Origin of the sequence: Agrobacterium tumefaciens str. B6 (genome assembly GCF_001541315.1) — a bacterium.
Classification (GTDB): domain Bacteria; phylum Pseudomonadota; class Alphaproteobacteria; order Rhizobiales; family Rhizobiaceae; genus Agrobacterium; species Agrobacterium radiobacter.
Map to the genome: position 1 here is coordinate 57672 of NZ_LMVK01000003.1, position 55199 is coordinate 112870.

At 59.5% G+C, this 55199-nt stretch carries 60 protein-coding genes and 1 other RNA gene (2 of these 61 cut by a window edge); 40 read left to right on the forward strand and 21 right to left on the reverse strand.

Annotated elements, in window-relative coordinates; all coding sequences use genetic code 11:
• Positions 1 to 284 carry the 5' end (the start) of a M3 family oligoendopeptidase gene (locus tag ASB65_RS04400; RefSeq protein ID WP_060723137.1) on the reverse strand. 1567 nt of this gene lie to the left of the window's left edge, so the window shows 284 of its 1851 coding nt (coding positions 1-284); it begins with the start codon at positions 282 to 284; its stop codon lies off the left edge, out of view.
• A gap of 169 nt (positions 285 to 453) precedes the next feature.
• On the opposite strand from ASB65_RS04400, the gene ASB65_RS04405 reads away from it, so the two are divergent.
• Both ASB65_RS04405 and ASB65_RS04410 read left to right on the forward strand, forming a co-directional pair.
• Positions 454 to 2001, forward strand: a complete 1548-nt coding sequence (locus tag ASB65_RS04405) for a sigma-54-dependent transcriptional regulator (RefSeq protein ID WP_060723138.1) — start codon at positions 454 to 456, stop codon at positions 1999 to 2001.
• A gap of 175 nt (positions 2002 to 2176) precedes the next feature.
• A complete protein-coding gene (locus ASB65_RS04410) occupies positions 2177 to 4081 on the forward strand; it encodes a DUF882 domain-containing protein (RefSeq protein ID WP_060723139.1) in 1905 nt (634 codons plus the stop codon).
• A gap of 74 nt (positions 4082 to 4155) precedes the next feature.
• Here ASB65_RS04410 and pyk read toward each other — a convergent pair whose 3' ends face one another.
• Positions 4156 to 5595, reverse strand: coding sequence for a pyruvate kinase (gene pyk, locus ASB65_RS04415; protein ID WP_003506145.1), 1440 nt, complete (start codon positions 5593 to 5595; stop codon positions 4156 to 4158).
• Positions 5595 to 5981, reverse strand: coding sequence for a DUF1036 domain-containing protein (locus tag ASB65_RS04420; RefSeq protein WP_020012242.1), 387 nt, complete (start codon positions 5979 to 5981; stop codon positions 5595 to 5597). Before ASB65_RS04420 ends, pyk begins: the two co-directional genes overlap by 1 nt.
• Before the next feature lie 291 nt (positions 5982 to 6272).
• On the opposite strand from ASB65_RS04420, the gene ASB65_RS04425 reads away from it, so the two are divergent.
• The 3 genes from ASB65_RS04425 (at position 6273) to ASB65_RS04435 (ending at position 7787) form a co-directional block, all read left to right on the forward strand.
• A complete protein-coding gene (locus ASB65_RS04425; protein ID WP_031234257.1) occupies positions 6273 to 7061 on the forward strand; it encodes an N-formylglutamate amidohydrolase in 789 nt (262 codons plus the stop codon).
• 15 nt (positions 7062 to 7076) lie between these two features.
• Positions 7077 to 7382 carry a DUF1244 domain-containing protein gene (locus ASB65_RS04430; protein WP_003506151.1) on the forward strand — a complete coding sequence of 102 codons (306 nt, stop codon included), beginning with the start codon at positions 7077 to 7079 and terminating at the stop codon, positions 7380 to 7382.
• A gap of 147 nt (positions 7383 to 7529) precedes the next feature.
• Entirely contained in the window at positions 7530 to 7787 is a 258-nt protein-coding gene (locus ASB65_RS04435) for a DUF2312 domain-containing protein (protein WP_020812069.1), read from the forward strand.
• Positions 7788 to 7855: 68 nt separating this feature from the next.
• On the opposite strand, the gene ASB65_RS04440 is transcribed toward ASB65_RS04435, so the two are convergent.
• From ASB65_RS04440 to ASB65_RS04460, 5 genes are all read right to left on the reverse strand, one after another.
• Positions 7856 to 8476, reverse strand: coding sequence for a tetratricopeptide repeat protein (locus tag ASB65_RS04440; RefSeq protein ID WP_060723140.1), 621 nt, complete (start codon positions 8474 to 8476; stop codon positions 7856 to 7858).
• 94 nt (positions 8477 to 8570) lie between these two features.
• Positions 8571 to 8696: a type B 50S ribosomal protein L36 gene (ykgO, locus tag ASB65_RS04445; protein WP_003497670.1), complete on the reverse strand. Its 126-nt coding sequence runs from the start codon at positions 8694 to 8696 to the stop codon at positions 8571 to 8573.
• 146 nt (positions 8697 to 8842) lie between these two features.
• Positions 8843 to 9919, reverse strand: a complete 1077-nt coding sequence (locus tag ASB65_RS04450; protein ID WP_060723168.1) for a 5-(carboxyamino)imidazole ribonucleotide synthase — start codon at positions 9917 to 9919, stop codon at positions 8843 to 8845.
• Between the two features lie 11 nt (positions 9920 to 9930).
• Positions 9931 to 10398: a 5-(carboxyamino)imidazole ribonucleotide mutase gene (gene purE / locus ASB65_RS04455; protein WP_035212960.1), complete on the reverse strand. Its 468-nt coding sequence runs from the start codon at positions 10396 to 10398 to the stop codon at positions 9931 to 9933.
• A 47-nt stretch (positions 10399 to 10445) separates the two neighbouring features.
• Positions 10446 to 10649 carry a YdcH family protein gene (locus tag ASB65_RS04460; protein ID WP_003497661.1) on the reverse strand — a complete coding sequence of 68 codons (204 nt, stop codon included), beginning with the start codon at positions 10647 to 10649 and terminating at the stop codon, positions 10446 to 10448.
• A gap of 235 nt (positions 10650 to 10884) precedes the next feature.
• Here ASB65_RS04460 and ASB65_RS27020 point away from each other — a divergent pair, with 235 nt between their 5' ends.
• On the forward strand, positions 10885 to 11061 hold the full coding sequence (locus tag ASB65_RS27020; RefSeq protein ID WP_003506164.1) for a YdcH family protein: 177 nt from the start codon (positions 10885 to 10887) through the stop codon (positions 11059 to 11061).
• 99 nt (positions 11062 to 11160) lie between these two features.
• Here ASB65_RS27020 and ASB65_RS04465 read toward each other — a convergent pair whose 3' ends face one another.
• Positions 11161 to 11925 (reverse strand): sulfite exporter TauE/SafE family protein, encoded by a 765-nt coding sequence (locus ASB65_RS04465; protein WP_003506166.1) that lies wholly within the window; start codon positions 11923 to 11925, stop codon positions 11161 to 11163.
• A 104-nt stretch (positions 11926 to 12029) separates the two neighbouring features.
• Here ASB65_RS04465 and ASB65_RS04470 point away from each other — a divergent pair, with 104 nt between their 5' ends.
• The 7 genes from ASB65_RS04470 (at position 12030) to ASB65_RS04500 (ending at position 19031) form a co-directional block, all read left to right on the forward strand.
• Positions 12030 to 12683, forward strand: a complete 654-nt coding sequence (locus ASB65_RS04470; protein WP_003506168.1) for a thiamine phosphate synthase — start codon at positions 12030 to 12032, stop codon at positions 12681 to 12683.
• A gap of 8 nt (positions 12684 to 12691) precedes the next feature.
• Complete coding sequence (locus tag ASB65_RS04475; RefSeq protein ID WP_060723141.1) at positions 12692 to 13792, forward strand: tetratricopeptide repeat protein; 1101 nt, start codon at positions 12692 to 12694, stop codon at positions 13790 to 13792.
• 164 nt (positions 13793 to 13956) lie between these two features.
• On the forward strand, positions 13957 to 14757 hold the full coding sequence (locus ASB65_RS04480; RefSeq protein WP_003506172.1) for an inositol monophosphatase family protein: 801 nt from the start codon (positions 13957 to 13959) through the stop codon (positions 14755 to 14757).
• A gap of 201 nt (positions 14758 to 14958) precedes the next feature.
• Entirely contained in the window at positions 14959 to 15981 is a 1023-nt protein-coding gene (locus ASB65_RS04485) for a hypothetical protein (RefSeq protein ID WP_003506173.1), read from the forward strand.
• A gap of 2 nt (positions 15982 to 15983) precedes the next feature.
• On the forward strand, positions 15984 to 17015 hold the full coding sequence (locus ASB65_RS04490; RefSeq protein ID WP_003506175.1) for a peptidoglycan -binding protein: 1032 nt from the start codon (positions 15984 to 15986) through the stop codon (positions 17013 to 17015).
• A 16-nt stretch (positions 17016 to 17031) separates the two neighbouring features.
• Positions 17032 to 17286: a hypothetical protein gene (locus ASB65_RS04495; RefSeq protein WP_060723142.1), complete on the forward strand. Its 255-nt coding sequence runs from the start codon at positions 17032 to 17034 to the stop codon at positions 17284 to 17286.
• Between the two features lie 98 nt (positions 17287 to 17384).
• Positions 17385 to 19031, forward strand: a complete 1647-nt coding sequence (locus ASB65_RS04500) for an FAD-binding dehydrogenase (RefSeq protein WP_060723143.1) — start codon at positions 17385 to 17387, stop codon at positions 19029 to 19031.
• Positions 19032 to 19096: 65 nt separating this feature from the next.
• Here the strand turns inward: ASB65_RS04500 and ASB65_RS04505 are convergent, their stop codons facing one another.
• Positions 19097 to 20896, reverse strand: a complete 1800-nt coding sequence (locus tag ASB65_RS04505; RefSeq protein ID WP_060723144.1) for an ABC transporter transmembrane domain-containing protein — start codon at positions 20894 to 20896, stop codon at positions 19097 to 19099.
• A 261-nt stretch (positions 20897 to 21157) separates the two neighbouring features.
• On the opposite strand from ASB65_RS04505, the gene rpmE reads away from it, so the two are divergent.
• Complete coding sequence (gene rpmE, locus ASB65_RS04510) at positions 21158 to 21379, forward strand: 50S ribosomal protein L31 (protein ID WP_003506183.1); 222 nt, start codon at positions 21158 to 21160, stop codon at positions 21377 to 21379.
• A 153-nt stretch (positions 21380 to 21532) separates the two neighbouring features.
• Here rpmE and ASB65_RS04515 read toward each other — a convergent pair whose 3' ends face one another.
• The 3 genes from ASB65_RS04515 to ASB65_RS04525 form a co-directional block, all read right to left on the reverse strand.
• Positions 21533 to 22048, reverse strand: coding sequence for a DUF1465 family protein (locus ASB65_RS04515; RefSeq protein WP_003506184.1), 516 nt, complete (start codon positions 22046 to 22048; stop codon positions 21533 to 21535).
• A 404-nt stretch (positions 22049 to 22452) separates the two neighbouring features.
• Positions 22453 to 22644: a DUF1192 domain-containing protein gene (locus tag ASB65_RS04520; RefSeq protein ID WP_003506186.1), complete on the reverse strand. Its 192-nt coding sequence runs from the start codon at positions 22642 to 22644 to the stop codon at positions 22453 to 22455.
• The gene (locus ASB65_RS04525) at positions 22641 to 23930 is read right to left on the reverse strand and encodes an MFS transporter (protein ID WP_060723145.1); all 1290 of its coding nucleotides are present in this window, start codon (positions 23928 to 23930) and stop codon (positions 22641 to 22643) included. Before ASB65_RS04525 ends, ASB65_RS04520 begins: the two co-directional genes overlap by 4 nt.
• Positions 23931 to 24066: 136 nt before the next feature.
• Between ASB65_RS04525 and ASB65_RS28655 the strand changes: the two genes are divergently transcribed.
• Positions 24067 to 24222, forward strand: a complete 156-nt coding sequence (locus tag ASB65_RS28655) for a hypothetical protein (RefSeq protein WP_003506189.1) — start codon at positions 24067 to 24069, stop codon at positions 24220 to 24222.
• A gap of 58 nt (positions 24223 to 24280) precedes the next feature.
• Here the strand turns inward: ASB65_RS28655 and ASB65_RS04530 are convergent, their stop codons facing one another.
• The 3 genes from ASB65_RS04530 to ASB65_RS04540 all read right to left on the reverse strand — a co-directional run bounded on the left by ASB65_RS04530 (position 24281) and on the right by ASB65_RS04540 (position 28633).
• Positions 24281 to 25306, reverse strand: a complete 1026-nt coding sequence (locus ASB65_RS04530) for a class I fructose-bisphosphate aldolase (RefSeq protein ID WP_003506191.1) — start codon at positions 25304 to 25306, stop codon at positions 24281 to 24283.
• A gap of 191 nt (positions 25307 to 25497) precedes the next feature.
• Positions 25498 to 26700 (reverse strand): phosphoglycerate kinase, encoded by a 1203-nt coding sequence (locus tag ASB65_RS04535; protein ID WP_060723146.1) that lies wholly within the window; start codon positions 26698 to 26700, stop codon positions 25498 to 25500.
• Between the two features lie 67 nt (positions 26701 to 26767).
• Positions 26768 to 28633, reverse strand: coding sequence for a potassium/proton antiporter (locus tag ASB65_RS04540; RefSeq protein ID WP_060723169.1), 1866 nt, complete (start codon positions 28631 to 28633; stop codon positions 26768 to 26770).
• A gap of 481 nt (positions 28634 to 29114) precedes the next feature.
• Here ASB65_RS04540 and ASB65_RS04545 point away from each other — a divergent pair, with 481 nt between their 5' ends.
• Entirely contained in the window at positions 29115 to 29291 is a 177-nt protein-coding gene (locus tag ASB65_RS04545; protein ID WP_020810341.1) for a hypothetical protein, read from the forward strand.
• A 181-nt stretch (positions 29292 to 29472) separates the two neighbouring features.
• Here the strand turns inward: ASB65_RS04545 and gap are convergent, their stop codons facing one another.
• Positions 29473 to 30483 carry a type I glyceraldehyde-3-phosphate dehydrogenase gene (gene gap / locus ASB65_RS04550; RefSeq protein ID WP_003506200.1) on the reverse strand — a complete coding sequence of 337 codons (1011 nt, stop codon included), beginning with the start codon at positions 30481 to 30483 and terminating at the stop codon, positions 29473 to 29475.
• A gap of 63 nt (positions 30484 to 30546) precedes the next feature.
• Complete coding sequence (gene tkt, locus ASB65_RS04555; RefSeq protein ID WP_060723147.1) at positions 30547 to 32529, reverse strand: transketolase; 1983 nt, start codon at positions 32527 to 32529, stop codon at positions 30547 to 30549.
• 324 nt (positions 32530 to 32853) lie between these two features.
• Here tkt and ASB65_RS04560 point away from each other — a divergent pair, with 324 nt between their 5' ends.
• From ASB65_RS04560 to ASB65_RS04590, 7 genes are all read left to right on the forward strand, one after another.
• Complete coding sequence (locus ASB65_RS04560) at positions 32854 to 33126, forward strand: DUF4164 domain-containing protein (RefSeq protein WP_003511407.1); 273 nt, start codon at positions 32854 to 32856, stop codon at positions 33124 to 33126.
• Between the two features lie 11 nt (positions 33127 to 33137).
• Positions 33138 to 33515 (forward strand): cell division protein ZapA, encoded by a 378-nt coding sequence (locus ASB65_RS04565; protein WP_003511406.1) that lies wholly within the window; start codon positions 33138 to 33140, stop codon positions 33513 to 33515.
• A 78-nt stretch (positions 33516 to 33593) separates the two neighbouring features.
• Positions 33594 to 33752, forward strand: a non-coding RNA gene (ssrS, locus tag ASB65_RS04570) — 6S RNA.
• Between the two features lie 229 nt (positions 33753 to 33981).
• Positions 33982 to 35244, forward strand: a complete 1263-nt coding sequence (locus ASB65_RS04575; RefSeq protein WP_003506208.1) for a hemolysin family protein — start codon at positions 33982 to 33984, stop codon at positions 35242 to 35244.
• The gene (locus ASB65_RS04580) at positions 35244 to 35861 is read left to right on the forward strand and encodes a 5-formyltetrahydrofolate cyclo-ligase (RefSeq protein ID WP_060723148.1); all 618 of its coding nucleotides are present in this window, start codon (positions 35244 to 35246) and stop codon (positions 35859 to 35861) included. Before ASB65_RS04575 ends, ASB65_RS04580 begins: the two co-directional genes overlap by 1 nt.
• 72 nt (positions 35862 to 35933) lie before the next feature.
• Positions 35934 to 36758 (forward strand): TIGR00282 family metallophosphoesterase, encoded by an 825-nt coding sequence (locus ASB65_RS04585; RefSeq protein WP_003506212.1) that lies wholly within the window; start codon positions 35934 to 35936, stop codon positions 36756 to 36758.
• 114 nt (positions 36759 to 36872) lie between these two features.
• Positions 36873 to 37715 (forward strand): MBL fold metallo-hydrolase, encoded by an 843-nt coding sequence (locus ASB65_RS04590; protein WP_060723149.1) that lies wholly within the window; start codon positions 36873 to 36875, stop codon positions 37713 to 37715.
• Positions 37716 to 37753: 38 nt separating this feature from the next.
• Here the strand turns inward: ASB65_RS04590 and ASB65_RS04595 are convergent, their stop codons facing one another.
• Positions 37754 to 38257 (reverse strand): pyridoxamine 5'-phosphate oxidase family protein, encoded by a 504-nt coding sequence (locus tag ASB65_RS04595; RefSeq protein ID WP_003506216.1) that lies wholly within the window; start codon positions 38255 to 38257, stop codon positions 37754 to 37756.
• A gap of 196 nt (positions 38258 to 38453) precedes the next feature.
• On the opposite strand from ASB65_RS04595, the gene ASB65_RS04600 reads away from it, so the two are divergent.
• Positions 38454 to 39200 carry a YebC/PmpR family DNA-binding transcriptional regulator gene (locus tag ASB65_RS04600; protein ID WP_003497595.1) on the forward strand — a complete coding sequence of 249 codons (747 nt, stop codon included), beginning with the start codon at positions 38454 to 38456 and terminating at the stop codon, positions 39198 to 39200.
• Between the two features lie 52 nt (positions 39201 to 39252).
• On the opposite strand, the gene ASB65_RS04605 is transcribed toward ASB65_RS04600, so the two are convergent.
• Positions 39253 to 40254 carry an LLM class flavin-dependent oxidoreductase gene (locus ASB65_RS04605; protein ID WP_031233679.1) on the reverse strand — a complete coding sequence of 334 codons (1002 nt, stop codon included), beginning with the start codon at positions 40252 to 40254 and terminating at the stop codon, positions 39253 to 39255.
• A 144-nt stretch (positions 40255 to 40398) separates the two neighbouring features.
• On the reverse strand, positions 40399 to 42708 hold the full coding sequence (locus tag ASB65_RS04610; protein WP_060723150.1) for a methyl-accepting chemotaxis protein: 2310 nt from the start codon (positions 42706 to 42708) through the stop codon (positions 40399 to 40401).
• Positions 42709 to 42959: 251 nt separating this feature from the next.
• Between ASB65_RS04610 and ruvC the strand changes: the two genes are divergently transcribed.
• From ruvC to ftsH, 16 genes are all read left to right on the forward strand, one after another.
• On the forward strand, positions 42960 to 43472 hold the full coding sequence (ruvC, locus tag ASB65_RS04615) for a crossover junction endodeoxyribonuclease RuvC (RefSeq protein ID WP_020809619.1): 513 nt from the start codon (positions 42960 to 42962) through the stop codon (positions 43470 to 43472).
• A gap of 32 nt (positions 43473 to 43504) precedes the next feature.
• Positions 43505 to 44122, forward strand: a complete 618-nt coding sequence (gene ruvA, locus ASB65_RS04620; protein ID WP_003506224.1) for a Holliday junction branch migration protein RuvA — start codon at positions 43505 to 43507, stop codon at positions 44120 to 44122.
• 126 nt (positions 44123 to 44248) lie between these two features.
• Positions 44249 to 45289, forward strand: coding sequence for a Holliday junction branch migration DNA helicase RuvB (gene ruvB, locus ASB65_RS04625; RefSeq protein WP_060723151.1), 1041 nt, complete (start codon positions 44249 to 44251; stop codon positions 45287 to 45289).
• Between the two features lie 51 nt (positions 45290 to 45340).
• Complete coding sequence (locus ASB65_RS04630; protein ID WP_077998660.1) at positions 45341 to 45559, forward strand: DUF2945 domain-containing protein; 219 nt, start codon at positions 45341 to 45343, stop codon at positions 45557 to 45559.
• A 36-nt stretch (positions 45560 to 45595) separates the two neighbouring features.
• Entirely contained in the window at positions 45596 to 46177 is a 582-nt protein-coding gene (locus ASB65_RS04635; protein ID WP_060723152.1) for a DinB family protein, read from the forward strand.
• Entirely contained in the window at positions 46174 to 46716 is a 543-nt protein-coding gene (locus tag ASB65_RS04640; protein ID WP_060723153.1) for an NUDIX hydrolase, read from the forward strand. The genes ASB65_RS04635 and ASB65_RS04640 overlap by 4 nt, the downstream gene beginning before the upstream one ends.
• Entirely contained in the window at positions 46713 to 47249 is a 537-nt protein-coding gene (locus tag ASB65_RS04645; protein ID WP_060723154.1) for an NUDIX hydrolase, read from the forward strand. Before ASB65_RS04640 ends, ASB65_RS04645 begins: the two co-directional genes overlap by 4 nt.
• Positions 47246 to 47686 (forward strand): tol-pal system-associated acyl-CoA thioesterase, encoded by a 441-nt coding sequence (ybgC, locus tag ASB65_RS04650; RefSeq protein WP_003506236.1) that lies wholly within the window; start codon positions 47246 to 47248, stop codon positions 47684 to 47686. The genes ASB65_RS04645 and ybgC overlap by 4 nt, the downstream gene beginning before the upstream one ends.
• Positions 47687 to 47947: 261 nt before the next feature.
• Complete coding sequence (tolQ, locus tag ASB65_RS04655; protein ID WP_003497570.1) at positions 47948 to 48667, forward strand: protein TolQ; 720 nt, start codon at positions 47948 to 47950, stop codon at positions 48665 to 48667.
• A gap of 61 nt (positions 48668 to 48728) precedes the next feature.
• Positions 48729 to 49190, forward strand: coding sequence for a protein TolR (gene tolR, locus ASB65_RS04660; RefSeq protein WP_003506238.1), 462 nt, complete (start codon positions 48729 to 48731; stop codon positions 49188 to 49190).
• A 9-nt stretch (positions 49191 to 49199) separates the two neighbouring features.
• Entirely contained in the window at positions 49200 to 50369 is a 1170-nt protein-coding gene (locus ASB65_RS04665) for a hypothetical protein (protein WP_060723155.1), read from the forward strand.
• 20 nt (positions 50370 to 50389) lie between these two features.
• Entirely contained in the window at positions 50390 to 51697 is a 1308-nt protein-coding gene (gene tolB / locus ASB65_RS04670; protein WP_003506242.1) for a Tol-Pal system beta propeller repeat protein TolB, read from the forward strand.
• A gap of 211 nt (positions 51698 to 51908) precedes the next feature.
• Complete coding sequence (pal, locus tag ASB65_RS04675) at positions 51909 to 52442, forward strand: peptidoglycan-associated lipoprotein Pal (protein WP_026364038.1); 534 nt, start codon at positions 51909 to 51911, stop codon at positions 52440 to 52442.
• A 158-nt stretch (positions 52443 to 52600) separates the two neighbouring features.
• Positions 52601 to 53620 carry a tol-pal system protein YbgF gene (ybgF, locus tag ASB65_RS04680; RefSeq protein WP_003506245.1) on the forward strand — a complete coding sequence of 340 codons (1020 nt, stop codon included), beginning with the start codon at positions 52601 to 52603 and terminating at the stop codon, positions 53618 to 53620.
• Positions 53621 to 53647: 27 nt separating this feature from the next.
• Positions 53648 to 54985 (forward strand): tRNA lysidine(34) synthetase TilS, encoded by a 1338-nt coding sequence (gene tilS, locus ASB65_RS04685; RefSeq protein ID WP_060723170.1) that lies wholly within the window; start codon positions 53648 to 53650, stop codon positions 54983 to 54985.
• 154 nt (positions 54986 to 55139) lie between these two features.
• A protein-coding gene (gene ftsH / locus ASB65_RS04690; RefSeq protein WP_003506249.1) for an ATP-dependent zinc metalloprotease FtsH crosses the window boundary here: on the forward strand, positions 55140 to 55199 show its 5' end (the start). The gene runs 1887 nt beyond the window's last position; 60 of the gene's 1947 nt are visible here — the first part of the coding sequence; it begins with the start codon at positions 55140 to 55142; its stop codon lies off the right edge, out of view.

Here is a 55199-nt window from a genome sequence, read left to right on the forward strand (position 1 = left end):
GAGCCGATGCGGCCGATGAGATCGTCCAGCGCTTCATATTCCTTCAGCGCGGCCCCGATGCCCTTTTCGCCCGTGGCCTTCGCGGCGGCTTCGAGCTTTCCCTTCCACTTCTCCTCGAAAGCCGCCGCCATCGATGCCGCCTTCTCGAGATCACCCTTATATTCCGGTGAATCCCCCGACGGATAGAGATCCGAGAGCTTCCAGCCGGGCAGATCGCCAAGCGCCGGGCCGGAGGTTTCGGCAAGGGAGAATACGGGTTGCGGGGTAGCGCGGTTGAGGGTCATCCAACGTGTCCTTCTGATTATGCGTGCGAAGCATATGGGGACCTTGTTTCCCGCGGCAATGGATAAAATGCAAGCAATTCTCAAAACTGGATGTTCAAGTCTCCCATGCCAGAGTGCGGAATAAGGGACCGCATGAAGCAGGTCCATAAACCGGAAACCGGAGCTAAAAATGACCGCGCATGTTCTCGTGATAGACGATGATCCCGTCCAGCGCCGCCTGCTCAAAAATGCGGTGGAACGTTATGGGCATCTCGCCTTGCTTGCCGAAAACGGCAGAGCGGGGCTGGAACTGCTCAAGCAATATAGTGGCGAGATCAATGTCATCGTCCTTGATCTGATGATGCCGGAAATGGACGGGCTTACCTTTCTGAAGGCCGTCGGCGAACTCGGCACAGACGTTCCCGTCATTGTACAGACGGGGCAGGGCGGCATCGATACCGTCGTGCAGGCCATGCGCGCCGGCGCCTTCGATTTCGTTGTGAAGCCGGTCTCGCCGGAAAGGATCGGCGCCGCCATCTCCAATGCGCTCAAGCTTGACAGGAGAGAGGCAAAAGCCCGCACGGGAAGGCGCGGACGGAGCAATGCAGTGAATTTTACCGATATCGTTTCCGCAAGCCCCGCAATGCTGAGGGTCATTGAGCTCGCGCAGCGTGCCGCCCAGTCCAGCATCCCCGTGGTGCTGGAAGGTGAATCCGGCGTGGGCAAGGAAATGGTCGCCCGGGCCATCCAGTCTGCCGGCGACAGGGCGAACAAGCCCTTCATAACAGTCAATTGCGGCGCCATTCCCCATAATCTGGTGGAAAGCATTCTCTTCGGCCATGAGAAGGGAGCCTTCACGGGTGCTACGGAAAAACATGTAGGCAAGTTCATGGAGGCGGATGGCGGCACGCTGTTCCTCGATGAAATTGGCGACCTGCCGCTCGACGTGCAGGTAAAGCTGCTCCGCGCGGTCCAGCAGGGCGAAATCGAAACCGTCGGCTCCGCACGGGTGCAGAAGGTGAATGTCCGGCTGATCTCCGCCACCAACAAGAACCTCATCGAGGAGGTGAAGGAAGGCCGCTTCCGCGAGGACCTTTATTATCGCCTCAACGTCTTTCCGATCACTATTCCGGCGCTGCGTCGCCGCAAGGAAGACATTCCCCATCTGGCGCGGGTTTTCGCCGAGCGCTTTTCGGCGGAGCAGAAACTGCCCAATCCCGTCGGCCTCAACGCCAGCGCGCTGGCACTGCTGACGGCCTATGACTGGCCGGGCAATATCCGCCAGCTTGAAAATGCCGTTTTCCGCGCCGTGGTGTTGTCGCAGGGCGAGGAACTGTCAGATTCCGATTTTCCGCAGATCGCGCTGCAGCTGCCGGAATTTTCGACCGGCGATGATGCGGATGATCTCATCCGTGCGCCTTCAGGGGCGTCGCTGAAGCTAGCGGCCTATTCACCGCCCCCGCCGACGGCTGCCGAAAGCCATGCCGTCATCGAGGAGCCGTCGGATATTTCCACCACCATCTATCGGGGCGGAAACCTGATCTCCAGCATGGATGAGTCGGGCAATATCCGCAAACTGGCAGAAATCGAGGAAGAACTCATCCGTTTCGCTTTGCGCTTCTATCGCGGGCAGATGAGCCAGGTCGCCAGAAAGCTCGGCATCGGCCGCTCGACGCTTTATCGCAAGCTGAAGGATTATGGCATTGATCCCGACGATCCCCTTCGAGATGCAGCCTGAAGGCAGAGACCGCGTATTCGAAGGCAGATCGCAAATTCGTTAACTTCTGAGCAAGGATATCCGCTTACCGTCTATAAACCTCTTGTTAGTGGCTGATTCACTATGTAGAGGAAGGTTGTATGTGTGTGGCAATTTTGCCATCGTGTCACCGTATTTGACGTTCATTTGAGGCAATGTGACAGAAATTGTCTTCCAGGCGGGGATCGAATTGCCATATCTGCATCGGAATAACGCGCTTTCGACCAGGATCGCGCGCGGCTTGATCAAGGATATATGCACGAAGCTGTCGGCGCGCGCTGTCACCTTTGCCTGCCTGATGCTCGCCGCAATGCCCTTCGTAGGTGTTTCGGCGACGGAAGCCGCCGCCGAGACGCGCAGCCTCAAACTGTATTATATCCATACACGCGAGAAGGCGGTCATCACCTTCAAGCGCAATGGAAAATATGACCAGAAGGGCCTGCAGGAGCTGAATCGATTCCTGCGCGACTGGCGTCGCAACCAGCCGACACGCATGGATCCGCGCCTTTTCGATCTCGTCTGGGAAGTTTATCGCCGCAGTGGCGCGACCGATTACATCAACGTCGTTTCGGCCTTCCGCTCGCCGGAGACCAACGGTCTCTTGCGGACGCGCACCAAAGGCGTCGCCGAAAAAAGCCAGCATATGCTCGGCAAGGCCATGGACTTTTATATCCCCGGCGTGAAGCTTTCCCGCCTTCGTGAAATCGGCATGCAGATGCAGATCGGCGGCGTCGGTTTCTATCCGACCTCGGGATCTCCCTTCGTGCACATGGATGTCGGTGGCGTTCGCGCCTGGCCGCGCATGAGCCGCCAGGAACTCGTCCGCATCTTCCCGAACGGCAATACGCTGCACCTTCCGTCCGACGGCAAGCCGCTTCCCGGTTATGAGCAGGCGCTCGCCGATTACAAGAAGCGCGTCAACTCCTCCTCCGTTCAGGTTGCTTCCAGCGCCGGTGCCGGCCCTGCCTCTTCCGGCGGCGGCAAGCGCAAGACCCTGTTGCAGGCCCTCTTTGGCGGTGGCGACGAGGATGAAGATCCCGATAGCATCGCAGCGCCGGAGCCCGCAGAACGCCCGGCTGTCGCTCGCCCGGCGGCTCCGCAGCAGGCAGCTCCCGAGCCTGAACCCACCATTGCAGTCGCTTCGGCACAGGCACTTCCCGGCGTGAATGATGCGCCGCTGCCGACGGCTCGTCCCGCATTCGGCAACCAGCCGCCTGCCAATACCGGCCTTGCGACGGCCCTTTATTCTCCGGCCCGCAATGCTGCGCAGGATGCTCTGCAGGCAGCGACCACGCCGACGCCGACGTCAGCTCCGACCGAGCGCCAGCAATTTGCCGATCTCGCTGAGGTTTCCGTGCCCGTGCCCACACTTCTCGGCCCGCGTGGCATGAAGGGTGATGCGGAAGGGTCTATCCTGACGGCTTCCGCCGACGGTGCGACACCGGCTGCGACCGGCGAGCTTGCTTCAGTTCCGGTTCCCGCCAACCGTCCGGCCGTGGCAGAAGCCCTGCTTGCGGCTGCAAATGCCGATCCGGAAGGTGAAGACGATCTCGCCGAGGCGCAGCAGGATACGCTTTCGCCGACGGTGGTTGCCGCTCTTGAACAGAGCGGTCAGGCTGCCCGGTCGCAGGTCCAGTCGGCTGCCATGCCAACAGCTGCCCCATTCCCGGCTGCCGTCAACCACAAGGTTACCGTCGCACCCGCCGAAACGGCCAAGGCCGAACCGCAGGCTGGCTTCGGTGATGCTTTTGACCTGAAGCCCGCCATCAATGGCGGCCTCAGCGCCGGCATGCCGACCAAGGGTTCGCGTCCAAGCAGGCAGGATGCCGCCGTTTCCCAGCAGGCCATGGTGGGTGGTGGACGCCTCACGCAGGACCTTATTTCGGACTGGGCGCTCAACCAGAACAAGGGCGCGACCGGACGCTCGGTAAAGGCACCGCGTGTTGTCGCCAACCGCATGCTCAGCAACGACATGTCGGCTTCCGCCACTTCGGCGAGCTTCAAGCCGGGGGCCGTGGCCATCGAATCCAGCCGCTTCAGCACGCCGGTGAAGATGCACTGAGCCAGTTCTATCAGATGACCAATAAAAACCCCGCCGGCGACGGCGGGGTTTTTCATGCTGTATATTGCGCGGCGTCAGACGCCGCTCTGGCCGTCCGAGCCGATATAGGCAATGCGCACCATATTGGTCGCGCCGGGGGTGCCGAGCGGCACACCTGCGGAGATGATGATGCGATCGCCCGGCTTGCCGAAGCCTTCGGAAACCACGATGCGACAAGCGCGGTTCACCATGTCGTCGAGATCGCTGGCATCACCGGTGACGACGCAGTGCAGGCCCCAGACGACCGACAGGCGGCGTGCGGTCTGGATGATCGGCGACAGCGCAATGATCGGAACCTGCGGCCGTTCGCGCGCGGCGCGCAGGCCGGTCGTGCCCGAGGACGTATAGGTGACGATCGCCGCAAGCTTCAGCGTTTCGGCGATCTGGCGGGCGGCAAGCGAAATGGCGTCGGCACCTGTCGGTTCCGGCTGGGCGCGCTGCGCATAGATGATATTGGAATAATAGGGGTCCTGTTCCACCGTGCTGGCGATGGAGGCCATGGTGGAAACCGCTTCGACCGGGTAGTCGCCGGAGGCGGATTCAGCCGACAGCATGATGGCATCAGCGCCTTCGAAGACGGCGGTCGCGACGTCGGAGACTTCGGCGCGTGTCGGTACAGGCGCGGTGATCATCGATTCCAGCATCTGTGTGGCGACCACGACCGGCTTGCCGGCGCGGCGGCAGGCGCGGGTCAACTGCTTCTGGATGCCGGGAACGGCTTCCAGCGGCATTTCGACACCCAGATCGCCACGGGCAACCATCAATGCATCGGAAAGCTCGATGATTTCTTCGATACGCTCGACAGCCTGGGGCTTTTCGATCTTGGACATCAGGCCGACGCGGCCACGTGCGATCTTACGCACTTCGGCCAGGTCTTCCGGACGCTGGACGAAGGAAAGCGCCACCCAGTCGACTTCACCGGTTTCGAGGACTGCATCAAGGTCGACGCGGTCCTTGTCGGTCAGAACGCCGACGCCGAGCAGCGTATCCGGCAGGCTGATGCCCTTACGGTCGGAAATGCGGGTGCCGGAAATGACTGTCGTGACGATGCTCTTGCCGTCGCTCTTTTCAGCGCGCAGATGGAGCTTGCCGTCATCGATCAGCAGGCGGTGGCCGGGCTTGACCGCTTCAAGAATTTCAGGGTGCGGCAGGAAAACACGGGTGTTGTCGCCGGGGGTGTCGTTGTTATCAAGCGTGAAGGTCTGGCCCGGAACCAGATCGACCTTCGTCTCGGCGAATTTTCCGACGCGCAGCTTGGGACCCTGCAGGTCGGCCAGAATGCCGATGGGACGACCGGTACGGCTCTCGACGGAGCGGATGCGCTGAATGAGCGTCCGCATCACGTCGTGGCTCGCATGGCTCATGTTGATCCGGAAAAGATCAGCGCCAGCAAGATGCAGCTTCTCGATCATGGCCTCTTCGGAAGAGGCCGGGCCGAGAGTTGCAAGAATTTTGACTTTGCGGTTACGCTTCATCAGTTTTGATTTCCCTGTGTGCCTGGCGTATCGGAAAGCTGGACCATCCAACTGCCCTGTCTGCCCGTGTCATATTCCTTGAAACCCATTCTCTGGAAGCTGCGGGCAAAACAATCGTCCACGCCGTTGATCTTGAACTCGTTCTCCGCCACGCACATGTTGACGTCACCGGTCCAGCGGCCGCCATGAGCGGCATCTTCGGCATAGAGATAATAATAACGTGACTGCAGCTCGCCCTCGATCAGCGTCGCGCAGGTCGAAGAGGGGACCTGCCACCAGCCTTCGCTGACCCAGCCCTCCTGTGCCCGGTAGCCGATTGCGACCCCCACGAGGTTCTGCGTGCTGTTGCACACGCGAAAATCCGCATGCGCGGGTGCCGCGATCATGAACGGGGTCAAAAACAATGCCGCTGCGGAAAAAAGACGGGCGATATGCCTGAAGTGGCGAGGAAGAGCGAGAGATGACTGAGTCACGGCTTCCATCCGGATTCCATGGTTATAATGAACACACTTCTTGGCGTGGCCGCCCAAGAAAGTCAACGCGAGTTTAATCGATTATATTGTTCGTGGGATCATGAGTGCGATAAGGTAGATGGCTGTTCTTTCGCCGTAACTTGCGCCCGGCCTCAAGCCATGCCATCAAGCTTCTCTCCTCAATCCTGCCCCAGAAAATCATCGATGAACGACTTCATACCCTATGAAATCATAGAAGGCGAATATGACAAAGGCATGGTTCTTCTGGCGGACCATGCCATGAACCTCCTGCCGGCACACTACGGCAAACTTGGCCTTCCGCAAACCGCTTTTCATCGCCATATCGCATTTGATATCGGTATAGAGGGGCTGACGCGCTCGCTTGCCGCGCGCCTGGGCGTACCGGCGGTGCTCGGGCGGTTTTCGCGGCTCCTGATCGATCCGAATCGCGGCGAGGATGATCCCACTCTCATCATGAAGATCTCGGACGGGGCGATCATCCCCGGTAACCATCCGATTTCGGACGAGGAATGGCAAAGGCGAATCGAGATTTTTCACCGGCCCTATCACAATGCCGTGGACCGTGTGCTGACCGGCGTGGCCGAGGCCTCGGAAGAAGCGCCGCTCGTCCTGTCGCTGCATTCCTACACGCCGTTCTGGAAGGAAACGCCGCGGCCATGGCATGCGGCGGTTCTGTGGGACACGGATCATCGCGCGGTCGATCCGCTTCTGGCGCATCTGCGTGCCACCGGCGATATCCTTGTGGGTGACAACGAACCCTATGACGGGGCGCTGAAGGGCGACACCATGTATCGTCATTGCATGATGAAGGGCCTGCCGCATGCGCTTCTCGAGGTTCGGCAGGACCTGATCGCGGATGAGAAGGGGATCGCCGAATGGTCGGATCGGCTCGCTCCCATTTTCGCCGCAATGAATGACGATCCCGTTTTGCATGAATATCAGATGTTCTCCTCCCGCACCGGTCCCTATTGAGCCTGGAGTTTTGCCATGACGAAAGAGAACGACAACAGGCAGATCGAGTTTGAAGCGGCCGCCTTCCGCCGCCTCGTCAGGCACCTTCGTGAACGTCACGACGTGCAGAATATCGACCTGATGAATCTCGCGGGCTTTTGCCGCAACTGCCTTTCCAACTGGTATCGGGAAGCGGCCGAAGAGGCTGGCGTTCCGCTCAGCAAGGATGAATCCCGCGAAATCGTCTACGGCATGCCATATGAGGATTGGAAAGAGAAATATCAGGCGGAGGCGAGTGATACCCAGAAAGCCGCCTTTGAACAGAACCGGCCGAGGGAATAACCTCTGATCGACGGAAACGACTTGACGGGACGCCTTTCAGTGGGCAGTTCACAGGCCTGAATTTTGCTGCCCGCTGGCAGCGGCCGGCGAAGGCTTCGTCCGGAATGATGAACAAGGCTCCCATGCGGGCCGCCAATAAAGGATGATATGATGGACGATACCAGCACCACCGAAACCGTCGCCGCCGCAGAACTGCGTCAGTTCATCGAGCGCGTTGAGCGCCTCGAAGAGGAAAAGGCCGCCATTCAGGGCGATATCAAGGATGTCATGGGCGAGGCCAAGGGTCGTGGTTACGACACCAAGGCGATCCGCACCATCATCCGTCTGCGCAAGAAGGATGCCAATGAGCGCATCGAAGAAGAAACGATTCTCCAGACCTATATGGCCGCGCTCGGTATGGAATGATCGGTTGAGAACGTCTCAATGAAAAATCGCCGCTTCTGCGGCGATTTTTGTTTGGGCCTCTGCCCAATTCAGCCGCGCGTGCCGGCGAGCTTTTCCGAAAGGTCGGCAGCTTCCTTGCGGGCGTCCTTGTCCGCAGGATAAAGCGCCAGATAACGCTCCCAGGCCTTCAGCGCCAACTCGTCGCGGCCCGAGGCTTCGAGGATGTTGGCAAGGCTTGCGAGTGCCGGGAAATAGCGCGGCTCCCTTTCCAGCGTCAGATTGATATCCGCCATCGCCTTGCGGGTATCACCATCGGCGAAATGGACCATGGCGCGGCGATACGGCGCCTGCACATAGTCAGGATCGAGCAAAACAATCTGGTCGAGAAAATCGTAAGCGGCGGCGTTGCGCTTTTCGTCGGCGGCTTCGCCCGCCCATTGCATCAGGAGATTGATTGTCGCGCTGCCGGAATCATTCCATTCGGAGGCGATCTGGTTGGCAATGCTACGTGCCTTGACCGCATTCCGTTCTTTTTTCAGCGATGCAAAAAGAGTGTCAATGGTTTTGGCGGGTGAAGGCGCGGATTCCGCAACAGCAGGTGCCTGCCCGTCCGCCGCATGGGCAATCGCAGCCATTCCCGGAAACGGGAGGCTTGAAAACAGGAAGCCCTGAGCGAGAATGATAGCCGTGCAAAAACGATTTGGGCGCATGGGTTAAAGCTTAACCCGGCTGCGCCCAATATCAAATGCAAACTTCTGCACTGTCAACAAAGTGATCCGCGAAATCATCGCGAACCGCAGTCAATCAGCCCTGACGAGCCTTGAAGCGCGGGTTCTGCTTGTTGATGATGTAGACGCGGCCCTTGCGGCGAACCAGGCGGTTATCGCGATGACGGGCCTTAAGCGCTTTAAGCGAATTCTTGATCTTCATTTTACTGGTCCGCAGTTTTGCACGGATTTTGCCGTGCTATTCAAACAATCAAAAGCGCGCAACGGGGCGCGCTCTTTTCGGTTGGCAGGCAGATACCCGTTTGAGCCCTGCCTGTCAACACTTGGCCGTGCCTTTGCCTTAAAAGACTAGGCTTTTCCTGTGTGCAGAAGCTCGGTCACATGGCCCATCTTGCGGCCCGGCCGTGCTTCCGTCTTGCCGTAGAGATGCACGAGACAGTCTTTTTTCGACAGCCATGCCGGCACATCGTCGATGTCGTCGCCGATCAGGTTGGTCATGACGCAATCGGAGTGGCGCTCCGTGCTGCCGGGGGCGAGGCCCGACACGGCCCGGATATGCTGTTCAAACTGCGAGATCACGCAGGCCGCTTCCGTCCAGTGGCCGGTATTGTGAACGCGTGGCGCCATTTCATTGGCAACCAGCGAACCATCCGGCAGGACGAAGAATTCGATGCCGATGACGCCGACATATTCGAGCGCGGCCAGAAGCTTCTCTGCTGACTCCACGGCAACCGCCTTCGCGGCACCGGAGAGCGCTGCCGGAACAGTGGACGTGTGCAGAATGCCGTTCAGATGGACATTCTCGGCGGGATCATAACAGGTGACAGTACCGTCCTGGAAACGGGCGGCGATGATCGAAATCTCCCGCTCGAAGGCGACAAAGCTCTCGAGAATGAGCGGCGCGCCGCCGAGCGCTGCAAAGGCACCCGCGAGGTCTTCGCCGCCCCGGAAGAGACGCTGGCCCTTGCCGTCATAACCCATGCGACGGGTCTTCAGTACGCCCTTGCCGCCGAAAGCGGCCAGAGCAGTTTCCAGCTCTTCCTGGCTGTCCACTGCACGAAAATCGGCGGTCGGGATGCCGCCACCATTGAGGAAGCGTTTTTCAGTCAACCGGGCCTGCGAGGCGCTGAGCGCCTGCGCCGGTGGATAGACGGGAACGGAGAGGCTGAGCTTTTCGGCGGCCGCGACCGGCACGTTTTCAAATTCGTAGGTCACGACCTCGCAGCGGTTTGCGAGGTCCGCAAGCGCTTTTTCGTCATCATATTCCCCGACGATCTGGTCGTTGCAGACCTGCGCAGCCGGGCAATCGGCCTGCGGTTCCAGCACGATGGTTCGGTGGTTGAGACGGGCAGCGGCCATCGCCAGCATGCGCCCGAGCTGCCCGCCGCCGATGATGCCGATGGTCAGGTTGGTCGTCTTTGCCATCCCTTCGGTCGTCACTGGGCGCTGTCCATGGGATATTCGGCGACGGCTGCCGACTGGCGCGCACGCCAGGCATCAAGCCGGTCAGCGAGGTCCTCGTCGCTCAGCGCCAGAACCGCAGCGGCGAGAAGGGCCGCATTGATCGCGCCGGCCTTGCCGATGGCGAGCGTGCCGACGGGAATGCCGGCGGGCATCTGAACGATGGAATAGAGGCTGTCCTGACCGGACATGGTCTTTGACTGAACCGGAACGCCGAACACCGGAAGCGGCGTCATTGAGGCCGTCATGCCGGGCAGATGGGCAGCGCCGCCGGCGCCCGCGATAATGACCTTGAAGCCTTCGTCCTTCGCGCCATTGGCGAAGTCATAAAGCCGGTCCGGGGTGCGGTGGGCGGAAATGATGCGGGCTTCGTATTCGATGTCGAGCGCATCCAGCGTATCGGCGGCGTTCTTCATGGTCTCCCAGTCGGACTGGCTGCCCATGATGATGGCGACGGGGGGCGTTTCTGCTGTCACGTAATCTCTCCGGCTCAGGCGATGATATCGGGAATGACCTGGTCTTCGAGCTGGGTCATCTTGTCCTTGACGGCCAGCTTCTTCTTTTTCATGCGCTGTATTCTCAGCGCATCGCAGCTGGTCTGGATCATCGCGTTGATCGCCGCGTCATAATCCTCATGCTCCTGGCGCAGCCGCGCCAGCGTGAGCCTGATGTCCGCCTGGTCCTGATCGGGCATCTCGTCATCCCCATTTTATGCTAGCCGGATCGGCTCCGGCGCGTCTGTGATCGTTCACGAGCCTCTATCATCAAATCGCGGTAACGGGAAGTTATCCCTTGCGACCAAATTGCCCACTTATTGCCTTCATTTCGCCTTCGACAAGACCAACGATCCGTGTCACATTGTCGTCGCAAACCTGAAACTCCAGCGATGGAGAGCTGGAGGTAGGCTTAAAAATGGAAGGACGTGCCGCATGACCATTCAGGCTCATATTGCATCGCTCGAAAAGAAACACGGTGCTCTGGAGGAGGAGCTCGAAAGTATTCTTGCTTCCCCGTCCTCTGACGATAGAGAGATCGCCGACCTCAAACGCCGTAAACTGCGCCTGAAGGATGAACTGCAGAGGCTTAAAGCCTCCACAAGGCACTAATTGATGCCAAACCGCAGCCTTCAATGAAGGACTGACGGATTCCTTTTCGGCCCTGACGGCACCTGCGTGCTGCCAGGGCCTTTTAGTGGCTGCCTGAGCCTAGAAAGGCAACCCGTCCCAAAGCAGTTTCAGCGCGGCAATCAGCGCCATGGAATACATCAGCGGGTAAAACACGGATGGTTTCAGATATTTCACCACCCTTGCACCGGCAAGCGTCGCCAGCATCGCCACCGGCAGTAAGCTGGCCGAGGTTTTGAGGTTGGTGGCATCAAGCGCGCCGAGCGCGAAATAGGGAATGAGCTTGATCGCATTCATGATGGCGAAGAAGCGCACGCTCATGCCGGTATAGGTCTTTGGATCGAGCTTCAGCGGCAGAACATAGATCTGAAAGGGCGGTCCACCCGCATGGGCAACGAAGCTCGCATAACCGGAAAGGCTGGACCAGAGCGTGGCAGCAGCCGGTCTTTGCGGTTTGGCCGGAATTTCCTGTCCCTTACGGCTTTTGAAACTCTCCTGAAAATAACGCAGCACGAACAGGATCGTCACCGAGGCGACGACGAGGCGCATGGCATCCGCGGAGATGAGGCTTGAGGTCGCCCAGCCGAGCGTGATGCCGGCGATTGCGCCGGGCAGCATGATGAGGAGCGTTTCCCGGTGGTTGTGGTGCCGCCAGGCCCAAAGCGCCACGAGATCCATCACGATCAGGATCGGCAGAAAGATCGCGGCGGCCTGCACAGGCGATACGGCAAGCGCCATCAGCGGCACGCCCATTAGGGCCAGTGCGCCGCCCAGCCCGCCCTTGGAAAGGCCGACGAGCACGACTGCGGGGATGGCGACGAGATAAAAATGAAAATCGGTCAGCATGGATGGACAGTTGATCCTTTCGCCGGTCCGGTTTATCGGATTTGTCATATGAAAACGAGTGCAGATTGCGCGGCAAGCGTCTTCTGTCTGAAATGGACGAACCGATGACCCTAGTTGAAGATCGTTGCCGCCTTGTCCTGATCGTTCCGGAATCGGACGACGCGCAAAAGCAGGCGACAGAAGTGGAAGAAGCATTGCGGGGCGGCGATGTCGCTTCCGTCATCATTCCGCAATATGGTCTGGATGACGCCGCTTTCCAGAAACGCGCCGAATTGATCGTGCCTGTCGTGCAAAAGGCCGGTGCGGCGGCGCTCATTGCCGGAGACAGCCGCGTTGCCGGTCGCGTGAAGGCGGATGGCCTTCATGTGGCTGGCAATGCCGAGGCGCTTGCCGAGGCCGTGGAAAAGTTCACGCCGAAGCTGATCGTCGGCGGCGGCAATGCGGATGACCGTCACAAGGCTCTGGAGCAGGGCGAGTCCAATCCGGATTATGTGTTTTTCGGAAAGCTGGAAGGCGACATCAAGCCTGAGGCGCACCCCAAAAACCTGGCTCTCGGTGAGTGGTGGGCGTCGATGATCGAAATTCCGGCCATCGTCATGGGTGGCACGGATGTGTCTTCGGTTGTTGCCGTAGCTGAAACCGGCGTGGAGTTCGTGGCGATGCGCAGCGGCGTCTTTGACAATGCCGGTGGCGCTGCCCAGGCGGTTTCTGAAATCAACGCCCTGCTTGACGAAAAAGCGCCACGGTTTGGCGGTTGATACAGGCGATGATCATGCGCTCGGTTCACCTCTGCTTTTCCGTTTCGCTGCTGACGCTTGCTTTCGGCGCGCCGGCGGGTGTCGCTTTTGCTCAATCCGGGCCGCAGAGCGAAAGCAATGCGCTTTCCCGCCAGCTGGAAAATGAGGCTCAGCCGACCCGTCAGGGCAGGGTGCAATCCGAAGAGCAGAAGGACTTGCAGCCGTCCGCAGGCGTCAATGTCTATCAGCGCATGGGTGCGGAGCTGCCCGCCCTGCCGCCTGAAAAGGAATTCAAGGGCCGGGTGGACGAAGCCTATGGGCATTTCCAGCGCGGTGAATATGTGCAGGCGCTCGACAAGGCGCTGAACCGTGCGCAGAACGGTGACGCATCCGCCCAGACGCTGGTGGCGGAAATGATGTCGCGTGGTCTGGGCATTGCCCGTGACGAAAAAACCGCTGCTTTCTGGTATCAGCAGGCTGCAGAGGGTGGCGATCCCGTTGCCATGTTCAAATTCGCCCTGATCCTGATGGAAGGCAAATTCGTCACCCGCGACAAGGCGAAAGCTGACGATTTCATGCGCCGCGCCGCGGAAGGCGGTAATGCCTCTGCTCAGTTCAACTGGGGCCAGATTCTGGTTTCGGAAAATCCCGGCGCCAAGGGCCTGCTGATGGCTTTGCCTTTCTACGAAAAATCCGCTGACCAGGGCATTGCAGATGCGCAATATGCGGTGTCGCAGATTTACTGGTCGGTGAAGGACGTGCCGGCCGAAAAGAAGGCCAAGGCGCGGGACTGGCTGATGCGGGCCGCAAAGGCGGGTTACGACACCGCGCAGGTCGATCTTGGCATCTGGCTGGTGAATGGTTTCGGCGGCGAGCGCAATCTGGATGAGGGCTTCCGCTGGCTATACGGTGCGGCACAGCGTGGTAATGTCGTGGCGCAGAACAAGGTGGCGCATCTTTATATTCAGGCGCTTGGCACCCGGCCCGATGCGGTCGAAGCGGCCAAATGGTATGTGCTTTCCCGTCGCGCGGGGCTGAAGGATCCCTCCCTCGAGGACTTTTATCTCGGGATCACCGACGAGCAGCAGAAGAAGGCGATTGAGGCCGCAAATCGTTTCCGCCCGACGTGATGGCAGACGGGCCTAACCACGCTGGCGCGGCCGCATGGGCTTTTTGCCTTGAATTTCCGCGCGTTTTGTGGTCTTGAACCGCAAACTTTCAATTCAAGAAAATAATGACGTGCCTGCCCGGTGAACTTCCGGGCGGTTCGCAAGCTTTCCAGGAAACAAATTCGATGGCCCGTTCAGCCCTTCTCAATGTCATGGTTCAGGCCGCCATCAAGGCGGGTAAGTCTTTGTCGCGTGACTTCGGTGAAGTGCAGAACCTTCAGGTTTCGGTCAAGGGGCCGAGCGATTTCGTCTCGCAGGCGGATCTGAAAGCCGAAAAGATCGTGCGCGATGAATTGATGAAAGCCCGCCCGACCTATGACTTCCTGGGTGAAGAAGGCGGCGAGGAAAAGGGTAGCGATGGCGCGCATCGCTGGATCGTGGATCCGCTTGATGGCACCACTAACTTCCTGCACGGCATTCCGCATTTTGCGGTTTCCATCGCGCTGGAGCGTAACGGTGAAGTCGTTGCCGGTGTGATCTTCAATCCGGCCACCGACGAACTCTACACCGCCGAGCGTGGCGGCGGCGCGTTCCTCAACGATCGTCGCATCCGTGTTGCCGCGCGCAAGGCGCTGACCGATTGCGTCATCGGCTGCGGCGTGCCGCATCTCGGTCGCGGCAATCACGGCAAGTTCCTGGTCGAGCTTCGCCATGTCATGGGTGAGGCTGCCGGCATCCGTCGCATGGGCGCGGCTTCGCTCGATCTGGCTTATGTCGCCGCGGGCCGTCTCGACGGTTACTGGGAAGCCGATCTTTCGCCATGGGATATGGCGGCCGGTCTGGTGCTGATTCGTGAAGCCGGCGGCTTCGCATCCGACATCAAGGGCGGCACGGATATCTTCGGCAGCGGCACCGTTGCTGCCGGAAATGAATATATCCACAAGGCGCTCGTTGAGGTCGCCAACCGTCCCATCCCGGGCCGCTGATCGGTTTTCGGCGGAAAACCTGTCGTTTTCTACAAGTTTTAGACGCCCGGCGAATGTTCGCCGGGTGTTTTTGTTTTCCATTGCCGGGTGCTCACACATTTTCCTAAAACGCCTGTGACGAAAGACCGGCTTTTCGCTTCAAATCGTCGCAATTTTCAAATAGCTTCCGCTGGATACCTGACCAGAGGGAATGCGAACGTTATGGCGGATTCGGAGCTGCTCGATCTTGGCGTCGAGAAACCGGTGACCACACGGCAATACAGCCACAAGCTGTCCAGCCCCACACCGTTTCTCTGGACGATGGTTCTGTTTCTGATCCTCGTCGGCTTTCTGGCGGCCATTCTCTATCGGCAGGCGCACACCGCCTTCATGACCAATCCGGGGCTCAACGGCTTCATTCTCGGCGTGTTGGCCATCGGCATCATTCTGGTGTTTACGCAGACGATGAGCCTGCGCTCGGAAGTCCGCTGGTTCAATGCCTTTCGTGCTGCCGGCAGCGTCGAAAAGGTCGGCCGTGCGCCAAAACTGCTTGCGCCGATGAGCACGCTGATCGGCAAGCGCGGCGAAGTCCGGCTTTCCACGGTCACGCAGCGGACCATCCTCGATTCCATCGCAACACGACTCGACGAATCGCGTGATACCTCGCGTTATCTCGTCGGCCTGCTGGTGTTTCTCGGTCTGCTCGGCACCTTCTGGGGCCTGATCGGCACCATCGGCGCCATCAGCAATGTCATCCAGTCGCTCGATCCGAGCGCCGGTGACAGCAACGATATTCTGAGCTCGCTCAAGGCCGGTCTCACCGCGCCGCTGGCGGGCATGGGAACGGCCTTCTCCTCGTCGCTGCTCGGTCTTTCAGGTTCGCTGATCCTCGGTTTTCTCGATCTTCAGGCCGGTCGCGCGCAGAACCGTTTTTACACCCAACTCGAAAACTGGCTGTCATCGGTAACTGACACCTCGGCGGAAGGGCCGAGGGAGTTCAAGGCCGTTGAGCCGGGCGCCATGGTCAGCACCGAGCGTTCGCTTGCGGCCATGACCAGCCTTGCCGAGGGCATTCAGGGTCTGGTCAAGAACATGCGCAGCGAACAGCAGATGCTGCGTGACTGGATCGAGGCGCAGCAGGAGGAATCGAAATCACTCCGCCGCACGCTCGACCGGCTGTCGGCGCGGATCGATAGCGACACGAAATCATCCGGACGCACCCGGCACGATAACGGGAGCGAGTAGCCATGGCGCTTGCGCGCAACCGCCGCCGCGACAGGGGTGTGGATTATTGGCCGGGTTTCGTCGATGCGCTTTCGACGCTGCTGATGGCCATCATGTTTTTGCTGACGGTCTTCGTGCTGGCGCAATTCGTACTGTCGCGCGAAATTACCGGCAAGGACGAAGTGCTGACGCGCCTCAACAGCCAGATTGCCGAACTGACCGAACTTCTGGCCATGGAAAAAGGCAACAAGCAGGATATTGAGGACGCGCTAGCAAGCCTGCAATCGACGCTCGCAGCTTCAGAAAACGAGCGTTCCCGACTGCAGGCGCTTCTCGATGCGGGATCGGGCAACAATGCGAACGCCAATGCCCGGATTGGCAGCCTGACCGGCGAGCTGGACGACCAGCGGCAGGCCAATTCCCGCGCCTCCGCGCAGATCGAATTGCTGAACCAGCAGATTGCGGCGCTGAGAGCGCAGATCGCTTCGGTGGAAGCCGCCCTGCAGGCTTCGGAAGCCAAGGATACCTCGTCTCAGGTCAAGATCGCCGATCTCGGCCGTCGCCTCAATGTCGCGCTGGCGCAGCGGGTGCAGGAACTGAACCGCTATCGGTCTGATTTCTTCGGGCGGCTGCGCGAAATCCTGTCGGACCGCGAAAATATCCGCATCGTCGGTGACCGGTTCGTCTTCCAGTCCGAAGTGCTATTCCCTTCCGGCGGCAATGAACTCAATCCGGAAGGACAGACGGAGATGGAGAAGCTGGCGGTCGCGCTGCTCGATCTCGCCAAGGAAATTCCGGCGGAGATCAACTGGGTCCTGCGCGTGGATGGCCACACGGATAATGTCCAGCTTTCCGGTTCCGGACGTTACCGGGACAATTGGGAACTATCCTCGGCCCGTGCCACCTCTGTGGTGAAATTCCTGATTTCCAAGGGCGTCCCGGCAAACCGGCTGGTCGCCGCTGGTTTCGGCGAATATCAGCCGATTGCCGAAGGCGATACCCCGGAAGCACGGCAGCAGAATCGCCGTATCGAACTCAAGCTCACCGAGCGCTAGCATTTATGGAGAATGCATGACGTTTCCACACGAGCCTTACGCCGTTGCTCAACTGGCAATGTCACAGTTGAAGTCGGCCATTTATCTCCTACTGAAGGACGCTAAGAGCGTCGGAATGAAGAATTCTGAAATCGGTCGGGCGCTTGGAATCTACACGGGCCATGTTGAGCACGAAGGCCATATTTCACGGACTTTGTTGTCGATTATGGAGGCAGAGGGCGTGGTAGAGCAAAATAAAGAAACAAAGCTCTGGTCGCTAAAAAAAATCTAGCTCGCTCAAGATTTTTATCTCCCACATTCGGGGCCCCTGCGATAAGTTCTGAATTTACGTTCGCGTAAAAGTAATTCCGTCATATCTGGGAGGGGCTGATGGAACGCTATGATGTGATCGTTGTCGGCGCTGGGCTTGCCGGGCTGGTGGCGGCAACCGAGGCTGCTGAGCGAGGTTTCAGCGTCTGTGTCGTGGATCAGGAGGGCGAGCAGAACCTTGGCGGCCAGGCCTTCTGGTCGCTGGGCGGTCTGTTTTTCGTCGATAGCCCCGAACAGCGCCGGATGCGGGTGCGAGACAGTATCGATCTTGCAAGGCAAGACTGGTTCGGCTCAGCGGGTTTCGACCGTCCGGAGGATTATTGGCCGCGCCGTTGGGCGGAGGCCTATCTCGATTTCGCTGCCGGTGAAAAACGCGAATGGCTGCACCGTATGGGCATGCGCTGGTTTCCTGTGGTCGGCTGGGCCGAGCGCGGCGGCAGCCTCGCCCATGGTCATGGCAATTCCGTTCCGCGTTTCCATGTCACGTGGGGCACGGGTCCGGGCGTACTCGCACCCTTCGTTAAAAAGGCGAAGGCCATGGCGGCAACCGGCCGGCTGACCTTCCGTTTTCGCCACCGGGTTGATCGTCTGGAGGTCGCCGACGGCCGGGTGACCGGCATTTCAGGCGCTGTTCTTGCAGCAGACCCCGTGCAACGCGGGCAGGAGAGCAGCCGGGAAGAGCAGGGCGATTTTACTTTCTCCGCTGCGACGGTCATCGTCAGTTCCGGCGGCATCGGCGGCAATCAGGAGCTGGTGCGGCGCAACTGGCCGGTGGAACGGTTGGGCGAGCCTCCCGCAAGCATGGTCTGCGGTGTTCCCGCGCATGTGGATGGCCGCATGATCGCCATTACGGAAACGGCTGGCGGAGCCGTCATCAATCGTGACCGCATGTGGCATTATACCGAGGGCGTGAAAAACCATGATCCGATCTGGCCGGGTCACGGGATCCGCATTCTGCCCGGTCCCTCGTCCTTCTGGTGCGATGCGGATGGAAACCGCCTCGCCGCCCCCGCCATGCCGGGTTTCGATACGCTCGGCACGCTTAAAATGCTGGGCGAACGCGGCAGCGGCCATAGCTGGTTCATTCTGACCAAGGTGATCATCAAGAAGGAATTTGCGCTTTCAGGCTCGGAGCAGAATCCTGATCTGACCGGCAAGGATATACCGCTGCTGCTCAAAAGGTTGGGCAAGGAGCCGCCGGGACCAGTGCGTGCTTTCATGGAGTGCGGCGAAGATTTCGCGGTTCGAGATACGCTGGAAGAACTCGTGGCGGCGATGAACGCCATCAGTGGCGATAACCGGCTGCATATAGACCATATCCGCCGGCAGATCGAAGCGCGCGACCGTGAAATCGAAAATGGTTTCAGTAAGGATGCCCAGGTAACGGCCATCCATGGCGCACGTCGTTATCTTGGCGACCGGCTGATGCGGACGGCAAAACCGCACCGGCTGCTCGACCCGTCGATGGGACCGTTGATTGCCGTGCGGCTGCATGTGCTGACGCGCAAGACGCTTGGCGGCCTTCATACCGATCTTGAAGCGCGGGTGCTGGATGCTGCCGGTGAGCCGGTGCCGGGGCTTTATGCCGCCGGCGAAGTGGCGGGTTTCGGTGGCGGTGGCATGCATGGCTACAACGCGCTGGAGGGCACATTCCTTGGCGGCTGCCTGTTTTCGGGCCGCATTGCCGGACGCAGCGTGCTGGCGTGAGCCGTTGAGAGCGGAATGGTGAAACACCAGCGGTTTTGCCTGAAATTCCGCTCCGATCGCGTGAACTAAGCCTGGGCGCGCAATTCGTCCGGTCCGGTCTGGAATTGCAGCCGGGCAAGCCGCGCATAAAGGCCGTTCTGGCGGATGAGGCTCTGATGCGTGCCTTCTTCAATGATGCGGCCTTCATCCATCACCAGAATACGGTCGGCCTTCAGCACGGTGGCAAGACGGTGAGCGATGACGATGGTGGTGCGGGTTTTCATCAGCTCATCAAGCGCCTTTTGAACCAGCGTTTCGCTTTCCGCATCGAGTGCCGAAGTCGCTTCGTCGAGCAGCAGGATCGGCGCATTGCGCAGGATGGCGCGGGCAATGGCGATGCGCTGGCGCTGGCCGCCGGAAAGCGTCACGCCGCGTTCACCCACCTGGGTATCGTATCCATCGGTGAGACGTTCGATGAAGCTGTCGGCCTGTGCGGCGATGGCGGCGGCGCGCACCTCCTCGCGTGTCGCGTCAGGTCGGCCAAAGGCGATATTGTCGTGGATGGAGGAGGCGAATATCGCCACATCCTGCGGAACGATGGACAGGCGCGCGCGCAGATCGGCGAGGGTGACGTCGCGGATATCCGTGCCATCGACGGTGATGCGGCCCTGTTGCGGATCGTAAAAGCGCATCAGCAGCGAAAAGACCGTGCTCTTGCCCGCACCTGAAGGCCCGACGATTGCGACGGTTTCGCCGGCTCTGACCTTGAAGGAGAGGCCGGAGACGATCGGCCGCCCTGTCGCAAGCGGGTAGACAAAATCGACATTTTCGAATTCGGCTTCGCCGCGCGGAGGCTGCGGCATGGCGACAGGGGTTGCGGGTTCTGCGACGGGCGAGCGCTCGTTCAGCAGTTCGGAAAGCCGTTCGGCCGCACCACCCGCCTGCGCCAGTTCACCCCAGACTTCCGAGAGCTGGCCGAGACCGCTTGCCGCGATGACCGAATAAAGCACGAACTGACCGAGCGTGCCTGCCGTCATGCCGCCAGACAGGACGCTTTGCGCGCCATACCAGAGAATGCCGACGACGCTGCCGAAGACCAGCGCGATGGCGACGGCGGTGAGAATGGAGCGTGCGCCGATCGCTGCCCGAGCGCCCTGATAGGCGGCTTCCACGGAAGCGCCATAACGGGCATTTGCCAGCACCTCGGCGTTAAAGGACTGCACGGTGCGGCTCGCAGCAATCGTCTCGGAAGCATAGGCGGCGGAATTGGCCAATGTATCCTGCGTGGTGCGGGAGCGGGCGCGAACCGAGCGCCCGAAGGCGATCAACGGAAAAACGATGAAGGGAATGGCAAGCAGCGCAAGGCCCGAAAGACCGGGGCTGGTATAGATCATCATCGCCACGGCACCACAGCACATGATGATGTTGCGCAAAGCCACGGAGGCGGAAGACCCGAATGCCGAGCGGATCTGCACCGTATCGGCGGTCAGTCGCGAGGTCAGTTCGCCGGATCGATTGCTATCGAAAAACTGCTGCGACAGGGTGGTGAGATGGGCGAAGACATCGCGGCGCAGATCGGCAACGACCCTTTCACCAATGGTCATGACGTAATAATAGCGCATGGCGCTGGCAAGCGCGAGGAGCACGGCAATCGCCAGAAGCACGGCGAAATAGCTGTTGATCATGCCGCCATCCGGCGTCTGGAAACCGTGGTCGATGATGCGGCGAACGGCAAGCGGCAGGGCCAATGTCGTGGCGGAGGAAAGCACAAGCGCGAAAAGAGCTGCCGCCATCAGGCCGCGATAACGGCTCAGATAGGGGAAGAGGCCAAGAAGCGGCTTCAGGCTTCTCTGTTTCGCAGCTTTCTGCTCGTCAATATCTGCCACGTCCTCTATGCTCCTTGTTCAATGCCGTTTTTGGGCCTTTTGCGGGTGAATTTCCGGCGCGCGGTAAAATTCCAGCCCCTGCGGCCATCTCCTTTCACAAGGGGATAGCAGGCTCTTGTTATCTGGGCGACCTTCATGTATAGGCTCCGCATCGAATTGGGAAGCCATAGCCCATCTGGTCTATGGCTTCATTTATTGAAATGGCTCAGTTGACGCAATTGCGGCAAATGGACCGCACGTCACTTAACCAGGAAGATTGTCATGAAGGCTGATATCCATCCCGCTTATCACACGATCAAGGTCGTCATGACCGATGGCACCGAATACGAAACCCGCTCTACCTGGGGTTCGGAAGGCGCAGTCATGAACCTTGAAATCGACCCCAAGTCCCATCCGGCATGGACGGGCGGCAACCAGCAGCTTATGGACCGCGGTGGTCGCGTTTCCAAGTTCAACAAGCGTTTCGGCGGCCTCGGCCTCTGATCCACTTGCGGACGGATTGTATAAAAAAGCCCGGTTTTTCCGGGCTTTTTTGTTGTCTGCTTTTCGCGGCCGTGCATATGGGTGTAACGACCAAAACAAAAAAGCAGGCTTTTCAGCCTGCTTTTCAAATTGTCCGGATAAGGTCGTCTTTTCTCAGTTGATCGAGAAAGCTGTGCGCAGAAGATTGAGCTGCGCCTGCACGCTGTTTTCATTGTCCGGCACCTTGGCGGCTTCGGACGGGCGATAGATTTCGCGGTCGAGCAGGGCGATGCGGTTCTGGAGACGCAGCGAGCGCTCGATGAGGTCGCGGAAGGATTCGGGCAGGTCGTTCCAGCCGGGCGCGTTACGGTCGACATTAAAGCTGTCGAGCCGCACCTTGTTCTTTTCGCTCAGAACCTGATCGCGCGTCATTTCGCCATTGTTGACGGCGCGCTGCAGAAGCAGCCAGGAGGCCATCTGCATCAGGCGGGTGGTGAGGCGCATCGATTCCGCCGCATAAAGTACCGAGGCCATGCGCGGCAGCACCTTGGAGGCGGCGCGGCCGGCACCGTCGAGATAACTTGCCGTTTCCTCAACCAAGGTCATGCCTTCGGTATAGAGGGTCTTGAACTGGTTGGAAGCAGCCGCGCGACCCGCAAAGCTTATGGTATTTAAAACCTGTTCCGACATTTTCTTTAAATCCCTGCTCACGCACCACACTGTCAGGCAACGACGACCCGGATATTTTGTTCCGGCCTTTAGTGTTTTCAGGATGGTATCTTTACCTGAAATGCGCAAGGCAATTATTAAAGAAGGGTTAATACCCACAGTTTTACGGAATCCGGCAAGCGGCAAAAAAAGAGCCGCGAAAGCGGCTCTCAAGGTAAAACAGGGAGAAAAATCAGACCAATTCGCCGTATGGAGAAGATGCCTGAGGTCCAGAAGAACTGGACATGTATAGTAATCTCTCAGAAAGCTTAATTTTTGGTTAATGGTAAACGAAAGACTGCCCCGGAATATTCACTTCCAGATACCGCCTGAGCCGCAGCTTTAGGCATTGGAAGTGCAGTCCCATGTCTATTCTCAACTGCGCGTCAGGACCGGAAGAGATTCTCCGCCGCCTGCCTGCCGGCGGATTTCCGTGTCCTCTCCTCTTCCAGCCGGGTGATTTCGGCTTGCAGAAGATCGATACGGCTGCTCAGTTCGTCCACCGAAAGAAGGCTGAGATCGCCGCCGATCTCGTGCGCTGCCGGTTTTTGCGGACGGTCATCGTCAAAGAGGCTCATATGCCTGCTCCTTTTTCCACATAGTCGCCATCGTCCCCGGGATATTGCTGCGCGCGCGGATCAAGCGCAATACTTTCCGGCGTGACGAGCGTTGAGGGCGTCGTCGGCATCATGGTCGAGAAATTGTCTTTTTCCTCGGTCGAAAGTGCTGCGCGCTGGCGGCTTCTGATGATGGCATAGGCGGTGATGAGCAGATGCGCCACAGCCGTCACCAGAAACAGCGCATAGGGGCCGAAATGGGTCATGATCGCGCCGCCGAGCGTCGGGCCGATGATGGTGCCGATGCCGTAAAGCAGAAGCAGGCCACCCGAGACCTTGACGAAGTCTTCCGAGGCGGCGAAGTCGTTGGCATGCGCCACGGCGATGGGATAAAGCGCGTTGGCGGCGGCGCCGTAAATGGCGATCATGAAAATCAGCACATAGACGTCATGCGGTTGTACCACCGCGACAGCGAGGCCCGCGACCGCGCCAACCCCGGCAAGTCCCGCCAGCACGTAACGGCGGTCTATCCGGTCTGAAAGCCTTCCCGCCGGAAATTGCGCCAGCGCACCGACGAAAATCGTGACCGAAACCATGATGGCGATCATGGTCGGGTCCAGACCTGCGCGCGCGCCGAAGACGGCGCCGAGCGTGCCGTAAGCGCCGTTGGCAATGCCGATCATCAGGATGCCGACGAAGGAGACCGGCGAGTTGCGGTAAAGGGCCGGCAGATCCAGCTTCACCTTCTGTAACGGCTGCGGACTGGCCGCTTTCGAAAGCGTGGCCGGCAGAATGGCGATGCAATAGATGATGCCGCAGATCATGAACAGCGACGTATTGCTGATATCGCCCATCGGCACGATCATCTGCCCCGCCACGACCCCGAGCAGCGTGATGGCGATATAGAGCGAGAAGATCATGCCACGGCTTTCATTGGTGGCGCGCTCGTTCAGCCAGCTCTCAATGATCATCGAGGTGCCGGCCGTGCAGAAGCCGGTAAGCGCGCGCAGCGCGATCCACGATGTGTCATCGATGATAAGGCCGGTCATCAGCACCGTCAGGCACACCAGCGCTACGAAGGAGCCGAATGCCCGCACATGCCCCGCACGGCGCACGATGGCAGGCGCGACAAAGCAGCCGACGACGAAGCCCGCCGCCCACGAAGTGCCCAGAAAGCCCAGAATTTCATTGGAGTAACCTTCCGCCGAACCACGAACGGGCAGGATGAGACCCTGAAGGCCGTTGCCGAGAAAAAGAAACAGAGTGCTGGATAAAAGAGCGAATACGGGTAGAAGATTTCTGCTCATGAAAACACTCTCATGCGTTCGGACGGACGGTCGGACAGGCCATAGACGGGCGTTACCCGAATGAGTTGCACTCTTCTGGTGAACGGTAAAAATGTCCAGCCTGTGACGATGCAGAAATAAAGAAAAGGCTCAATAAATGACGAAGGCGATCGGCCTTTTTTTACTGCTGGCCATGGCGATCCAGATCATCCGGCCGCTCGGTCTGCCGGGCCTGAAGAAAAGAGGCGATTGCTGGAAGATCGCGGTTGCCGCCTTTGTCATCTGGTCGGCGACGCTGCTTCTGCGTCCGTAACGAAAAAGCCGCCCCAGAGGGCGGCTTTTGTTTGACTAAATGCCTGCCGGTGAGGGCCTCAGGCTGCCTTTTCGAGTTCCTGCTTCCAGTTACCCTTGGCGGCGAGGCTGTTCATCGCGGCGCGGTGCGTGAAGGCGCGCTGGCCGGCGGCGACATTTTCCTGCTTGCCGCCCCAGGTCTTGAGGGCCGTATCCTGAAGCGCGCGGCCGTAGGAATAGGTCAGTGACCAGGGCAGGTCGTAGCCGGCATTCATGGCGGAGAGATGCGCGGTTGCCTCTTCGGAGGACTGGCCGCCGGAAAGGAAGGCAATGCCCGGAACGGCTGACGGCACGGTCGCCTTCAGAACCTTCACGGTCTTTTCCGCCACTTCCTCGACCGAAGCCTTGCGGGCATTCTTGCCGTCGATGATCATGTTCGGTTTGAGGATCATGCCTTCGAGGTTCACGCGGGCGTCGAACAGATCCGCGAAAACGGTCTGGAGAACCCATTGCGTGACTTCCGCACAGCGGTCGATGTCATGCGTGCCCGGTTCGCCGTCCATCAGCACTTCGGGTTCCACGATCGGCACGATATCCGCCTGCTGGCAGAGAGCGGCGTAACGGGCGAGCGACTGGGAGTTTGCCTTGATAGAACCCCAGCTCGGACGCTGTTCACCGATGGTGATGACGCCGCGCCACTTGGCGAAGCGGGCACCGGCGTCATGATATTTGCGCAGGCGCTCGTAAAGACCGTCGAGGCCTTCGGTGATGAATTCGTGCGGGTGGAAAGCCATCGGCTTCGCGCCGATATCCACCTTGATGCCGGGCAGGCTGCCGGCCGCCTTGATGATATCAACGAAAGGCGTGCCATCGGCGGCCTTCTGGAACAGGGTCTCTTCATAAAGGATGACGCCGGAGATGTATTTCTTCATGGCGTCGTCGGAGCGGAACAGCATTTCGCGGTAGTCGCGGCGGGCGGTCTCGGTGGACTCCAGATTGATGCTGTCGAAACGCTTTTTGATCGTTCCTGTGGATTCGTCGGCTGCGAGCAGGCCCTTGCCGTCGGCAACCATTTTGATGGCGATGTCTTCGAGACGTTCGGTCATTTGCTATTCTCCCAAGGCACAATAAATTTCCGATAACAGAAGTTCCAGGGCAGGGAAATGGCACGCTAACTCATTGAAACGATTGAAATCATTTCAATCGTTTGAAACTTTTCCTCAAGGTGCCGCTTACCAAAAGACAAGGCCGGACAAGCATGGCTTGTCCGGCCTTGTGTCAGGCAAGTAAGGTAAGTTTACTTGGCGGCGGTCAGGATGGCAACGCCCGGCAGTTCCTTGCCTTCCATCCATTCGAGGAAGGCGCCGCCGGCCGTCGAGATATAGGTGAAATCGTCCGAAACGCCGGCATGGTTGAGTGCCGCCACGGTATCACCGCCGCCGGCGACGGAGACGAGCTTGCCGGCCTTCGTGCATTCGGCTGCGTGTTTCGCGGCAGCCACAGTCGCTGCGTCGAAAGGCTCGATTTCGAAAGCGCCGAGCGGACCGTTCCAGACCAGCGTTTCCGCGCGGGAAATCCAGGCCTTGATGCTTTCAACCGATTTCGGGCCAACATCGAGAACCATGGCGTCGGCGGGAATGGCGTTGATGTCGACGGTTTCATTGGCCGCACCGGCCTTGAACTCGCGGGCGACCACGCCGTCTTCCGGCAGCACGATGGCGCAGCCGGATGTCGCCGCCTCGATCATGATCTGCTTTGCGGTCTCGGCCAGATCATGCTCGCAGAGCGATTTGCCAACATTTGTGCCGCGGGCGGCAAGGAAGGTGTTGGCCATGCCGCCGCCGATGACGAGGGCATCGACCTTCTTGACGAGGTTCATCAGGAGATCGATCTTGCTCGAAACCTTGGCGCCTCCGACGATGGCGACCACCGGACGGACCGGCTGGCCGAGGCCCTTTTCCAGCGCCTCAAGCTCGGCCTGCATGGTGCGGCCGGCATAGGCGGGCAGGTGGCGCGCAAGACCTTCGGTGGAGGCGTGGGCGCGGTGGGCGGCGGAGAAAGCGTCGTTCACATAGATATCGCCGTTGGCCGCCAGAGCCTCGACGAAGGCGGGATCGTTCTTTTCTTCGCCCTTGTGGAAGCGGGTGTTTTCCAGAAGCAGGATATCGCCGTCGTTCAGTTTCGCGACGGCATCCGCCGCAGGCGCACCGACGCAGTCGGTCGCGAAGGAAACGGCGTGATCCAGCACTTCCTCGACGGCGGGCACGATCTGGGAAAGCGACATGTCGGCGACCGGTTCGCCCTTCGGGCGGCCGAAATGTGCGAGCAGGATGACTTTCGCGCCCTTTGAGGACAATTCCAGAATGGTCGGCGCAACACGTTCGATACGGGTTGCGTCCGTCACCTTGCCATCCGCGACCGGCACGTTGAGATCAACGCGGACGAGAACGCGCTTTCCGGCAATGTCGTTGAGGTCGTTGAGGGTCCTGAAAGCGGGCATAGGTCGATCCTGATTTGTTGCGAGTTCGGCACGGACCATACTATGCCTGATTGACGACGCAAGCCGGTCAGGCCTCATTTTCTCTCACTGTATTGGCCGGGGCGGGGGCGCTTTCTTCAACGCCGGCGGCGCGCGGCTGACGCTTCTGCGCCAGATAATCGCGCACACGGTTGAGGATTTCCGAAAAGCTGATGAAGATCGGCAGGCTGGTGGCCGGCTCCACCGGTTCGAGCGAGATTCCGACGCCGGTGATTTCCTCATGCTCGTCCAGTGTGCGGACGATCAGGACGATGGAGCCGAGGCGCACACGGTCGGCATAATCGGCCTTTCCGGCAAGGCGCGCCTCTATCAGTTCCGCGACGCTCATCGCCTGCTCGGCGGGCGAAAGCAGGCCGGGGCCATAGGCCGCGTCCAGCTCCTTCGCCGGGCGGGCGGGTGAGATCGCGAAGGTGCCGAAGAAATCGGCGTCGTCATCGGCAACCGGCAGGGCGCTGGCGAACAGCCGGTCGATCAGGCGGGAATAGCCGGGTGCGATGAAGAGATAGACGAGATCGTTTTCACGCAGCCGCCCGGCATATTGGTAGCGGATCGACTTGCCGTCGCGCACCACCAGCGAGGGCATGGCCCAGCGGGGAATACGTTCGCCCTGCATGATGGCGCTACCCTTGGCGACCCGGTAGGAAATCAGTTCATGATTGGCGGTGCCGGGAAGGTCCACCTCGAGCTTGTCCACCTCGCCCATGCGCGGCGGCACGATCAGCCCGAGCCTTGTTGCCACAGGCTTGATGGTCCAGCCCTGCACAAGCAGCGAGACCAGCACGATGATGAAGGCGGCGTTGAAATAGATCTGCGCATTACCAAGCCCGCCGAGAATGGGCATGATGGCCAGCAGGATGGAGACCGCGCCACGCAGGCCCACCCACGCCACGAAGGATGTTTCCTGCTGGGTATAGTTGAAGGGCATGAGGCTCAGCCACACCGCGAGCGGGCGGGCGACGAAAATCAGGAACAGCGCAAGCAGGACGGCGGGAATGGCGATTGCCGGAAATTGCGACGGCGTGGCGAGCAGGCCGAGCATCAGGAACATGATGATCTGGGCAAGCCAGGTCAGCCCTTCGTGGAAGCGGCGGATGGTTTCCTTGGCGAAAATCCTGCGGTTGCCGGCAACGATGCCCGCCACATAGACCGCCAGAAAACCGCTGCCGCCAAGCGTGCCAGGGAAAGAGAAGACGAGCAGCGCCAGCGCCAGCACGAATATCGGCGCCAGCCCGCGGTCGGCGGCGAAACGGTTGACGACGGTGGCGATCATGACGCCGCCAAGCAGGCCGAAAATCAGGCCGAGGCCCATTTCTTCGACGAAGAGCAGCAGGAAACCGCTATCGATACCGGCCAGCCCCTGACCCTTGGCAATGATCTCGACCAGCGCGACGGTGAGGAAGATTGCCATCGGATCGTTGGTGCCGGACTCGACCTCCAGCGTCGAGCGGACCTGATCGCGGATATGAATGCCGCCGATGCGCAGCAGGAAAAAGACGGCCGCCGCATCCGTGGAGGCGACGATGGCGCCGAGCAGCAGCCCCTCCAGCCACGAGAGCCCGAGCAGCAGGGCGGCTGCGCCCGCGAAGAACACGGAGGTCAGGATGACGCCGCCGGTGGCGAGCGCCACGGCAGGTGCTGCCGAAAGCCGGAAGGATTGTATCGACGTGCCGAAACCGGAATCGAAAAGGATGACGGCGAGCACGAGCGAGCCGAGCATATAAGCGAGCGGATTATTGGTGAACTCGATGCCAAGGCCATCCACCCCCGCCGCCAGGCCGATAACAAGGAAAAGCAGCAGGAGGGGCGCGCCGAAGCGGAAGGCGATGAGGCTCGAAAAGGCTGCGACGAGAACGAGAACAGTTGCCACCAGCAACAGAAGATAAAATGATTCCACGTCCACCGCCTCATTCAAACCGCGTTGACCGCTGCAATGAATGCTCTGCGCGTCTGCAGTCAATGCGCCACGGGTTGCGGTCTGTCAGCGCTGTTTCGGGTGGCGTTGAAAGGCGACGCAAGGCGGGTGTATCGAATGATACGGCAGGGCCGAAGTGCATTGCGCACGACCGTTATCCCTGTGTCTCTTGTCCGTCTCAAAGTGGACCAGACAAAGGCAGGAAATGGGAATTTTTTCGGCTCGCGGGCGAAAAAATGGATGGCAAGGAGAGCGGCAGATACCCCCGCAGAAACAATTCATCTTCCGGCGTCTCAACGTAACATAGAGACAATGCAGCTGCGTTATTGCTCTCGTCCGAATTGCTTTTCAACATTACCGGAGCGATCGGATGAAGCGGATAAATATTACTGGACTTATTATAGTATTGGCGGCGGGCTCGATTGTTTCGGGCTGCTCGAGCACGGAACAGACGGCTGAAAACATGGCCGCGCAACGCGAGCGCTGCCGCTCCTTTGGTTACCCCGAAGGCTCGCGGGATGCTGCCGACTGCATGATGAAGCTTTCCATGCAGCAAAGCGAGTTGAGGCAGCAGACTTTCGATACGATCTGGAGCAATGCCGGCTCGCGGGACCCAATCATCATCAACAACAGAAGGTGACGGTTGCGCGCCGGCGCTGGCAGCGGGTTGGCCCCTCTTGCCCAACGATGGTTTCGATCCGAAGCGCCCCGCCTTGCTTCCGGATCGATGCCGACGGGTTTCCTCGTTCCCGTCGGCATTTTTACAAATAAAAAGCCGGCAGGATTGCTCCTGCCGGCTTTTTGATCGAACTGAGTTCCGCTTAGATGGTCTTCGCGAATGCGACGGCCGTGTCCGACATGCGGTTGGAGAAGCCCCACTCGTTGTCGTACCAGGACAGGACGCGCACGAACTTGCCTTCCATGACCTTGGTCTGGTCGATCGCGAAGATCGAGGAGTGGCTGTCGTGGTTGAAGTCGCGGGAGACCAGCGGCTCTTCGGTGTAGCCGAGGATGCCCTTCAGCTTGCCATTGGCGGCGGACTTGATCGCTTCGTTGATTTCCTCAACCGTCGTGTCGCGCTTGGCGATGAACTTGAAGTCGACGACCGAAACGTTCGGGGTCGGAACGCGGATCGACGTGCCGTCCAGCTTGCCTTTGAGGTGCGGCAGAACGAGGCCAACGGCCTTGGCTGCACCCGTCGAGGTCGGGATCATGGACAGGGCTGCGGCGCGGGCGCGGTACAGATCCTTGTGCATGGTGTCCAGCGTCGGCTGGTCGCCGGTGTAGGAGTGGATCGTCGTCATGAAGCCATGATCGATGCCAACGACGTCATCGAGAACCTTAACGACCGGCACGAGGCAATTGGTGGTGCAGGATGCGTTGGAAATGACCAGATGGTCCTTCGTCAGCTGGTCGTCGTTGACGCCGAAGACGACGGTGAGGTCAGCGCCGTCAGCCGGAGCGGAAACGATAACGCGCTTGGCGCCTGCCGTCAGGTGAGCAGCGGCCTTGTCGCGGGCGGTGAAGATGCCGGTGCATTCGAGCGCGATATCGACGCCGAGTTCCTTGTGCGGCAGCGTTGCCGGATCGCGAACGGCCGTCACCTTGATCGGCTTGCCGCCGCCAACGATGATCGTGTCGCCTTCGACCTTTACGTCGGCAGGGAACTTGCCGTGGATCGAATCGTAGCGAAGCAGATGGGCGTTGGTTTCAACCGGGCCGAGGTCGTTGATGGCAACAACTTCGATATCGGTACGGCCGGATTCGACGATGGCGCGCAGGACGTTGCGGCCGATGCGGCCGAAGCCGTTAATGGCAACTTTTACAGTCATTTACAGTCTCCCGAACAAGATATGTGCTTGGTCTTTGCGGAAATGTGAGGGCTTGGGAAGCCCTCACGCAAGTTTTGCCTCGACTGCGGCGACGACGGCTTCCGCCGTGATGCCGAAGTGCTTGAAGAGATCCTTCGCCGGGGCAGATGCTCCGAAGGAATGCATGCCGACGAAAGCGCCATCGTTACCGATGAAATAGTCCCAGCCCTGACGAATGGCGGCTTCGACCGCGATTTTGACCGGAGCCTTGCCGATGATGGCGTTGCGATAGGTTTCCGGCTGTTCCTTGAAGAGCTCGAAGCAGGGAACGGAAACGACGCGGACGGAAACGCCGTTGTCCTTCAGCGTTGCAGCGGCCTTGAGCGCCACTTCGGCTTCCGAACCGGATGCGAAGATCGAAACCTTGGCGTCGCTGGCGGATACGAGTTCGTAAGCGCCGTAAGCGGAAAGGTTCTTCTCTTCATATTCCTTGCGCGAGGGTGCAAGGTTCTGGCGGGTGAGTGCCAGGGCAGACGGACGATGCTTCTGCTCAAGCGCCAGCTGCCAGCATTCCGCCGTCTCGGTTTCATCCGCCGGGCGGAAAAGGAGGAGGTTCGGAATGGCGCGCAGCGCTGCAATCTGCTCCACCGGCTGGTGGGTCGGGCCGTCTTCGCCGACGCCGATGGAATCATGCGTCAGAACGGGGACGACGCGGATGCCCATGAGCGCGGCAAGGCGGATCGACGGACGGCAATAGTCCGAGAAGATCAGGAAGCCGCCGGCGTAGGGTATGAGACCGCCATGGAGCGCGATGCCGTTCATCGCGGCCGCCATGCCGTGCTCGCGGATGCCGTAATGCAGATAACGGCCGGAGAAATCCGTCGGGGTGATGGACTTCATCTGGCTGGTCTTGGTGTTGTTGGACGGCGTCAGGTCAGCCGAGCCGCCGACCATTTCCGGCAGGATGCCGTTGATGACTTCAAGCGAGTCTTCAGAAGCCTTGCGGGTGGCGACAGTCGGGTTGTTCTCGATGATCTTCTTCTTGAAGGCATCGATCGCGCTGTCGAAGTTGCCGGGCAGATCGCCGGCGAAGCGGCGCTTGAATTCGGCCTTCTTGCCGGCTTCGGTGGCTTCGAGACGGGCTTCCCAGTCCTGACGGGTCTTGGTGGAGCGCAGGCCGGCGAGACGCCATGCATCCAGCACGTCTTCCGGAATGACGAAAGCTTCGGCTTCCCAGTTGAGGCTCTTGCGGGCGGCGGCGATTTCTTCGGCGCCAAGCGGGTTGCCGTGAACCTTGTGGGTGCCCTGCTTGTTTGGTGCGCCAAAACCGATCACGGTCTTGCAGGCGATGAAGGTCGGGCGGTCGGATTTATGTGCAGCTTCGATCGCGGCGGCAATCGCATCCGGATCATGGCCGTCGACGCGTATGGTGTTCCAGTGAACAGCCTGGAAGCGGGCGATCTGGTCGGTGCTGTCGGAAAGGCCAACTTCACCGTCGATGGTGATGTTGTTGTCATCCCAGAATAGAACGAGCTTGTTGAGCTTCAGGTGGCCGGCAAGCGCGATGGCTTCATGGCTGATGCCTTCCATGAGGCAGCCGTCACCACACAGCACATAGGTGAAGTGGTTCTGCAGATCGGAGCCGAATTCTTCTTCCAGCTTGCGTTCGGCAATTGCCATGCCAACGGCGTTGGCGATGCCCTGGCCGAGCGGGCCGGTCGTCGTTTCGATGCCGGTCGCGTGGCCATATTCGGGATGGCCGGCGGTCTTGGAGCCGAACTGACGGAAACGCTTGATCTCGTCGATCGTCATGTCCTCGTAGCCCGTCAAATAGAGCAGCGAGTAAAGCAACATCGAACCATGGCCCGCAGACAGCACGAAGCGGTCACGATCCGGCCACAACGAGCTCTTGGGATCGAACTTCAAAAAGCGGGTGAAAAGAACAGTGGCGACATCAGCTGCGCCCATCGGCAGGCCGGGATGGCCGGAGTTGGCCTTCTCTACTGCATCCATGGCAAGAAAGCGGATTGCATTGGCCATCCGGTCGTGTTTGTCGCGAGAAATCATGGCTTTTCCGTCTGTTTCCGGGTGAAGGGAGATAGTTTTACGCAACTATCCAAAAAGCGGGTTGATCCATAGCAGGTGAGGCAGGCAAGTCAATAAATCCACGGGCAATTGCGGTTCTCTCAAGGATAAAAATCGTTTAGCAAAACGGGTGTCTCGAGAAAAATCGTGCGATATGTGTCGCCGTTTCCTCGTTCATCCACAGAGCAAAACGCCTCAATGCACTGGTTTGATTGACGTGATGATAAATCGGGTAATAACCTCTTGGATGTTGAAAAGGCCTGAAACCGGACGATTCGGCCGGTTACTTGCGAGTTGGAAAAAACGATGTCGGCTGAGAAGACCGTACAATCTGCGGTGACGGAGCTGAGCGCTGCCATCACAAATCTCGAAAATGCCATCGATATGCGTATCGAACGGCAAAGGGAGACGGGCGAAATCGATAACGAGGTCAAGCGGGTCCATGTCGATCGCGCAAGGCTCGCGCACGAGCTGGACCAGGCCGAGTTTCGCGCCAATCGTCTCGAAGAAGTCAACCGCGAGGTTTCCCGCCGTCTGGTGACGGCGATGGAGACGATTCGCGCGGTGCTGGATCGATAGGGAGCGGTTTCATGGCGCAAGTTACTGTTATGATCGACGGCAAGGCCTACCGCATGGCTTGCGAGGCAGGGCAGGAAGAGCACCTGACCGATCTCGCTACCCGTTTTGACCGTTATGTGGGGCATCTAAAGAGCCAGTTCGGCGAAATCGGTGATCTGCGCTTGACCGTCATGTCGGGCATCATGGTGATGGACGAACTTTCCGAGCTCAACCGCAAGATCGAAAAGCTGGAGGGGGAAATAGCGTCCCTTTCTCGCAACCGCGACGGTATGGCCGAACACAAGGCAAGATCGGACGAGATGGTTGCCGTTGCCATCAGCGATCTGGCCGACCGTCTGAACGGTATTACCGAAAAACTCCTGGCGCGGCCAAAGCCTGCGGCGCATTGATCGCCGGCAAAGCTTTCCAGCAACAAAATTCGTTCGTGGCCCTCTGGTGGTTTGGTTGGATACGTCCTATATCTAAGAGGCGTTCTGCGCTTCCCGACAGGAACCACAATCCCTGGGGCCATACTCGATCCAAAGGGAGCTGTCCCTGGCCAGTCCCGTGGGGCTGGACACATGGCGCCCACCTACATTTGTAGGCACCCAGGATCGTAAATCTCCATCGGTCGCCGTGGATCGCGCTTGAAGTTTCGGATCAACCCCGATGCTTCACCATATCCTTGATATATTCGACAGTGATTTTTCATAACTGCCGGACGCGGCTTTTTTATATTGCCGTCATTGCAATGGCGGAACAATTCCCTATTATTCGGATTGGTATGTCTGTCATGCCCTTTAAAAAAGGGCGCTGCGGCCAAAACCGCGACGTGCCGTTCAACAGCCCAAAGAGCTAAACTTGTTTACTGAAATTATGATCGTGGTCCTGCTCACCGTATTGAACGGTGTGCTTGCCATGTCCGAGCTTGCCGTTGTCTCCTCCAGACCGGCGAGGCTCAAGGTGCTTGCCGCGCAAGGCAGCAAGGGCGCCACCATGGCGCTCGGCCTTTCCGAAAATCCCGGACGCTTTCTTTCCACAGTGCAGATCGGCATCACGCTGGTCGGCGTCCTTTCCGGCGCTTTTTCCGGTGCCACGCTCGGTGCCCGCTTCACGGCGTGGCTTCTGGAACAGGGTGTTCCCGACCGTGCCGCCGATGCGCTTGGCGTCGGCTCGGTGGTCGTCGCCATTACCTATCTGTCGCTGATCGTCGGCGAACTTGTGCCCAAGCAGATTGCGCTGCGCGATCCCGAAAAGGTCGCCGCCCGCGTCGCACCCACCATGATGCTGCTGTCCAAGGTCGGCGCGCCGCTGGTATGGCTGCTCGACAAGTCGGGCAAGACGGTTCTTGCCCTTCTCGGCCACAGCGGCGAGTCCAACGCATCGGTCACCGATGATGAAATCCGCACGGTTCTGGCCGAAGCCCATAGCGCTGGCGTGATCGAGACCGAGGAATCGGCGATGATCACCAGCGTCATGCGCCTTGCCGACCGCAATGCGCGTGGCCTGATGACGCCGCGTCGTGATGTCGAAGTGGTCGATATCGAAGACAGCGCCGAGGAAATCCGAGAGCAGCTTCGCCAGACGCAGCGTTCGCGCCTTCCGGTACGCAACGGCGCTTCGGATGAAATTCTCGGCGTGCTTTTCGCCAAGGATGCCTTCGATGCGCTGGCCTCCGGCAAGGAGCTCAACATTCGCGAGCTTCTGCGCGAAGTTCCTGTCGTGTCGGATCTGACGAGCGCTGTGGACGTCATCCAGTCGCTGCGTCGCTCCACCGTACACATGGTACTGGTCTACGACGAATATGGCCATTTCGAAGGTATCGTCAGCTCTGGCGACGTTCTGGAGGCCATCACCGGCGCCTTCCAGGAAGATAATGACGAGGAGCCGGCCATAGTCGAGCGCGAGGACGGTTCGTTCCTCGTCGCCGGCTGGATGCCCGCCGATGAGTTCGCTTATCGCATGGGCTTCAAGATCGACGAGGATGCCGAGTTCGAAACCGTTGCCGGTCTGGTTCTGGACGAGTTCCGTCGCCTGCCGGAACTGGGCGAACATGTGACCCGCAACGGCTGGCGTTTTGAAGTCATCGACCTCGACGGCCACCGCATCGACAAGGTTCTCGTGAGCCGGGCTGCCTGATGTCCGGCGACGTTGCCGAAAAAGCGAGACTGCGCGGCGAAAGGCTCGTCGCGCGCGATGCGCTGACGCCGACGGAGCGGCAGCAGAAGAGCCAGTCTATAACGGCCCATGGCGCCTCCGACATTGCCTTTGCGCGTGGCACCGTGATTTCCGGCTTCATGCCTATCCGCTCCGAGGCCGATACACGGCCGCTGATGGAAGCATTGCGGACAAGGGGCGGGCGTCTCGTTCTTCCCGTTGTGCTGGATCGTGAAACCATCGTCTTCCGTCGCTTCGAGGCGGATACGCCGCTGGTGAAAACCGGCTTCGGCACGACTGGCCCGGGCGAGGATGCGGAGGTTGTCGATCCGGATATTCTGCTCGTGCCTCTCTCGGTCTTCGATGGGCGAGGGCAGCGGGTCGGTTATGGCGCGGGCCATTACGACCGCGCCATTGCGCGGTTACATGCGAGGGGCAAACAGCCAGTTCTCATCGGCGTCGCCTTTGATTGTCAGGAAGTGCCATTCGTACCGGCGGAGCCGCATGATGTGTCGCTTCACGCCATTCTGACGGAAAGTGGCCTGCGCTGGTTTTCCGCTCCGTTGTCGATCTCCGATAGTGGGCAAAAGGCGCTTTAGCACTTTTTAAAAGATGGATTACCCGCTAGAGGGGACGAAATATAGAAACATGCGCAAGATCGGGGCGGGTGAATGAGGCTTCTTTTTCTCGGAGATATGGTTGGCAAGACCGGACGAACGGCTGTCTGGGAACGATTGCCGGGGCTGATTTCCGATCTGAAGCTCGATTTTGTGATCGTCAACGGTGAAAACGCCGCCGGCGGCTTCGGCATCACCGAAGATATCTATCTCGAGACCATCAATGCCGGCGCCGATGTTGTCACGACCGGCAACCATGTCTGGGACCAGAAGGAAGCGGTTTCCTTCTGCGAGCGCCACGACCAGTTCCTGCGGCCCGCCAATTATCCTGACGGTACGCCGGGCAAGGGTTCGGGCCTTTTTTATGCCCGCAACGGCGCACGCATATTGGTCGCCAACATCATGGGGCGGGTCTTCATGCATCCGGAACTGGACGATCCCTTCAAGTCTGCGGAAAACATTCTTGCCGCCTGCCCGCTGAAGGAACAGGCCGACGCCATCATCTTCGATTTCCATGCGGAAGCGACGAGTGAAAAACAGTGTTTCGGCCATTTTGTGGATGGCCGCGCGAGCTTCGTTGTCGGCACCCACACCCATGTCCCGACGGCGGATGCGCAGATCCTTAATGGCGGCACGGCCTATATGTCGGATGCCGGCATGTGCGGCGATTATGACAGTTCGCTCGGAATGGAAAAGGAAGAGCCGATCAACCGCTTCATTTCCAAAATGCCGAAGGGCCGTTTCGAGGCTGCCAGCGGACCTGCGACGATCTGCGGCGTCGGCGTCGAAATCTCCGACCGCACCGGGCTTGCAGAAAAGATCGCGCCGCTGCGCATCGGTCCCCGGCTCTCGGAAACCCTGCCCTCCTTCTGGGCGTAATCTCTCCCTGAAGCGTTCACAATGACGAGAGTGTGGGCCTTCCTGCACTCTTGTAACTGGACGCTCCGCAAAACCTGCCCCATCCTCCCAACCTTCGCAAGTTCAGGGAGTGGCATGATGCTGCGCGTGCTAATGCTTGCAATATCGGGGCTGATCGCCTCATCGGGAGCGGCCTTCTCCCAGACGGAAAGCCGCCCGCCCGTCAGTCAATGCCAGGCGATCGCCAGCAAAATTCCCGGCGTCATGTTTGCGAGCTTCAGTCCGCCGGGTGTTCAGCTGGCTCAGGCGGCGGCGAAGGAAGAGGTGAAGATCAGCTTCATCGGCCATTCCACCTATCTGATCGAAAGCCCAGGCGGGGTAACGATCGCCACGGACTATAACGGCGTCTATCGCCCGCCGGTCATGCCGACGGTAGTAACAATGAACCGGGCGCATTCGACCCACTTCACCCTTAGTCCGGACCCTGCCATTCAATATGTGCTGCATGGCTGGAGCGATACGCCGGGAGAAAAGGCCGAACACAAGGTTCTGGTAGGCGATGTCTATATTCGCAATGTCGCAACCGATATCCGCAACCGCTGGGGCGACTACGAATCCTTTCAAGAAAATGGCAATTCCATCTTCATCTTCGAAGTTGCGGGCCTGTGCATCGGTCATCTCGGCCATCTACATCATGAGTTGACGGATACGCATTATGCCGAGATCGGCCGTCTGGATGTGCTGATGGTGCCGGTGGATGGCGGCTTGACCATGGGCGCTGACAGCATGAGCCGGGTGGTCAAGCGCCTGCGCTCGGCGCTGATCCTGCCAATGCACCGTACCGGCCCGCCGCTGGAGCAGTTTCTGACGATGTTTGGCGAAAGTTTTCGCATTGCCTATGCGACCGACCCGGTGATCCGGGTTTCGATGAGAAATCTTCCCCGCCAGCCGCAGATACTCGTGCCGAAAGGCATGTAGCATGGCGGTGGGCGAGGAAAGGCCGTAGGAGATGTTGATCAGGCAAAGTTGAGATGCTGGCGAACGCCGACATCTGGCGTCTTGTCATCCGACATGTTCGCCTTGGCGATTTCCCAGCCGAATTTAAGCGTGCTGTCCGTCGAAGCCCAGATATCGGCATCGTCGACATGCAACGCCAGCATTGTCAGCTGTGGATCGCTCTTGCCATGTTCATACCAGGCGGCCGTGACGGAATTCCAATATTCCTCGATCTTGGTTTTGTCGTCGCGCACTTCAAGAATGCCTGAAAGGCAGGCATGGTAGTCATGGTCCTTCCCCACGACGCAGAAATGCGCCCGGGAACCGGATTTCAGCGACTTCACCAGATCGGTGTCTTTTTTGGAGAAGAACCAGATCGTGTTGGTCTTGGGATCAGCGTGAGGCGCCATGGGCTGCATGTGATTATGCAGGCCTTCAAGACCGAGCATGCCGGCGTGGACGGAGTTGATCTCGTCCCAGAGCTGACGGGCCGGGGCTTCTCTTGCTTCAGTCAGGCTGACCATTTGTTTTCTCCTTCCGGTCTGATGCTGCGATGGAGAGAAATCATGTGCCCTTCCGTCGCGTTCATGATCAGAACGAAGAGCGGATAAATCAGTTCCTTCTGTTGTTGCGGCAAGAGAAAGCGCTTGCGGGGTTGAACGGCGGGCGTATCGCACTTATAAGGCCCGCAATCTCCAAATTAAGACAATCAGGTTTTCCATGGCTGGTCATTCACAGTTCAAGAACATCATGCACCGCAAGGGCAAGCAGGACTCCGTACGGTCCAAAATGTTTTCCAAGCTTGCGCGCGAAATCACCGTTGCGGCAAAGGCGGGCATGCCCGACCCGAACATGAACGCGCGCCTGCGTCTGGCGATCCAGAACGCCAAGGCCCAGTCCATGCCGAAGGACAATATTGAGCGCGCCATCAAGAAAGCTTCCGGTGCAGACAGCGAAAACTACGATGAGGTCCGTTACGAGGGTTACGGCCCGGGTGGCGTCGCCGTCGTCGTCGAGGCCCTGACCGACAACCGCAACCGCACCGCCTCAAACGTACGCTCCATCTTCACCAAGGCTGGTGGCGCACTCGGCGAAACCGGCTCGGTCTCCTTCTCCTTCGACCGCGTAGGCGAAATCACCTACAAGGCGGAAGTGGGCGACGCCGACAAGGTCATGGAAGCGGCCATCGAAGCGGGCGCTGACGATGTCGAATCTTCCGAAGACGGCCACACCATCATCTGCGGTTTCGAAGCGATGAACGAGGTTTCCAAGGCGCTGGAAGGCGTGCTCGGCGAAGCCGAAAGCGTCAAGGCCATCTGGAAGCCACAGAATACGGTGCCGGTGGATGAAGAAAAGGCGCAGTCGCTGATGAAGCTCATCGACAATCTCGAAGACGATGACGACGTGCAGAGCGTCTATTCCAACTTCGAGGTTTCCGAAGAAATTCTCGCCAAGCTTTCCGCCTGACGTTTCATGTTTCAAAAAAGCCCCGGCAGCGATCCGCTCCGGGGCCTTTTGTTTACGCGGCCTTCTTTATGGAGGTTCGCACATCGGCAAAAATCTCGACCGACCGCAGCCGCTTTTCGATGTCATGGATCGGCATCGAAACAATCAGCTCATCCGCCTGCGTTTCCGCCAGGAAGCCATCGAGATGGCGTTCGATCGTCTCAGGCGAACCGACGGCGGCGAAACGCAGCGTGTGTTCGACAGAGAAACGCTCCATCTCGTTCCAGTAATCGTCCATGCTGTGCACCGGCTTCGGAAACTGCGTGCGCACATTGCGGCGCAGGTTGACAAATTGCTGCTGCGACGAGGTGAAGAGATGCTGCGCCTCCTCGTCCGTATCTGCGCCGACACCCATTACACCCACCATCACATAGGGCTTGTCCAGCACTTCAGAAGGCTGGAACCGCTCGCGATAAATATGGATCGCTTCCATCAGCATATCGGGCGCGAAATGCGAAGCGAAGGAATAGGGCAGGCCAAGCGCTGCGGCGAGATGCGCGCTGTAGGTGCTGGAGCCGAGCAGCCAGAGCGGCACGTTGGAATTCATGCCCGGTACGGCAAGGATTGCTTGATCCGGCTGCGGCGGACCAAGATAACGCTGGAGTTCGACGATATCGTGCGGGAAGTTTTCCGCGCCGGCATCGAGATTGCGGCGCAGGGCTCGCGCTGTGCGCATATCAGTTCCCGGAGCGCGGCCTAGACCGAGATCAACGCGGCCGGGAAGGAGCGCTGCAAGCGTGCCGAACTGCTCGGCGATAACGAGCGGGGAATGGTTGGGCAACATGATGCCGCCCGAACCGACGCGAATATGTTTCGTGGCCGCGCCCACATGGGCGATGACGAGCGACGTTGCCGCGCTGGCAATGCCGGGCATGCCGTGGTGTTCCGCCAGCCAGATGCGGTTATAGCCGTGTTCTTCGGCCTTGATCGCCATTCGGCGGGAATTTTCGAGCGCCTCACTGACGCTCTCGCCTTCGCCGATCGGCGAAAGGTCGAGAATGGAAAAAGGTATCATCCGACGCTCCTGCGAAATTTAAATCTTTGCTGCGGATGTAAGGCGCGTGTCCCGATTTACCAGTGAAGTCGCGCAGAATTGAAGGATGGTTCAAAAAAATTGGGGCCTCCGAAGAGGCCCCGGTATTTCGCCGGCTGGCCTATCTCAGCCCACCCGCCTGAATTGCCTGTTCTCGCGATGCCCCGCGGCCTCGTTCTCCGGAGCCAATACGAACTGTCCGAGCCTGCCGTCCATTTCACCCGCTTCGGAAGCGAGATTGTGAATGGCGGCCGTCGTCTCTTCCACCATGGCGGCGTTCTGCTGGGTCATGGTGTCGAGGCTGGAGACGGTACTGTTGATTTCCGAAAGCGTGTGCGCCTCCTCGCGGGTAGACTCCATGATCTCTTCGATACGCGTGCTGATGGTCTGCACGTGTTTGCCGATACCGGTCAGCGAAGCACCTGCCTTTTCCACCAGCACCACGCCCGAGGAAACCTCGTCGGTGGAGCGCTTTAGCAGGCTGGTGATTTCCTTTGCGGCGGCGGCCGAGCGCTGCGCCAGTTCGCGCACTTCCTGGGCCACGACCGCAAAACCCTTGCCTGCGTCGCCTGCGCGCGCCGCCTCCACGCCGGCATTCAGCGCCAGAAGGTTGGTCTGGAAGGCGATTTCGTCGATGACGCCGATGATCTGGTTGATCTGGCGTGATGAGGTCTGGATCGCCTCCATGGCGGCGATTGTCTGCTCCATGACGCGGCTGGATGCCGTTGCCTCCGTGCTGGCGTCGCGGGCGATCCGCGTTGCCTGTTCGGCGCGTTCGATCTGGTCGCGGACAGCTTCGGTGATCGCCTTGATGGCGCTTGCGGTTTCGGTGATGGAGGCTGCCTGCCGTTCGGTACGTTCGGCGAGCTGGTCGGCTCCCACCCGCATTTCCTCGGAACCGTCACGAATGGCGGCGGAATTGCCGCCGATGGCCTGCATGGTTTCGCTAAGCCGGGCAAGCGCCGTGTTGAAGTTATGGCGCAGGCTTTCGAGATCGTCGGGGAAAGCGGTCTCGATACGATAGGCGAGGTTGCCATTCGCCAGCCGGTCGAGCCCCTCATCCAGAGATTGCACGACCATTTGCAGGGTGCCTGCCTCGGCCTCCCGTTCCGCAAGATGCGCGCGCCGGGCTGTTTCGGCTTCTTCCCGTGTGCGTGATGCGGTCTCTTCCATGTCCCGCTGCAGGATAAGTTTTTCACGGAAACTGCCGAGCGCACGCGCCATGCGGCCGATCTCGTCCTTTCGGTCCTGATTGCCGATCTCCGCATCGAGACGGCCTGCGGCCACTTCGCCGGTCAGTCCGGCAAGCTTTTCCAGCGGGGCGAAGAGACGCCGCGCGAAAAAGGCCGTCGCTGCACACATGGCGGCCAGAACGCAAAGGCCGATCACGGCAAGCGTGCCGGCAATCGAGATGGAGCCGGCGTTCAACTCGCTGCGCAGCATGCTTTCCACCGCGAGATATTTTTCGTCGGCGAAGGAGAAGGGACGGGCATAGGCATTGGCTTCGCCATCCGCGCGGTCGATCTTGGCGATGGTCATGCCCGCCGCGTTCAGGGCCTTTCCGTGGAAATCGTAGATGGCCGGATCAAGGCTGACCAGCCTTTCGCCCTCAACACCGATAGCCTTGCCATCGGCTGATATGATCGCGGATTGTTCCGAACTGCCCGCCGCGATGCCTTTCGTCAGGATCTGGCTGAAAACGCCTTCCTTGACCTGGAAGAGGACGATGCCCTTGAACGCGCCGAATTTGACAACCGGAACGCCGAAATAAATACCGGCCTCTTTCGTGGCCGCATCGATGCGCAGGCCGGAGAAACTGGTCTGCGCCACGTCGTTGACCGCCTTTTCGGCGTTCGCCGCGCCGCGCACGAAGGCCGTACCAAGGCCGCTTTCCGCCCAGGCGCCGCCCTTGACGGTTTCCCCGAAGGCCGGTCCCTTCAGATAGGAATAATAGACCGTACCGGCGGGGTCGATGAAGAGAACATCGCTGAACGGCGTTCCCTTGATATAAGCGCCGATATCCGTCTGGGTCTTCTCATGGGTGGAGTAATAAAAGCCGCTGGGGCTTTCCGGCTTGATCAGCTTTTCCTTTTCGCCGAAGGGGTTTTCCTTGACGAAGACGCGCTGCAGTTCCGCCTTCGCGTCGCCTGCGTTTTTCTGCACGGTGGCCCAGCCGCTGCGCATGGAGACAACAGCCATCTGCAGGGATTCGATCTTGGCAATGGAATCCGCCTGCGTTTTCAGCTGCTCAAGGCGTTCCTGAAGCATGTCGCCGCGGAAAACCAGAATGCTCTCCATGGATCTCGACGCCTGCTCCTCAAGAACGCCGCTGCTGCTTTGATAGCCGAGAAGTGTCAGAGCCCCGGTCGAGATCGCCATCAGCGCCAGGAAAATCGCGAGCACTTTGGTGGATATGGAATGAAAACGGTTCAGCATGGCCGATGCAGCCCTCAATGCCGGATCAGTTCCCGCGCCATGCATGGATGGATGGCGCCATTGGACGGCTGATATGGCGAACATATTGTGCTGCGGATCATCATGTCCGCAGCTCCCCTTTTTTGATTTTGTGGAGAACAATGCGGTACGCGGTTTAAGCAGAGGTAAATGCTGCACTGCAAATTTGATCAATGTTGTCGTTTTGTTCACTTATCGCTGGCAGGGTCGCAGCCGGAAAGATAAGGTGCCTCATGCAAAAGACGATTCGAATCATCGGCATTGACCCCGGATTGCGGCGCACCGGATGGGGTGTCATCGACACCCTTGGCAACAGCCTGCGGTTTGTCGCCTCCGGTACCGTGACCTCGGATGGCGATATGGATCTCGCCTCCCGGCTGTGCCAGCTGCATGACGGGCTGGCTGACGTCGTGCACAGCTACCAGCCCGACGAGGCGGCGGTGGAGCAGACTTTCGTGAACAAGGATGCGGTTGCAACATTGAAACTTGGTCAGGCGCGCGGCATCGCCATGCTGGTTCCGGCGCGGGCAGGACTGCCGGTGTTTGAATATGCGCCGAATGCGGTGAAAAAAGCCGTCATCGGCGTCGGGCACGGCGAAAAGCAGCAAATTCACATGATGCTGAAAATCCTGATGCCGAAGGCCGAATTCAAGGGTAACGATGCGGCGGACGCTCTCGCCATCGCAATCTGCCACGCGCATAATCGCGGCGGCGACAGGATGGCGCGGCTTTTGGCGGCCGGTTGAATATTTAAAGTCTCATTGCAGCGGGCGGCATCATGATCGGAAAACTGAAGGGCAGCATCGAGGAAATCGGCGCGGACTATGTGCTGGTGGATGTGCACGGCGTCTGTTACGTCGCCTATTGTTCGGCGCGCACGCTGTCGAAAATCGGCTCCGTCGGGGAGGCGGTGGTGCTGTTCATCGAAACCTATGTGCGTGAAGACCAGCTGAAGCTCTTCGGTTTTCTTTCGGCACTGGAGCGGGAATGGTTCAACCTGCTGCAGAGCGTGCAGGGCGTGGGTTCGAAAGTGGCCTTGGCCGTCCTTTCCACGCTTTCGCCCTCCGAACTCGCCAATGCCATCGCGCTTCAGGACAAGGTGATGATTTCGCGTGCGCCCGGCGTTGGGCCGAAGGTGGCGGTGCGTCTTGTGACCGAACTTCGCAACAAGGCGCCTGCCTTTGCGGGAGAGGCTTCCGCCTCGATCGGGCTCAAGCAGGAGCTTGGTGAAGGCGTTGCGTCCGCGCCGGTGGCGGATGCCGTTTCCGCGCTCACCAATCTCGGCTATTCGCGCGACCAGGCCGCCAATGCGGTTGCTGCCGCGCTGAAGAATGGCGGGGAGGGCGGTGACAGCGCCAAGCTTATCCGCCTCGGGCTGAAGGAGCTTTCGCGGTAAGGACGCCTGGCATGCGGACGTGGAGCCCCGGTTATCCTGAATTTCGTGAAGCGCGTTGATGCGATAGTCGTGATATAGGGGCGGCGACCACCTGATGAATTCGGTTAGAACAATGGAATGCCCTGAATGAGCGATGCGGAGAGACTGATTACCCCGGAAAAGCGTGGCGAGGATATCGACACCACGCTGCGCCCGCAGTCGCTGGATGATTTTACCGGCCAGGCGGAGGCCCGTGCCAATCTCAAGGTGTTCATCGAGGCCGCCAAGAACCGCGGCGAGGCGCTGGATCATGTGCTGTTCGTCGGCCCGCCCGGCCTCGGCAAGACCACGCTGGCGCAGATCATGGCCAAGGAACTTGGCGTCAATTTCAAATCCACCTCGGGGCCTGTCATCGCCAAGGCGGGTGATCTCGCCGCACTTCTCACCAATCTGGAAGAACGCGATGTGCTCTTCATCGATGAAATCCACCGCCTCAATCCGGCGGTGGAAGAAATCCTTTATCCTGCCATGGAGGATTTCCAGCTCGATCTCATCATCGGCGAGGGGCCGGCGGCGCGCTCGGTGAAGATCGATCTTTCCAAATTCACCCTCGTTGCCGCCACCACCCGCCTCGGCCTCTTGACAACGCCGCTGCGTGATCGTTTCGGCATTCCCGTCCGGCTGGCTTTCTACACCGTTGACGAGCTGGAACTGATCGTCCGGCGCGGAGCACGGCTGATGGGGCTGAATATGACCGATGAGGGCGCGCGCGAGGTGGCAAGGCGGGCGCGTGGCACGCCGCGCATCGCCGGGCGGCTGTTGCGCCGCGTGCGTGATTTCGCCGAGGTGGCGCGGGCGGAAGCCGTTACCCGCGAGATCGCCGACGAGGCTTTGACGCGGCTGCTGGTCGACAAAATGGGTCTCGACCAGCTCGACATGCGTTATCTCACCATGATCGCCGTCAATTTCGGCGGCGGCCCGGTTGGCATCGAAACCATCGCCGCCGGCCTCTCGGAGCCGCGCGATGCGATCGAGGATATCATCGAGCCCTATATGATCCAGCAGGGTTTCATCCAGCGCACACCGCGCGGGCGCATTTTGACGGGCACAGCCTGGAAACATCTGGGCATGCAGCCGCCCAAGGATCTCGAGGCGGCGCAGTTCCGTCTGACGCTTGAGGATGATTGAGGGAACAATCCCGGCTTGCCGGCTTTGATCGTCTTTGGCACGGAGATGGTCATGTCTGGATATCGAAAGGGTACCAAGGTCCGGTGGAACTGGGGCAGTGGCACCGGTGAAGGTAAAATCGTCGAGACTTTCACTGACGATGTCGAACGCACCATTGCCGGCTCCAGAATAAAACGGAAAGCGAGCAGGCAGGAGCCTGCCTATCTGATCGAACAGGAAGACGGTGCGAAGGTTCTGAAAAGCAGATCGGAGCTGGAACACGTCGATTGAACGACGCCGTCCTCTGGCGTCAAGGGAGGGATGCCGATGCCTTATGATCCGCTGCGGGTCTTCCGCAAACTCGCGCGCAACAACCGGCTGGCCAATTTTCGGCTGCATCAGGCCTGTCTTCAGCTTTCGCAAGAGGCGTTTCTTGCCCGCCGCGTCAGTTTCTTCCCCACGCTACGGGCGACGCTCAATCACATCTACACCGTCGACCGCTTCTATATCGATGCCCTCCAGGGCGGGACGCTCGGTCTGGCCGCCTTTGCCGAAGAGGAGCCCTTCGCCACCATGCCGGCGGTGCGAAGCGCCCAGACGGAACTTGATGAGGCGCTGATTGCATTTGTCGACGGGCTCGATGAAGACGGTCTCGCCGCAACCGTCAATGTCCATCGCGGCGCGCGTATCCAGCAGGATCGCTGCGACGATGTTCTGTCCCATCTCTTCCAGCACCAGACGCATCATCGTGGACAGGCGCATGCGATGTTATCAGGCACCAGGGTAAAGCCGCCGCAACTGGATGAATTCATTGTGGGAGATGACGCAAAGGCGAGAAAAGACGAGATGGATGCGCTAGGATGGGGGGAAACCGATTTGATGTTTCCAGCCCGCAGGTCCAGACAATGACAAAAGATAGCCGGACGCACGATACCCAAAAGCAGGACACCCGCATCCGCATGAAGTTCAAGCCGAAACGTATCTTCCAGATGCGGATCGCGGGGCTGGCGTTTCGTGATGGCCACGTGCTGGTGCACCGCGCGTCGCATGAAAAATTCTGGACCTTTCCGGGCGGACGCGCCGAAATGGGCGAGCGCTCCGAAGAAACGCTGAAACGTGAAATGGTGGAAGAGCTTGGCGTCGAGGCCAAGGTGGGGCGGCTTCTCTGGGCGGTGGAGAATTTCTTCCACTATGAGGGCAAGGACTGGCACGAACTCGGCTTTTATTATCTGATGGATTTGCCGGAAACGCTGGCCTTCCATCCAGGAGATATTATTCACCGTGTTCAGGATGGCGATAACGAGCTTGAGTTCCGCTGGGTCGCGGCAACCCGGCAGGCATTGACGGAACTCGATATTCCGCCCTATTTCATCGCCGATGAAATAGAGCACCTGCCGCAGACCACCAGACACCTTGTCTGGCATGACGGCGATCTGGACGATAAATGACTTCTGCGCCTGAACGCCACATGATCCGGCTGGACCGCAAGCCGCAGCTTTTCAGCATGCGGGTCGCGGCGCTTATTTTTCAGAACGATCATCTTCTCGTCCAGCGAGGTCCGAAGGACAGTTATTGGGCTTTGCCCGGCGGACGCGCGGAAATCGGCGAGAGTTCCGAACAAACCATCATCCGCGAGATCGGCGAGGAGCTTGACCGGGATTGTGCCGTCGAACGCCTTCTTTGGTCGGCGGAGAATTTTTTCGCCTATGACGATTATGCCGCGCATGAGCTGGGATTTTATTATCTTATCTCACTTCGCCAGCCTTTGCCGTTCCATGAAAGCGATATCGTGCACCGGGTGCTGGATGGCGTCGAGGTGAAGTTCCGCTGGCTGCCTGCGCAATCTTCCGCTTTGCTGAAGCACGATCTAAGACCCCGTTTCATCGCAGAGCGGATCGAGGCGCTGCCACCGCGCCATGAGCATCTTATCGTGCGTGAAGGTCGTTCCGATGCTGCCGAAATTCTCAAGGAGATAGTATGAGCGAGCTTGTGGTTTCGCTTTCGGGTGAACTGATCGAACATGGCCACCGCCTGACGCAACGGGTCTATTATGAGGATACGGATTTCTCCGGCCTCGTTTACCACGCCCGTTATCTGCATTTTCTCGAGCGCGGCCGCACCGATTACCTGCGTTGCCTCGGCTGCGAACAAAGCGCGCTTTTGACCGCCGATGAGGAGGGGCTGGTCTTCGTCGTGCATCGCATGGAGATCGATTTCAAAAGCCCGGCGCGGATGGATGACGTCTTGACGATCACGACCATCACCGAAAAGGCCGGCGGCGCGAAAATGGTGCTCAATCAGGAAATCCGGCGGGGCGAAACCCTGCTGGTCGCCGCCAAGGTCATCATCGCCGTCATCAACGCCAATGGCCGCCCGAGGCGTCTTCCGGAGGCGGTTGCTGAAAAATTCCTGAAGTAATTGACGGCTCCGTCCAGTAAATCCATCCGGCGTGGCCCGGCTGTAACACTCCTTTAACCATAATGGTGTCTTACTTTAGCAACTGGCATTTGTGCGGCGCACGCCTTCCTTTCACCAAATTTATTGGCAAGTAAGGCTTACTGGCAAGTATCGGGGTATGGCTAAGGGGTTGGCGGCTGCGGCTGCAGGACTTCGAGCGTTAACACGCGTTTGAATCGCCCGGTCCCGTACCGGGCGTTTGGATTCGGGGATTGGATATTTATGGAACAGGCAGGTTTGGCAGCGGCGACGCACGATGTAAGTCTCTGGGCGCTGTTTATGCAGGCGGGCCTCATCGTGAAGCTCGTGATGATCGGACTTATCGCCGCCTCGGTCTGGACGTGGGCGATCGTCTTCGACAAATATGTGAGCTTCGGCAAGGCAAAGCGCCAGTTCGACCAGTTCGAACAGGTCTTCTGGTCGGGCCAGTCGCTCGAGGAGCTTTATCGCACGCTGGCGGAACGCCAGAATGGCGGTCTTGCGGCAATTTTCGTTTCCGCCATGCGGGAATGGAAGAAATCATTCGAGCGCGGCGCGCGTTCGCCCATTGGTCTGCAGATGCGTATCGACCGGGCGATGGATGTGACGATCGCGCGTGAAGGCGAACAATACGAGGCGCGCCTTGGTTCGCTCGCCACCATCGGTTCGGCTGGTCCCTTCATCGGTCTCTTCGGTACGGTTGTTGGTATCATGACCTCGTTCCAGGCGATTGCCGGTTCGAAGTCCACCAACCTTGCGGTCGTGGCACCGGGTATCGCTGAAGCGCTTCTGGCAACGGCCATCGGCCTTGTTGCCGCTATTCCGGCAGTTATCGCCTACAACAAGTTCACGGCCGACGCGCACAAGCTTTCCGCCCGCATGGAAGGTTTTGCCGACGAGTTCTCCGCGATCCTGTCGCGCCAGATCGATGAAAAACTTCAGACGCGGCAGGCCGCCCAGTAAGCGGCCGCACGATGTGCATGCTGTGCAGTAATTTGCCGCAAGGCAAAATGGAGTAGATGATATGGGTATGTCAGCAGGTGGCAGCGGCGGCGGTTCCGGTGGACGCCGGGGTGGGCGCGGCGGACGACGCAAAGGCGGCGCGATCAGCGAGATCAACGTCACGCCGCTGGTCGACGTCATGCTCGTGCTGCTCATCATCTTCATGGTGGCGGCGCCGATGATGACTGTCGGCGTGCCGATCGACCTGCCGCAGACCTCCGCCAATGCGTTGAACTCGGACACGCAGCCGATCACCATTTCCGTTAATGCCAATGGCCAGATCCATCTGCAGGAAACGGAAATTCAGGCGGCCGAAGTGGCCGACAAGCTGCAGGCGATCGCCACGACTGGTTATAACGAACGCATCTTCGTGCGTGCGGATTCCGTTGCCGCCTATGGCGTCGTTGCCGACGTGATGGCGCGTATCCAGGCGGCAGGCTTCAAGAATATCGGCCTCGTGACCCAGCAGAAACAGGACAATTGACGTAAAACGATGAAGGGCAGCCTTACCACATCCGCGATCGTGCACGCGTCGCTTCTGGCTTTCGCCCTCGTTTCCCTGGGCTCGCCGGAACCGCTTGACGTGTCGCAGGCCGAGGCCCTGCCTGTCGAGCTGGTGCCGATCGAGGAACTGACCCAGATCCAGCAGGGTGACAAGAAGGCACCGAAGGCCGAAAAGTCCGCTCCTGTTCCGACCACACGTCCTGACATCATCGAGAACGCCCAGAATGTCGGCAACAACACGGCCGATCTTGACGCGCCCCCGACGCCTACCACCAAGCCTAACGACAATATCAGCGCGGCAGCTCCGCCCAAGCAGGAGAAGCCGCAGCCGGTCGTCGATACCAAGGCGAACGAGGTGAAGGAAATCGTCAAGGAAGAAACCTCGGCTCCCAAGCCGCAGGAAATGGCCGCCTTGCCGCAGACCAAGCCTGAAATAGCGCCGCAGCCGAAGACGGAACCGCCGCCGCAGGAAACCAAGGCCGAAGAGCCGCCGCCCGCAACGCAGGAGCCGGCCGAAATTCCCGTGCCGCAGAACGTGCCGCGTCCGAATTCCCGCCCGGAGCCGCCAAAGCCGGAGGAGCCGAAGCAGGCCGAGACCAAGCCCGCCGAGCAGAAGCCCGCGGAAAAACCGGCCGAGACCAAGCCCGATCAGGCGAAATCCACCGATAAGCCTTCCGACAAGAAGCCGGGCGAGAAAAAGCAGGAGACTGCAAAATCCGCCTCTTCGAAGGAAAGCGATTTCAACGCTGACGATGTTGCAGCGCTTTTGAACAAGCAGGCGCCTTCCGGCGGCGGCGCCAAGCGCTCCACCCAGCAGGCAGCCCTTGGCGGCAAGAAATCGACCGGCGGCTCTACACTCAGCCAGACGGAAATGGATGCGCTGCGCGGCGCAATCCAGAAAAACTGGCAGATCATTCCCGGCATGGCGGATGCCTCGGACGTTCGCGTCCGGGTCACCATGAAGCTTGACCGTGATGGAACCATCATCGGTCGGCCCGAGATCGAGGCAACCGGCGGTTCGGAAGGAACGCGCCGCGCTCTTTCCGGCGGAGCCTATCGCGCCATCATGCGTTCTGCTCCGTTCACGAACCTTCCTGCCGATAAATATGACGCATGGAACGAAGTCGTCGTGAACTTCGATCCCAGTGAATTGCTATGAATGCTGAAAGGCCTGGCAACATGAAGATATTTTCGCCGATCCGGCTGGTGCTCGCTGTCGCGGCCCTCATGTCGGTTTTCTCCGCACCGGCTTTTGCGCGGGTGGAAATCAACATCAACAAGGGCAATGTCGAGCCGCTGCCTATCGCCATCACCGACTTCATGTCGAGCGATGGTATCGGTGCGCAGGTTTCCGCGGTCATCGCTGCCGACCTGCAGCGTTCCGGTCTCTTCGCGCCGGTCAACAAGAACGCCTTCATCGAAAAGATCAGCAATCCGGATCAGCAGCCGCGTTTCGAGGACTGGAAGGTCATCAACGCCCAGGCGCTCGTGACCGGCCGTGTCACGCGTGAAAGCGATGGCCGTCTGCGCGCCGAGTTCCGCCTGTGGGATACTTTCGCAGGCCAGCAGATGACCGGCCAGCAGTTCTTCACCCAGCCGGAAAACTGGCGCCGTGTCGCCCACATCATCGCCGACGCGATCTATGAGCGTGTCACCGGTGAAAAGGGTTACTTCGACACCCGCGTCGTTTTCGTCTCCGAAAGCGGCCCGAAAACCGCCCGCAAGCGCCAGCTCTCGATCATGGATCAGGACGGCTTCAACGTCCGTAATCTTACCAACTCGAACGACATCGTTCTGACGCCGCGTTTTTCGCCGAACCGTCAGGAAGTGACCTACATGTCCTTCGAAGGCCAGCAGCCGCGCGTTTACCTGCTGCAGCTGGAAACCGGACAGCGCGAAGTGGTCGGCAACTTCCCCGGCATGACGTTCTCGCCGCGCTTCTCTCCTGATGGCCAGAAGGTCATCATGAGCCTGCAGCAGGATGGCAATGCCAATATCTACACCATGGACCTGCGCTCGCGCACCACGACGCGGCTGACCAATACGTCGGCGATCGATACGGCGCCGTCCTATTCGCCTGATGGTCAGCGTGTCGCCTTTGAAAGCGACCGCGGCGGCCGCCAGCAGATCTACGTCATGAATGCCGATGGTTCCGGCCAGCAGCGCGTCTCCTTCGGTGATGGTTCCTATTCCACGCCGGTCTGGTCCCCGCGCGGCGATCTGATCGCCTTCACCAAGCAGTCGGGCGGCAAGTTCTCGATCGGCGTGATGAAGACCGACGGTTCGGGCGAGCGCATTCTGACCAGCGGGTTCCACAATGAAGGCCCGACCTGGGCGCCGAACGGCCGCGTGCTGATGTTCTTCCGCCAGAACGCCGGTGCCGGTGGTCCGCAGCTCTATTCGATCGACCTGACGGGCTATAACGAACAGCTCATCAAGACGCCGACCTTCGCTTCGGATCCGGCATGGTCGCCGCTTCTGGACTGATATGACTGTCATGATGGCGCCGGCATGAACCGGCGCCATCATGTTTTACCTGATACCATGGGGAAGTGCGCCTCTTTCTTGCCGCAAAGTGTTGTGAGGGAGCAAAAAACTGGGACATTTCCTTTCTGTTAACCATAAGCGTTTGCCGGCTATTAACCGCGATCAGTTAGTGTCCGGAAAACGTTATTGAAATCCTAAGGAGAGACCGGCGATGAGCCGTACACACACTTCGGCACTCAGCCCCATGCAGAAACTGGCCCGTAACCCGGCTGTCATCGCCATGACGCTCGCGCTTGCTCTCGCAGGCTGCGCGAACAAGAAGAACATGCCGAACAGCGCCGGTGAACTCGGCCTTGGTGGCGCGGGCTCCGCAACGCCGGGCTCCCAGCAGGACTTCACGGTCAATGTCGGCGACCGCATCTTCTTCGACACTGACTCCACCTCGATCCGCGCCGACGCCCAGCAGACCCTGCAGCGCCAGGCCCAGTGGCTCGCCCGTTATCCGAACTACGCCATCACCGTTGAAGGCCATGCCGACGAACGCGGTACGCGTGAATACAACCTTGCGCTCGGCGCCCGTCGTGCGGCTGCAACCCGCGACTTCCTGGCTTCCCAGGGCGTTCCGGCAAACCGCATGAAGACGATCTCCTACGGCAAGGAAAAGCCGGTCGCGGTTTGCGACGACATTTCCTGCTGGTCGCAGAACCGCCGCGCCGTGACGGTTCTCGGTGGCGCGGGCATGTGATTGCCTGACGTTATTGTGATCTTGAATGGGAGGCGGTCTTCGGGCCGCCTTTTGTTTTTTTCATAGTTTGGCCGAAGTTAAGTTGCTTTTTCGGTTGATATGGAAAAAATCCGGCTTGCGCCATTCCGGTGCAAATCAGTTAAGGCAGGACGAATGAGATGAAGAAACTTGTCGTGGCGGGAATGCTGGGGCTTGCAGCCTGCACCGGCTTGAGCGGCGCAGCCGTTTCGGGTCCGCTGTTCGGTGCGGGGGGTAGTTTCGGCACGATCAACTCTCAACAGCAGCTCCCGGTCGTCCGGGTTCAGGCCAATGAAGCCTATCGGGTTCAGCAGCTTGAAGAACAGATCCGGCAGCTCAATGGCCGTATCGAAGAAATGAGCTTCCAGCTTCTGCAGATGCAGGAAACGATCCGCAAGGCGCAGGAAGACAACGAGTTCCGCTTCCAGGAACTGGAAGGCGGCAATGCCGGCGGCAAGGGTGCAAGCCCGACCGCTGCACCGAAAAAGAAGGCGGAAGCCAGTCCGGTCAATCCGGCCTCGCCGCCGACCGACGACGTTGCAACGATCATCGAAACGCCACCCGAGGGTGGCGCTTCCGTTTCTCCCTCTGCTCCCTCCAGTGCTCCGACAGGCGCACCGGGAGAGACGACGCTCGGCTCGATCGAGCTTGATTCCAAGGGAATGCCGATTGGCGGCACGCTCAATTCCGGCGCCAGTAATTCCTCCGGCAACCTTCCCGGTGTGACCACCGGCAACAGCGCCCGCAAGACCGATCCTGTCAACACGGCGGCGCTGACCAGCGAAGGCGACATCTATCAGGCCGCCTACGGCCATGTCCTTTCCGGTGACTACAAGCTGGCGGAACAGGGTTTCCAGCAATATCTGCAGGGTTACCCCAAAGGCACCAAGGCCGCCGATGCGAGCTTCTGGCTGGGCGAGGCGCAATATTCCCAGGGCAAGTTCAACGAGGCCGCCAAGACCTTCCTGAACGGCCATCAGGCCTATGGCAAGTCTCCGAAAGCGCCGGAAATGCTGATGAAGCTCGGCATGTCACTTGCCGCTCTCGACAATACTGAAACCGCCTGCGCCACGCTGCGCGAGGTGCCGAAGCGCTATCCCAATGCTTCGAAGACCGTGCTGACCAAGGTCGCCAGCGAACAGAAACGGCTGAGCTGCTGATTTTCCCCTGCCATGGCGGGTATTTCCATGCCGGTTGATGCCCGCACTCCGAATGAAAAGACAGTTGCGCCGCTCGCGGCGGCACAGTTTTTTGTCGGAAATCTACAAAACCCCGCCCATATCCTCGTCGCAATCTCCGGCGGCAGTGATTCCACCGGCCTGTTGCTGGCATTGCATGAGGCAACGGCGGGAGTGGGTAAGGACCGTTTGCGGCTTTCCGCCGTCACGGTCGACCATGCGCTGAGAGCGGAATCCGCCGATGAGGCGTGCAAGGTCGCCATGCTCTGCGCCGAACTTGGCATCCCCCACGTTACCCGCCGGTGGGATGGTGCCAAACCGGCCTCCGGCCTTTCCGAAGCCTCCCGACTTGCCCGCTACCGCCTGATTGCCGAGGTCGCCCTTGAGACTGGCGCCGATCTTGTCGTGACGGGGCATACAATCGGCGACCAGCGTGAAACCGTGGCGATGCGCGCCGCCCGCAACGGCGGCAGTAATAATCTCGGTCTATCCGGCATGGCGGACGCGGTTTTATACGATAGCCGCTACTGGGTCATGCGGCCGTTCCTGATGTGTGAGAGGCAGGCGATCCGTGACTATGTATCGTCCCGCGAGCGCGGGTGGCTTGACGATCCGAGCAATGAAAATATCAGATATGAGCGGGTGCGTGTTCGGCAGGCGCTTCCCGTCTCCCCCGCGTTGATCGATGCGGAGGTCTCTTTCAAAAGACGGGCGCTTTCCGACAAAACAGCCGTTTTCCTGCGCGATCACACGCAGATTTTCCATGCTGCTCTCGCCAGACTGGCCGACGATGCCGTCAATCCCGATCTTCCCGAGTTCCGGCACGGGTTGGCGGCGCTGATCGCCATCCTTGGCGGAAGGGCATATTTTCCGGCCGCAAGCGGCATGGAGCGCGTTTTGCGGTTTCTCAAAACGGGTGAAAACGGGCGAATGACAGTCGGCCGTGTTCTTCTCGATTGGCGGCGGGATGGCCTTTATTTGTTGCGCGAGCAGCGAAACCTGCCGGAGCTTCATGTCGGCGCGCATCAGCAAGGGCTGTGGGACGATCGTTTCCTTGTGAAGAATGGATCGGCTTTTCCAATCCTTGTCAAAGCGGGCAGGGTTGGTGGTGCCGTGGAAATGGCCGTGCATTTTCCGTCGGTGCCATCAGGGGTGACAAAACCGGCGATGGCGGGTCTGCCGCAAATTGCCGCAGCGGCCGAAGGGGAGGTTTCCATGCCGCAGGCCGTCACCATCACGCCGAGGCTTGCACCTTTCGATCTTTTCCTGCCGCGCTTCGACCTTGAGTTGGCAAATGCAATCGCCAATTTATTCGGACGGACGGCCTATCCACAGCCACCGGTTTAAATCCGGCCTCTTTTTCGTGAATTGCCATGGAAGAGTTTTTACACCAAAACGCATCAGATAACGCGCTTTGCCTTGGCAACGGCGGATGTCGTCCTTATGTTAGGGGCACATAATAGCGGGCAGCAGATATGCCCGTGTGAGTTCGGGGAGTTCGATGAACCCAAATTTCAGAAATTTCGCCTTGTGGGCCGTGATCGCCCTCTTGCTGATCGCG

Coding starts and splice junctions, on each gene's coding strand:
- ASB65_RS04600 (WP_003497595.1), top strand. CDS start 38,454: ATGGCTGGTCATTCACAGTTCAAGAACATCATGCACCGCAAGGGCAAG.
- ASB65_RS04515 (WP_003506184.1), bottom strand. CDS start 22,048: ATGTCGGAACAGGTTTTAAATACCATAAGCTTTGCGGGTCGCGCGGCT.
- ASB65_RS04590 (WP_060723149.1), top strand. CDS start 36,873: ATGATGCTGCGCGTGCTAATGCTTGCAATATCGGGGCTGATCGCCTCA.
- tilS (WP_060723170.1), top strand. CDS start 53,648: ATGCCGGTTGATGCCCGCACTCCGAATGAAAAGACAGTTGCGCCGCTC.
- ykgO (WP_003497670.1), bottom strand. CDS start 8,696: ATGAAGATCAAGAATTCGCTTAAAGCGCTTAAGGCCCGTCATCGCGAT.
- ASB65_RS04495 (WP_060723142.1), top strand. CDS start 17,032: ATGACGTTTCCACACGAGCCTTACGCCGTTGCTCAACTGGCAATGTCA.
- ASB65_RS04420 (WP_020012242.1), bottom strand. CDS start 5,981: ATGATCGCGGCACCCGCGCATGCGGATTTTCGCGTGTGCAACAGCACG.
- ASB65_RS04530 (WP_003506191.1), bottom strand. CDS start 25,306: ATGACCGAACGTCTCGAAGACATCGCCATCAAAATGGTTGCCGACGGC.
- ybgC (WP_003506236.1), top strand. CDS start 47,246: ATGAGCGAGCTTGTGGTTTCGCTTTCGGGTGAACTGATCGAACATGGC.
- ASB65_RS04585 (WP_003506212.1), top strand. CDS start 35,934: ATGAGGCTTCTTTTTCTCGGAGATATGGTTGGCAAGACCGGACGAACG.
- ASB65_RS04440 (WP_060723140.1), bottom strand. CDS start 8,476: ATGCGCCCAAATCGTTTTTGCACGGCTATCATTCTCGCTCAGGGCTTC.
- ASB65_RS04580 (WP_060723148.1), top strand. CDS start 35,244: ATGTCCGGCGACGTTGCCGAAAAAGCGAGACTGCGCGGCGAAAGGCTC.
- ASB65_RS04645 (WP_060723154.1), top strand. CDS start 46,713: ATGACTTCTGCGCCTGAACGCCACATGATCCGGCTGGACCGCAAGCCG.
- ASB65_RS04525 (WP_060723145.1), bottom strand. CDS start 23,930: ATGAGCAGAAATCTTCTACCCGTATTCGCTCTTTTATCCAGCACTCTG.
- ASB65_RS04535 (WP_060723146.1), bottom strand. CDS start 26,700: ATGCCCGCTTTCAGGACCCTCAACGACCTCAACGACATTGCCGGAAAG.
- ASB65_RS04560 (WP_003511407.1), top strand. CDS start 32,854: ATGTCGGCTGAGAAGACCGTACAATCTGCGGTGACGGAGCTGAGCGCT.
- ASB65_RS04565 (WP_003511406.1), top strand. CDS start 33,138: ATGGCGCAAGTTACTGTTATGATCGACGGCAAGGCCTACCGCATGGCT.
- pal (WP_026364038.1), top strand. CDS start 51,909: ATGAGCCGTACACACACTTCGGCACTCAGCCCCATGCAGAAACTGGCC.
- ASB65_RS04520 (WP_003506186.1), bottom strand. CDS start 22,644: ATGAGCCTCTTTGACGATGACCGTCCGCAAAAACCGGCAGCGCACGAG.
- ASB65_RS04485 (WP_003506173.1), top strand. CDS start 14,959: ATGGCGGATTCGGAGCTGCTCGATCTTGGCGTCGAGAAACCGGTGACC.
- ASB65_RS04430 (WP_003506151.1), top strand. CDS start 7,077: ATGACGAAAGAGAACGACAACAGGCAGATCGAGTTTGAAGCGGCCGCC.
- tkt (WP_060723147.1), bottom strand. CDS start 32,529: ATGATTTCTCGCGACAAACACGACCGGATGGCCAATGCAATCCGCTTT.
- ASB65_RS04450 (WP_060723168.1), bottom strand. CDS start 9,919: ATGGCAAAGACGACCAACCTGACCATCGGCATCATCGGCGGCGGGCAG.
- ASB65_RS04435 (WP_020812069.1), top strand. CDS start 7,530: ATGATGGACGATACCAGCACCACCGAAACCGTCGCCGCCGCAGAACTG.
- tolQ (WP_003497570.1), top strand. CDS start 47,948: ATGGAACAGGCAGGTTTGGCAGCGGCGACGCACGATGTAAGTCTCTGG.
- ASB65_RS27020 (WP_003506164.1), top strand. CDS start 10,885: ATGACCATTCAGGCTCATATTGCATCGCTCGAAAAGAAACACGGTGCT.
- ASB65_RS04595 (WP_003506216.1), bottom strand. CDS start 38,257: ATGGTCAGCCTGACTGAAGCAAGAGAAGCCCCGGCCCGTCAGCTCTGG.
- ASB65_RS04545 (WP_020810341.1), top strand. CDS start 29,115: ATGGCCGCGCAACGCGAGCGCTGCCGCTCCTTTGGTTACCCCGAAGGC.
- tolR (WP_003506238.1), top strand. CDS start 48,729: ATGGGTATGTCAGCAGGTGGCAGCGGCGGCGGTTCCGGTGGACGCCGG.
- ASB65_RS04665 (WP_060723155.1), top strand. CDS start 49,200: ATGAAGGGCAGCCTTACCACATCCGCGATCGTGCACGCGTCGCTTCTG.
- ASB65_RS04425 (WP_031234257.1), top strand. CDS start 6,273: ATGAACGACTTCATACCCTATGAAATCATAGAAGGCGAATATGACAAA.
- ruvA (WP_003506224.1), top strand. CDS start 43,505: ATGATCGGAAAACTGAAGGGCAGCATCGAGGAAATCGGCGCGGACTAT.
- rpmE (WP_003506183.1), top strand. CDS start 21,158: ATGAAGGCTGATATCCATCCCGCTTATCACACGATCAAGGTCGTCATG.
- ASB65_RS04460 (WP_003497661.1), bottom strand. CDS start 10,649: ATGCCCGATCAGGACCAGGCGGACATCAGGCTCACGCTGGCGCGGCTG.
- ybgF (WP_003506245.1), top strand. CDS start 52,601: ATGAAGAAACTTGTCGTGGCGGGAATGCTGGGGCTTGCAGCCTGCACC.
- ASB65_RS04605 (WP_031233679.1), bottom strand. CDS start 40,254: ATGATACCTTTTTCCATTCTCGACCTTTCGCCGATCGGCGAAGGCGAG.
- ASB65_RS04575 (WP_003506208.1), top strand. CDS start 33,982: ATGATCGTGGTCCTGCTCACCGTATTGAACGGTGTGCTTGCCATGTCC.
- tolB (WP_003506242.1), top strand. CDS start 50,390: ATGAAGATATTTTCGCCGATCCGGCTGGTGCTCGCTGTCGCGGCCCTC.
- ASB65_RS04470 (WP_003506168.1), top strand. CDS start 12,030: ATGACCCTAGTTGAAGATCGTTGCCGCCTTGTCCTGATCGTTCCGGAA.
- ASB65_RS04465 (WP_003506166.1), bottom strand. CDS start 11,925: ATGCTGACCGATTTTCATTTTTATCTCGTCGCCATCCCCGCAGTCGTG.
- ASB65_RS04635 (WP_060723152.1), top strand. CDS start 45,596: ATGCCTTATGATCCGCTGCGGGTCTTCCGCAAACTCGCGCGCAACAAC.
- ASB65_RS04490 (WP_003506175.1), top strand. CDS start 15,984: ATGGCGCTTGCGCGCAACCGCCGCCGCGACAGGGGTGTGGATTATTGG.
- ASB65_RS04610 (WP_060723150.1), bottom strand. CDS start 42,708: ATGCTGAACCGTTTTCATTCCATATCCACCAAAGTGCTCGCGATTTTC.
- ASB65_RS04500 (WP_060723143.1), top strand. CDS start 17,385: ATGGAACGCTATGATGTGATCGTTGTCGGCGCTGGGCTTGCCGGGCTG.
- ASB65_RS04640 (WP_060723153.1), top strand. CDS start 46,174: ATGACAAAAGATAGCCGGACGCACGATACCCAAAAGCAGGACACCCGC.
- ASB65_RS04630 (WP_077998660.1), top strand. CDS start 45,341: ATGTCTGGATATCGAAAGGGTACCAAGGTCCGGTGGAACTGGGGCAGT.
- purE (WP_035212960.1), bottom strand. CDS start 10,398: ATGGGCAGCCAGTCCGACTGGGAGACCATGAAGAACGCCGCCGATACG.
- gap (WP_003506200.1), bottom strand. CDS start 30,483: ATGACTGTAAAAGTTGCCATTAACGGCTTCGGCCGCATCGGCCGCAAC.
- ASB65_RS04405 (WP_060723138.1), top strand. CDS start 454: ATGACCGCGCATGTTCTCGTGATAGACGATGATCCCGTCCAGCGCCGC.
- ruvB (WP_060723151.1), top strand. CDS start 44,249: ATGAGCGATGCGGAGAGACTGATTACCCCGGAAAAGCGTGGCGAGGAT.
- ASB65_RS04475 (WP_060723141.1), top strand. CDS start 12,692: ATGATCATGCGCTCGGTTCACCTCTGCTTTTCCGTTTCGCTGCTGACG.
- ruvC (WP_020809619.1), top strand. CDS start 42,960: ATGCAAAAGACGATTCGAATCATCGGCATTGACCCCGGATTGCGGCGC.
- ASB65_RS04480 (WP_003506172.1), top strand. CDS start 13,957: ATGGCCCGTTCAGCCCTTCTCAATGTCATGGTTCAGGCCGCCATCAAG.
- pyk (WP_003506145.1), bottom strand. CDS start 5,595: ATGAAGCGTAACCGCAAAGTCAAAATTCTTGCAACTCTCGGCCCGGCC.
- ASB65_RS28655 (WP_003506189.1), top strand. CDS start 24,067: ATGACGAAGGCGATCGGCCTTTTTTTACTGCTGGCCATGGCGATCCAG.